This is a genomic window from Mycobacteriales bacterium, assembly GCA_040902655.1.
In the GTDB taxonomy this organism is placed as follows: Bacteria; Actinomycetota; Actinomycetes; order Mycobacteriales; family SCTD01; genus SCTD01.
In genome coordinates this window covers 42,430-84,281 of the sequence record JBBDWV010000050.1, presented here as the reverse complement: position 1 = coordinate 84,281, position 41,852 = coordinate 42,430, and the positions used below count along the sequence as shown (strand labels likewise).

Sequence of the window (41,852 nt, the reverse complement as noted above, 5' to 3'; positions counted from 1 at the left end):
GTGAATGAGTCAACGACTACCCCTACGCGCGCACTTTTGGTGAGTCAACGCGCGGTCTTGCGCAACCGCGCGTCCCGGCGTACAACGGAAACACGGACCACCGCCTGCGGGCGGACGAGTTCCCCCCGACGGCGGTCCGTGCGCGAGCGCCAGGCACCCACGTGCGACCAGCCGCGAGAGGCACGTCGAGAGGTCCCACCGTCACCCGAAAGGATCCGAAGGTCCCAGCTGGACAACACGGGACCCACTCGACGAACACCTTGCACGCTCTGATCACCTGACCCCCGCGCATGGCGACGGCGGCCCTTCCAGACGGGCCGCCGTTCCCGTCTGCCCGACGTCCCGGCTAGGAGACGCCGCGCCGGATCGCCTCGCACACCGCGAGCCCCTCCCGAGCGCCGAGGGCGACCGCCTGCGCGCAGTGCACGACCCAGCGCGCCACGCCGTCCGGGCCGCCGGTGACGTAGCCCCGCAGCATCCCGGCGTACTCCGCGTGCAGCTCGGCGTGTCCGACCTCGGGCGCGGAGACAGCCTTCGGGTCCAGGCCCCGGTCGATGAGCACGAGCCGCGCGGCGGCCCGGGCGACCAGTCCGTCAGCGGTCCCGAAGGCGCGCAGCGCCATCAGCTCCCCGTGCACGACGGCGGCGACGACGACCGCCGGTGCGGACGTGCCGCCGGTGAGGACGCCTGCGAGACCGTCCAGCCGGGAGACGACCTCCAGCGGGTCGGGCGCCGCCCCCAGACCGACCGGGTCGTCGTACGACGCGCCGGACGGCCGCGGGCGCCCCAGGACGTCGGGGTCCGGCACGACCTCGGAGGCGGCCAGGACGTGCAACCGGGCCAGCGCCTGGCGCGGGGAGTGCCGCCAGGCGACCAGCACCTGGCCGAGGTCGGCGTGCAGCCGGACCGCGCCCTCGACCAGCCGCGCACCCCGCTCGTCCCTGCTGGGCAGCGTGACGGTGCCGCCGGCCATCAACTGCCCACGCAGCCGCTCCAGCTCGATGCCGGCACCCTCGAGCTCGGCGGACGCGCGCGCGCCCCGCAGGGCCGACTCGGCCGTGACCTCGGCCGAGCCGCGGCGCAGCACCCGGTGGGCCAGCAGGCCGTCGACGGCCGCGCGGGCCTCGGCCACCGCCGCCGGCACGCCGGGAAGTCGCGCAACGGCGGAGAGCGGATCGGTCAGCGGGGGAGTCACGCCGCTCGAGGGTACGGCGGACCAGGTACCGACGGCCGGCCGACGAGCGGCGGGCGGGTGGCGGGAGGTGCCGTCCCTCGCCGGCGCCGCCACGGACGGCCTATCGTCCGCACATGGAGCAGGCGCTGCTCGCCGCGACCGTCGGACTGGCCGTGGGCCTGCTGGCGGCCACCCTGTGGCGACGGCTGCGCCGGCGGTCGTTCGGCACCGACGAGGAACGGGCCGCGCATGCCGCGCTGCACGCCGCGAATCTGGCCGGCCCACCGCTGCGCGAGGGACTCACCGCGGCCGCGGCGCAGCGCAGCGCCCGGCACCTGCGCACCCTGCTGGGCAGCACCGCCGTCGCTCTCACCGACACCGGGCAGCTGCTCGCGTGGGACGGCGCGGGCGAGCAGGTGCACGCACCGGCCGCCTGGCGGCTGGCCGGGCAGGCGCTCCACACCGGCCGCACCGCCGTGGAGCACACCCTTGTCTGCGGGCACCCGGACTGCACCGTCCGGTCGGCGGTGGTCGAACCGCTGGTCCTGCACGACCGGGTGGTGGGGTCGTTGACGGCCTACGCCACCGGCGTCAGCCCGGGGCTGGTGCGTGCGATCGGCGAGGTGGCCCGGTGGGTGTCCGGCCAGCTCGAGCTGGCCGAGCTGGACGAGTCGCGCTCCCGGCTCGCCGAGGCCCAGGTGCAGGCACTCCGGGCCCAGATCAGCCCGCACTTCATCTTCAACGCCCTGACCGCCATCGCCTCGTTCGTCCGTACCGATCCGGAGCGGGCCCGGGAGCTGTTGCTCGACTTCGCCGACTTCAGCCGCTACTCCAGCCGCAGTCACGGCGAGTTCACGACGCTCGCCGAGGAGCTGCGCTCGATCGACCGCTACCTGCAGCTGGAGAAGGCCCGGTTCGGTGAGCGCCTGCAGGTGGTCCTCCGGGTCGCTCCCGAGGTGTTACCGGTCGCCGTGCCGTACCTCTGCCTGCAGCCGCTGGTCGAGAACGCCGTCCAGCACGGCCTCGAGCGCGGCCGGGGCAGCGGCACCATCACGGTCGTCGCCGAGGACGACGGCGGACACTGCCGCGTCAGCGTCGAGGACGACGGAGCCGGCAGCGACCCCGAACGGGTGCGGCAGGCACTGGCGGGGACAGCGGGCCCCGACGCGGGCGGGCACCAGTCCCTCGGGCTCGGCAATGTCGACGCGCGACTGCGGGCGATCTATGGCGACGACCACGGGCTGCTCGTCGAGACAGCCGTCGACGCGGGGACGAAGGTGACGGTCCGGGTACCCAAGTTCGCCCCGGGCGTACGGCCTGGAATGCGGGCATCGTGACGTCGCCGGCACCGCTCGAGGGCGCCGGCCTGCGCGTGCTCGCCGTCGACGACGAGCCGCCCGCCCTGGACGAGTTGGCCTATCTCCTGCGCGCCGATCCGCGGATCGCGCGGGTGAAGACGGCGACCGACGCGCTGACGGCACTCAAGTCGCTCGAGAACGACGATGTCGACGCCGTCTTCCTCGACATCCGGATGCCGGGATTGTCCGGGCTGGAGCTGGCCCGACTGCTCGCGCGCTTCGCCGTCCCGCCTCCGGTGGTGTTCGTGACGGCGCACGACGACGCGGCGGTGGAGGCCTTCTCGCTGCACGCCGTCGACTACCTGCTCAAGCCGGTACGCGCTGCGCGGCTGGCCGAGGCGGTGGGTCGGGTGCGGGCGGCCCGCGCGGGTGCTGCCCCCTCCCGCGACGAGAGCACCATCGCGGTGGAGCTCGGCGGCGTCACCCGCTTCCTGCAGGTGTCCACCGTCCGCTATGTCGAAGCGCAGGGGGACTACGCACGGCTGCACACGGCCACGGGCAGCCACCTGGTGCGGGTGCCGCTGAGCGCCCTTGAAGAACGCTGGGCCGCAGTGGGTTTCATCCGCGTGCACCGGTCCTACCTGGTGGCCGGCAGCGCCATCCGCGAGCTGCGGGTCGAGCCGGGCGGCGGGCACTCCGTCCGGGTCGGCAGCGGCACCACGGCCGTCGTCCTGCCGGTGAGCCGCCGCCTCAGTCGCGACCTCAAGGACCGCCTGGTCCGCCGTGCCCGCCGCGAGGCCGAACAGTGACCGGGCCGCCGGTCGACCCGCCGCGCCGGGTGGCCGTGACCAGCCCGCGGACGTCGGCGGTCCGACCTCCCCCAGGGCCGTCGGCGCGCAGGGCGCTCCACGAGCAGGACGTCGTCGGCGAACTGCTCGTCCGGTCGCTGGTGCGGGCCCAGTTGCTGCTCGCGCTGCGCACGTTCGGGGTGCTCGCCGGGCTGCTCGGCGGGCTGCCGCTGCTGTTCGCGCTGGTGCCGGCCAGCCGGTCGGTCCAGCTGCTCGGGCTGCCGCTGCCGTGGCTGGTCCTCGGCGTACTCGTCTATCCGGCCCTGCTGCTGGGCGGGCTGGTCCACGTGCGGCTGGCCGAGCGGCACGAGCGCGACTTCGCCGATCTGGTCGACCGCTCGTGACGCGGGCCCCGGTGCAGGAGAGCGGGTGAGCGTGGCGCTGCCGCTGCTCGCCGTGGCGCTGGTCGTGGCGGCGACCATCGGCATCGGCGTCTACGGGCTGCGGCTCGCGCGTACCACCAGTGACTTCCTGGTCGCCTCCCGCACGGTGTCGCCGCTGTGGAACGCCTCCGCCATCGGCGGCGAGTACCTGTCGGCAGCGTCCTTCCTCGGCGTCGCGGGCCTCGTCATGGTCTACGGCGCCGACGCCTTGTGGTTCCCGGTCGGTTTCGTCGCCGGCTACGTCGTCCTGCTGCTGTTCGTCGCCGCACCCCTGCGACGTTCGGGCGCCTACACGGTCCCCGACTTCGCGGAGGTGCGGCTCGGGTCACGCAGCCTGCGGCGGCTGTCCGCCGTGGCCGCTGTCGCCATCGGCCTGCTCTACCTCGTGCCACAGCTGCACGGCGCCGGGCTCGCGCTCCGCGCGACGACCGGCCTGCCGGTCCAGGTGGGAGCGGTGCTCGTGGCGGTCGTCGTGACCGGCAACGTGATGGGCGGCGGTATGCGCAGCGCCACCTTCGTCCAGGCCTTCCAGTACTGGCTCAAGCTCACCTCCCTCGCCGTACCCGCCGTGTTCCTGCTGCTGGCCTGGCAGGCGGACGGCAGGCCGGCGCTCGGGGGGCCCGCCGGCCCGGTCTTCACCGGCAGCACGACGGTGTCGGCCGACAGCCCGGTTCGCTTCGTCGTCGAGCAGCCGGTGCCGGTGCTCATGGACGGCGAGCAACGGCTGCTCGGGGTCGGACCGCACCGCCTCGCGCAGGGCAGCACGATCGTCTTCCCCGCCGGTGCGGCGGTGCCCCACGTCGAGGGACTCGAGCCGGCGACCGGCCGGTCCTGGGTCCGGCCGTTGTCCGGCGCCGGGGGGGTCGAGCACCCGCTCTACGCGACGTACGCCCTCGTGCTGGCGACCTTTCTCGGCACGATGGGTCTGCCGCACGTCCTGGTGCGCTTCTACACCAACCCGGACGGCCGGGCCGCCCGCCGCACGACGCTGCTCGTGCTCGCGCTGCTGGGCGCGTTCTACCTGCTCCCGGCGTTGTACGGGGCGCTCGGGCGCCTCTACGTCCCCGAGCTGCTGCTGACCGGGCGTACCGACGCGGTGGTCCTCGCCCTGCCGGTGGCGGCGCTGGACGGGACGACCGGCCTGCTGCTGCAGGCGCTGCTGGTGGCCGGCGCGTTCGCCGCGTTCCTGTCGACCTCCTCCGGCCTGCTGGTGGCCACCGCCGGTGTGCTGCTGCAGGACCTGCTGCCCGTTGCCCGCAACGACCGCCCAGCCGGGCGGCTGCACGGCTCGGTGCGCGGCTTCCGGTTCGCCGCGGCACTGGTCGGCGCGGTCTCCCTCGCGCTGGCACTGCCGGCGACCGCGCTGCCCCTGGCGCAGGTGGTCGGGCTGGCCTTCGCGGTGGCGGCCTCGACGTTCTGCCCGCTGCTCGTGCTCGGGATCTGGTGGCGCGGCCTCACCGCGACCGGCGCGACGGCTGGTCTGCTCGTCGGCGGCACCCTGTCGGCGCTGGCGGTGACGGCGACGCTGACCGGAGCCGTGGCCGGAGGCTGGCCAGGCGCGTTGCTGGCCCAGCCGGCCGCCTGGACGGTGCCCACGGCGTTCGCCGTCATGGTGGGCGGCTCGCTGCTGACCCGCCGCTCGGTCCCACCCGATGTCGGCCGCACCATGCTCGCGCTGCACGCCCCGGAGGCGCTGGGACTGCCGGCCGCCCCCGACCGCTCGTCGCAGCTTTCGACCGCTCGACGCAGCCAGTGGGCGTTCAGGCGCATCCGCCGCTGAGTCGCCTTGTGTCGCCCTCCCTGTGGAGGGCAACGTGATGGGTGTCACAGCCGCGCATCCGCGGCTGTGACCTGTGCGGCAGTCCCGCTTCCGTCGGCTACAGGAGGATCCTTGACCACGTCCGAACACGACAGGAGGCACGCGACGTACACGCCGGTCGAGACGAGCTACCTCGTGATGCAGGAGAGTCCCGAATTCCAGGAACTCCGGCGGCGCTACCGCGGCTGGGTGCTGCCCGTCGCGCTGGGTGCGCTCGTCTGGTACTTCGCGTACGTGGCGCTCGCGGCCTACGCGGCCGACTTCATGGGCCAGCGGCTCGTCGGCAACATCAACGTCGGCCTGGTCCTCGGCCTGCTGCAGTTCGTCTCCACCTTCGCCGTGACGGCGCTCTACATCCGGCACGCCGACAAGAGCCTGGACCCTGCGTCGCAGCGCCTGCGTGAGAAGTTCGAGGAGGAGGCCCGATGACCGTCCTCGCCCAGGCCGCGGACACGGCCGTCGGCAGCCCGATCCTGAACCTGGCGATCTTCGGCGCGTTCGTCGCCGTGACGATGGCACTGGTCCTCAAGGCCAGCAAGACCAACAAGAGCGCCTCGGACATGTACACCGCCGGCTCCTCGTTCTCCGGCCGGCAGAACGGCGTCGCCATCTCCGGTGACTACCTGTCCGCCGCGTCGTTCCTCGGCATCGCCGGCGCCATCGCGCTGCAGGGCTACGACGGCTTCCTCTACTCCATCGGCTTCCTCGTCGCCTGGCTCATCGCGCTGCTGCTCGTCGCCGAGCTGCTCCGCAACACCGGGCGCTTCACGATGGCCGACGTGTTGGCGTTCCGGATGCGGGAGCGGCCGGTGCGCACGGCCGCCGCGACCTCGACGCTGGTCGTGTCGTTCTTCTACCTACTCGCCCAGATGGCCGGCGCGGGTGGCCTGGTCGCCCTGCTGCTGAACATCAACGGCCGCGGCGGGCAGAGCGTCATCATCGCTCTGGTCGGCATTCTCATGATCTCGTACGTGCTCATCGGCGGGATGAAGGGCACGACGTACGTCCAGATCATCAAGGCGGTGCTGCTCATCTCCGGCGCCGCCCTCATGTCGTTCTGGGTCCTCACCCGCTTCGGCTTCAACTTCTCCGAGATGCTCGGCCGGGGCGCCGAGGCCGGTGCGCAGCTCGAGCCGGGCAAGAAGTACGGCGTCAGCGGCATCACGCGACTGGACTTCATCTCGCTGTCGATGGCCCTGGTGCTCGGGACCGCCGGCCTGCCGCACATCCTGATGCGCTTCTACACCGTTCCCACGGCGAAGGAGGCTCGCCGGTCGGTGGTCTGGGCCATCTGGCTGATCGGCCTTTTCTACCTGTTCACGCTCACCCTGGGCTACGGCGCTGCCGCCCTGGTCGGTGCGGACCGGATCGCCGCCGCCCCCGGCGGAGCCAACTCGGCGGCTCCCCTGCTGGCCTTCGAGCTGGGCGGGACCCTGCTGCTCGGGGTCATCTCGGCGGTCGCCTTCGCCACCATCCTCGCGGTGGTCGCCGGGTTGACGATCACGGCGTCGGCCTCCTTCGCCCACGACATCTACGCCCAGGTGATCAAGCGCGGCCAGCCGGCGCCGGGCGCCGAGGTGCGGGTGGCCCGGATCGCCGCCATCGTGGTCGGCGCCGTCGCGATCCTCGGCGGCATCGCGGCCAACGGACAGAACATCGCGTTCCTGGTGGCGCTGGCCTTCGCGGTCGCGGCGTCGGCGAACCTGCCGACGATCCTGTACTCGCTGTTCTGGAAGCGGTTCAACACCCGTGGCTGCCTGTGGAGCATCTACGGCGGCCTGGTCATCACCATCACGCTGATCGCCTTCTCGCCAGCCGTCTCGGGCGCACCGACGGCGATGTTCCCCGGCGCGGACTTCGCGTGGTTCCCGCTGGCCAATCCCGGCCTGATCTCGATCCCGGCATCGTTCCTGCTCGGCTACCTCGGTGCGATCACGAGCAAGGAGTACAACGCCGCGAAGTACGCCGAGATGGAGGTCCGCTCGCTCACCGGTGCCGGCTCCTCACGTCAGGTGGTGCATCACTGAGGACCTGAGGCACGTACGAGCGCCGGCTCCCGGGACGTCCCCGGGGCCGGCGTTCGCGCCTGGTCAGAGCCCGTCCTCCCTCTGTACCTGCGCGACCAGCGCGGCGAGGACGCCGTCGTACGCCGCCGGTTCCTGCCGCGCCAGGTAGTGGCCGGCGAGCAGGAACCAGGTGGCGGTCCGCGCCCAGTCCTCCCGCATCGCCGGCAGTCCACGCCGAGCCTGGTCCAACGCACCGGCGATGTTCCGGTCCAGCTCGCCCAGGGCCGACGAGGTCGCCTCGTGCTCGACGATGCCCAGGCCAGCGCCGATGCGTGCGGCCGTGAGGAAGACCTTGTGCAGATACGGCTCGTCCTCGGGCGTCGCTCCGGTGCGCAGGTGCGGCAGCAGCCCGGTGACGAGCCGGCCGGCCAGGTCGTGCGCAACCGGCTCGTACGCCCGTCTGCTGCCCAGCTCGTAGTAGGTGGAGGCCTCGAAGGACGGCCCGCCCGCCTCCTGCGGCCAGCCGGTGCCGTCCGGTCGGGGCAGCGATAGCGGCAGCGGCTGGCCCGCCGGCCTCCGCGCCGATCTCCTGCCCGCACTGCTGGTCCAGTGCCGCAGCCACGTCACCCGGCCCCGCCTCCTTGTCCCGCCGTGTGCAGGCGTCGTCACCCGGCCGGCCGGGCGGCAGCCATCGACCGTCCGACCGCACGGATCGACCGCTCGGCGACATCGTTCGCGGACCCACTGTTGTGAGGCGTGTCACCGTAGGGGATGGTCGGAGCGACCCGAACAGCTCCCTGCCTTTGGAGGACCCGCGTGAGCACGCAGTCCACATCCGGCGTCGAGGCTCTGTCGACCGAGAGCCGCCGCTTCGAACCGCCCGCCGAGCTCGCCGCGAACGCGAACGTCCCCGCGGAGGTGTACGACCGGGCGGCGCAGGACCGGCTCGCCTTCTGGGCCGAGCAGGCGCGTCGGCTGCAGTGGGACACGCCCTGGGACGAGGTGCTCGACTGGCAGCCGCCGTTCGCGAAGTGGTTCGTCGGCGGCAAGCTCAACGTCGCGGTCAACTGCGTGGACCGCCACGTCGACGCCGGCAACGGCGACCGGGTGGCCCTGCACTGGGTCGGCGAGCCCGGGGAGGACAGCCGCGACCTCACCTACGCCGACCTGCAGCGCGAGGTCAGCAAGGCGGCCAACGCGCTCGAGTCGCTCGGCGTGCAGGCTGGTGACCGGATCTGCATCTACCTGCCGATGATCCCGGAGGCGGTCATCTCGATGCTGGCCTGCGCCCGGATCGGGGCGGCGCACTCCGTCGTCTTCGGCGGCTTCTCGGCGCAGGCGCTGGTCGACCGGATCACCGGCGCCGATGCCAAGGTCGTCATCACCGCCGACGGCGGCTACCGGCGCGGCGCGGCCAGCGCCCTCAAGCCCGCCGTCGACGAGGCGCTGCCACGCTGCCCGTCGGTGACCAACGTGCTCGTCGTCCGGCGCACGAAGCAGGACGTGGACTGGGTCGAGGGCCGGGACCTGTGGTGGCACGACGTCGTCGACGGCGCAGCCGAGACGCACGACGCGCAGTCCTTCGACGCCGAACAGCCGCTGTTCCTGCTCTACACCTCGGGCACCACCGGAAAGCCCAAGGGCATCGTGCACACCTCGGGTGGCTACCTCACCCAGACGGCCTGGACCCACTGGGCGGTCTTCGACCTCAAGCCAGAGACCGACGTCTACTGGTGCACCGCCGACGTCGGCTGGGTCACCGGCCACAGCTACCTCACGTACGGGCCGCTCGCCAACGGTGCGACACAGGTGATGTACGAAGGCACGCCGGATGCGGGCGGCCGCGACCGCTGGTGGTCGATCGTCGAGAAGTACAAGGTGACGATCCTCTACACGGCGCCCACGGCCATCCGCACCTTCATGAAGTGGGGGGACGAGCTGCCGGGGCAGCACGATCTGAGCTCGCTGCGGGTGCTCGGCAGCGTCGGCGAACCGATCAATCCCGAGGCATGGATGTGGTACCGGCGGGTAATCGGCGGGGATCGCTGCCCCATCGTCGACACCTGGTGGCAGACCGAGACCGGCGCGATGATGATCGCGCCGCTGCCCGGCGTGACCTCGTGCAAGCCGGGCTCGGCGATGGGTCCGCTGCCGGGCATCTCGGTGGACGTGGTCGACGGAGAGGGCGTGTCCGTGGGCGAGGTCGGCGGCGGGTTCCTCACCCTGGACGAGCCCTGGCCGTCGATGCTGCGCGGCATCTGGGGTGACGAGCAGCGATACCGCGACACGTACTGGTCCCGCTTCGAGGGCCGCTACTTCGCCGGCGACGGCGCGAAATGGGACGACGAGCACGTGCTCTGGCTGCTGGGCCGGGTCGACGACGTGATGAACATCAGCGGCCACCGCATCTCGACCACCGAGGTCGAGTCGGCGCTGGTGTCGCACCCGAAGGTGGCCGAGGCGGCAGTCGTCGGCGCCGCAGACCCCACCACCGGCCAGGCGATCGTGGCGTTCGTGACGGTCAAGGGCACGACCAGCGACTCGGACGACGCCTTCCTGCAGGAGCTGCGCAACCACGTGGCCAAGGAGATCGGCGCGATCGCCAAACCGCGCCAGATCGTGCTGTCCCCCGATCTGCCGAAGACGCGCAGCGGCAAGATCATGCGGCGGCTGCTGGTGGACATCGCCGAGCGGCGTGAGCTCGGGGACGTGACGACCCTGGCGGACCCAGCCGTCGTGCAGCAGATCGACGCGACGATGGGTGCGCTGGCCGGCAAGGGGAGCTGAGCCCGGCTCGCGACGCGCGGGCAGAGACTGGCTCGACGCACGTGCGGGTCGTGTCGACCGGGCCGGCGGAAGCCAAGATCTTCGGAACATCCACAGGGCCAGGCTCCTGTGGATGTTCCGAAGATCTTGTTCGGGCTCCGGCACGGTGCGCCCACGACCGGCGGCGTGGGCTGATCGCCGCCGGGGCGACGTCCCCGTGCCCTCAGGTCCGTGCAGCCCGGGTCTCGCGGACAAGGGGCGCGACCCGGGTGCCGAGCAACTCGATGCCGTGCAGCAGGTTGTCGTGGGCGAGCCGCACGTTGGTCATCTGCAGCGACAGCCGCGCCACGCCGCCGAGGTCGTCGGAGATCCGCAGAATCTTCGTGGCGACGGCCTCCGGGTCGCCGATGAGGAAGGCTCCGTCGGGCTCGCACATCGCGTCGTACTGCGCGCGCACGGGCGGGCCGAAGCCCCGCTCCTTGCCGATCTTGGTGAACATCTGGGCCCAGCCGGGGTAGAAGTCTTCGGCGGCCTGTCGGCTGGTGTCGCCCACGAAGCCGAAGCAGTGCAGCCCCACCTGCAGCTGGTCCGCCGGGTGCCCGGCGCGCCGGCCGGCCTCCCGGTAGAGGTCGACGAGCGGGCGGAACCGGGCCGGCTGCCCGCCGATGATGGCCACCATGAGCGGCAGACCGAGCGTGCCGGCGCGGACGAAGGACTCGGGTGTGCCGCCGACGCCCACCCAGACCGGGAGCGGGTCCTGCACCGGCCGCGGATAGACCCCTTGCCCTGCCAGCGGTGGTCGGTGCCGGCCGGACCACGTCACCTCCGGGCTCGCCCGGATCCGCAGCAGCAGGTCGAGCTTCTCGGCGAACAGCGCGTCGTAGTCGGCCAGGTCCAGCCCGAACAGCGGAAAGGCCTCGGTGAACGAGCCACGGCCCACGACCAGGTCGATGCGGCCCTTCGAGATCAGGTCGAGCGTGGCGAACTCCTGAAAGACGCGCACCGGGTCGTTCGCGCTCAGCACCGTCACCGCGCTGTTGAGCCGGATGCGGGTGGTCCGTGCGGCAGCAGCGGCCAGCAGCACCGCCGGCGCGGAGTCCAGGTACTCGCGCCGGTGGTGCTCGCCGATGCCGTAGGTGTCCAGACCGACCCGGTCGGCGCACTCGACCTCCTCGAGCAGGTGCTGCACCCGCTGGAGCGGCGTGACGTCCACGCCGGTCCCGGGGTCGGTGACGGTCGAGACGAAGCTGTCGATGCCGATCAGCACGCGATCTCCCTCGGCGGCGCGGAAGGCGAGTTCAGGCGGCCTGTGAGCTCAGGCGGCCCACAGACCTCAGGCGGCCGGCTTGAGGAGCACCTTCACGCAGCCATCTTCCTTCTTCTGGAACGTCTGGTACATCTGCGGGGCCTGCTCCAGCGGGACGGCGTGGGTGTGGAAGGTGTCGACGCCGAGCGGGTCCTCGTCGGTCAGCAGCGGCAGGATGTCGTCGACCCAGCGCTTGACGTTGGCCTGGCCCATTCGCAGCTGGATCTGCTTGTCGAACAGCGTGAGCATCGGCATCGGGTCGGCCATGCCGCCGTAGACACCCGACAGCGAGATGGTGCCGCCGCGGCGGACGATGTCGATGGCGGAGTAGAGGGCACCCAGCCGGTCGACGCCCGCCCGCTCCATCATCGGTGCGGCCACCGCGTCCGGCAGCAGGCCGGCCATCTGCTGCACCACCTTGGTCACCGGAGAGCCGTGTGCCTCCAACCCGACGGCGTCCACGACCGAGTCGGGCCCGCGCCCGCCGGTCATGTCGCGCAGGACGTCACCGAGGTCGCGCCCGACCTCCTCCATGTCCACCACCTCGTAGCCGCGGGCCCGGCCGCGCTGCAGTCGCTCGGTCACCCGGTCGACGCCGATCACGCGGAAGCCGTGGTGCTGGCCGATCCGGCAGGACATGTCGCCGATCGGGCCGAGCCCCAGCACGACGAGGGTCCCGCCCGGCGGCACCGCGGCGTACTCCACGGCCTGCCACGCGGTGGGCAGCACATCCGACAGGTAGACGAAGCGTTCGTCGGCAGGGCCGTGCGGCACCTTCACGTGTGTCGTCTGCGCCTGCGGCACGCGCAGGTACTCCGCCTGGCCGCCGGGCACCGACCCGTACAGCCTGGAGTAACCGAAGATCGCCGCACCGGAGCCCTCGGCGCGCACCTGGGTCGTCTCGCACTGCGTGAACAGCCCCTGGTGGCACATCCAGCAGGTGCCGCAGGAGATCTGGAACGGAATGACGACCCGGTCGCCCTTCGCGAGATTCGGAACCTCCGATCCGACCTCCTCGACGATGCCCATCGGCTCGTGCCCGAGCACGTCGCCCTTGGCCATGAACGGACCGAGAACTTCGTACAGGTGCAGGTCGGACCCACAGATGTTGGTCGTGGTGATCCGGATGACGGCGTCGGTGGGCTGCTCGATACGCGGATCCGGAACGTCCTCGACGCTGACGTTGCGCTTGCCCTGCCACGTGAGTGCTCTCATGCCTGGCGCCGTTCCCCGGGCGGTCGGCGGCTACCCCTCCAACGGGGCGAGCCGTGCATGTCACGCCGGCCGCCACGGCGTTCTCCGGGCTCGGAGCCCGTTGGTCCTAGCCGGCGTCCTTCAGCTCGTCGACCACCAGCTCCTCCAACCCCCCGGTCCCGGAGCGGTAGGCGGCCCGGCCGATCATGTGGGCGGCGACCGGAGCGGTGAGGAACTGGAAGGCGGCCACCAGCAGCAGCTTGGTGGCGTTGCCGCCGTCGTCCTGCCGCAGCGCGGCGCCGACCGTGACGAGCAGCAGGCCGAGCGTCGCGGGCTTGGTGGCGGCGTGCATCCGGCTGAAGACGTCGGGGAAGCGCACCAGCCCGAGGCCGGCCAGCACGGCGAGCGCGACGCCGCTGAGCATCAGCAGGGAGCTGAGGACGTCCAGCACGATCACGAGGACCCCCGTCGCTCGACGAAGCGGGCCACCGTCACCGTGCCGACGAAGCCGAGCAGCGCCACGGCGAGCAGCACGGCCAGGAAGCTGCCGTCCCGCGTGGCGGCGGCAGCGACGGCGATGCCGCTGACGACGACGTAGAGCAGCGCGTCCAGCGCGACGATCCGGTCGGGCACCGACGGGCCGGCGATGAGCCGCACCACGCACAACACGGCCGCCAGGCTCAGGCCGGCCAGGCAGACGGCCACGACGACGCTCACTGGGGCACCTCCCTCACTGCGGAACCTCCGTGCCGGCCTGCAGGTCCTCGGTCAGGGCCAGCCGACACGGCGGCGAGCCGACGGCCAGGATCGCGAGCCGCTCGATGCGCAGGATGTCGCCCCGCATCCGCTCGACGCCACCGGGTCCGGCTCCGACGTCCAGCACGTGCACGTAGAGCGTCGAGCGCGGTCGGTCGACCTCGAGCGTCAGGGTGCCGGGTGTCAGGCTGATGGCGTTGGCCAACAGGGTCAGCAGCCGGTCCGAGGCGCAGCGCACCGGCACCGCCAGCACCGCCTGCCGAAGCGTCGCCCGCGGCCGCACGACGAGCAGCGCGACCTGCAGGCTGGCCTGCACCAGGTCGACGGCGAAGTGACCGACGAACCGCAGCAGCGCTCCCGGCCGGATCTCGCTCTCGTCGGGCACGTCGGTCAGCGGGAGGGACAGCAGCAGCACCAGCGCGACGGCCAGGCCGCCGAGCACGTTCGCCACGGTGACCGAGCCCCACAGGCCGACCCACACGGCAGTCAGCCAGACGAGCAGCCCGGGGTGTCGGGTCAACCGGCTCATCGGGCAGCCTCCGCGCCCAGGACCGCCTCGACGTACGGGTGCCGGTCGACCAGGTCTTCGGCGGCACGGACGCTGAGCCCGTAGAGCGGGCCGGCCACGACGGTGATCGCCAGCCCGCCGGCGACGGCGAGGACGGTGGCACCGGTCATCAGCCGCGGGGTACGGGCCACACCGACGTCGACGGCGTCCTCGACGTCGCGGTCGGGCACCACCGCGGCGACCGGCCCCCAGAACACACCGCTCCAGACCCGGCCCATCGCCAGCAGCGTCAGCAGGCTGGTGAGCACGGCCGCCGCCACCGCCACCGCTGCCAGTGTGCCGCCGTCGGCGAGCCCCGCCTGCAGCAGACCGAGCTTGGCCAGGAAGCCGGACAGCGGCGGGATGCCGGCCAACGACAGCGCCGGCAGCAGGTAGAGCACGGCCAGCAGCGGGGCGACGTGCTGCAGCCCGCCGGCCCGCTCGATCGAGGACGTGCCCTCGCGCCGCTCCATCAGACCGGCCACGAGGAACAGTGTCGTCTGGACGACGATGTGGTGCACGGTGTAGAGGATCGCGCCGGCCAGGCCGGCCACGGAGTACAGGCCGAGCCCCAGCAACATGTAGCCGATGTGGCTGACGATCGTGAACGACAGCAGCCGTTTGAGGTCGTCCTGGACCAGCGCGCCGAGGATCCCGACCACCATCGTCAGGATGGCCAGCACCAGCAGCACCGAGCCGATCCGGGCGTCGCCCGGGAACAGCAGCGTCTGGGTACGGATGATGGCGTAGACGCCGACCTTGGTCAGCAGCCCGGCGAACACCGCGGTCACCGGCGACGGCGCGGTCGGGTAGCTGTCCGGCAGCCAGGAGAACAGCGGGAAGATCGCGGCCTTGATGCCGAAGACGACGAGCATCGTCAGGCCCAGCGCGACCCGCAGACCCTCCGGCAGGTCGGCCATCCGACCAGCCGCGTCGGCCATGTTGACGGTGCCGGTGGCGGCGTAGACCAGCCCGATGACCGTCACGAACAGCACCGACGCCAGCAAGCTGACGACGACGTAGGTCATGCCGGCACGCACCTGCGCCTTGCCGCCGTCCAACGTCAGCAGGACGTAGGACGCGACGAGCATGACCTCGAACGCCACGAACAGGTTGAACAGGTCGCCGGTCAAAAATGCCATCGAGATGCCGGCGGCCAGGACGAGGTAGCAGGGGTGGAAGACGGCCAACGTGGAGCGTCGGCCGTCGGCGACGCCCTGGCCCAGGGCGTAGAGGAGCACCGCCAGCAGCACCGAGCTGGACACCACCAGCAGCAACGTCGACAGCCGGTCGGCGACCAGCGAGATGCCGGCCGGCGCCGCCCAGCCTCCGAGCTGCACGACCGTCGCACCCTCGGCGTCGGCCATCCGCAGCAACCTCGGGGCCGTGGCGACCACGGCCGCCAGCGTCAGGAGGGACAGCAGCCGCTGCACCCGCTGATGGCGGGCGAACAGCACCGACAGACCGGCGGCGAGCAGCGGCAGGACGACCGGCAGCGGCACGAGGACCCGGATCACAGGTCGTCCTCCGGCCGGACCACGCGAACCAGCTCGTGGTGGTCGTCCTGGGCACGGCGACGCACCAGCCGCCGGTCCTCGACGTCGTCCTGCACCTCGTCCTCACCGTGAAGCACCCAGCTGCGGTAGGCCAGCGCGAGCAGGAACGCGGACACACCGAAGGTGATGACGATGGCCGTCAGCACCATCGCCTGCGGGAGTGGGTCGGCGGTGCCGCCGACCACTCCTGCGGTGCCGCCCGAACCGCCCTTGGCGATGAACGGGACTGCGCCGGCCGGGCCACCGGCCTGTAGCAGAAGCAGATTCGCCCCGTGGCCGAGCAGGCCGAGCCCGATGACGATGCGGGTCAGGGTGCGCTGCAGCAGCAGGTAGGTGCCGACGGTGTAGAGCACCCCGATCAGCAGCGCGAGGGTGAGGTTGCCGCTCACCGCTCCGCCTCCGCACCCAGCGTGCGCAGGACGGCCAGCACGAGGCCGACGACGATGAGGTAGACGCCGGTGTCGAAGGGCAGCGCGCTGGTCACCTTCAGCGCGCCGAGCAGCGGCGGGTGCAGCTCGAGCTTCCCGCTCTCCAGGAACTGGCCGCCGAACAGCCAGGCCGCCATGCCGGTGCCCGCGGCCAGCACCAGCCCGCCGCCGATCGGCACGCCGGGATCGATCGGGACGGCGGCCTTCAGCGCCGCCGGGCCCCCGGCGATGTAGCGCAGCACGAAGGAGGCGCCGGCGACCAGCCCGCCGACGAAGCCGCCGCCGGGCTGGTTGTGGCCGGCGAACAGCAGGTAGAGGGAGAACACCAGCACCGTGTGGAAGACCAGCCGGACGGCCGTCTCCAGCACGACCGAACGCTGCGCGGCGTCCAGCTCCTGCGCTCCTGGGAGCCGCGGCGGCGCCCCGCTGTCCACGGGCTGACTCATGGCAACACCTTCGCTGCGGCGGCCGTCTCCATCGCCGGCTCCTCGGCGGCGGTGAGGGCCGACTCCCCGGTGCCCTGCTTGGCCCGCCGACCCCGCCCGGCCTGCACGAGGCTGGCGATGCCCATGGCGGCGACGGCGAGCACGGTGATCTCCCCCAGGGTGTCGAAGCCGCGGAAGTCGACCAGCACGACGTTGACCACGTTGCTGCCACCACCCTCCGACAGAGCTCGGTCCAGGTAGTCCTGCGACGCCGGTGGCGCGGTGCGCGCCTGGCTGCTGACCAGCGTCGCGATGGTCACGAACGCGCCCACCGACAGCGCGACGGCCAGCCGGATGCCCTGGCTGATCCGGAACGGGCTGGGGCTGAACGTCGCCGGCAGCCGGCGCAGGACGAACACGAAGATGACCAGCGCCAGCGTCTCGACGAGGAACTGCGTGAGCGCGAGGTCGGGACCGCCCTGCAACACGAACAGCACGGCGATCCCGTAGCCGACGGCGCCGAGGTAGAGCACTGCGGTGAAGCGCCGGGAGGCGCGTGCGGTGACGACTGCGGCCACGGCCACGACGAGTGCGACCACCGCCTGCAACGGCCGGTCGTAGGCGTGCAGGTCCCCGGTGACGCGGGTGCCGACCAGCAGCCCGGTGCCCGGGAGGAGGACCAGCGTGAGCAGCACCATGCCGAGGTAGACCGGCAGCGAACCCGTCTGCACCGCCACCGTGCTGCGCAGCGCGACCCGGTCCAGGCCCACCAGCGTCGCGTCATAGCTGCGGTCGGCGTCGACCGCGCCGAGCACCGGACTGAGCCGGCGCTGCACCTCGCGCACCCGCTCCCGCCCGGCGAACAGCGCGGCGCCCAGCAGCAGCGTCAACACCGAGAAACCCAGGGCCGGTGTCAACCCGTGCCACAGCGCCAGGTGCTCGACCTTCCCCTCCGGTCCCACCGGCACGTCGTACGACGCGGCGTAGCCCTGCACGAGCGGGTCGGCCAGGACAGGCAGCAGCCCCACCGCCAGCCCCGCGACGCCGAGCACGACGACGGGAGCGAGGAAGCCGGGCCGCGGCGTGTGGGTGGGGGTCGGCGCACAGCCGGGTTTGCCGGCGAACGCGCCCCAGACGAAGCGCGCACTGTAGGCAGCGGTCAGCACGGAGCCGACGAACAACCCGGCGAAGACCAGTCGGTCGCCGAGGCCGCCGTGCAGGAAGGCTTCGTAGGCAGCCTCTTTCGAGATGAAGCCGAGCAGCGGCGGCACCCCGGCCATCGACAGCGCCGCCAGCGTGGCGACCACCGCGAGCACCGGCAGCCGCGCACCCACACCGGACAGCAGACGCAGGTCACGGGTGCCGGTCTCGTGGTCGATGATCCCGACCGTCAGGAAGAGGGTGGACTTGAACAGGCCGTGCGCCAGCAGCAGGACCGCACCGGCCAGCGCAGCCTCGCGGGTGCCCGCGCCGAGCAGCACGAACAGGAAGCCGAGCTGGCTGACGGTGCCGAAGGCCAGCAGCCGCTTGAGGTCGGTCTGCCGCAGCGCCCGCCAGCCACCGACGATCATCGTCAGCAGGCCGACGGTGAGCACCACGGGGCGCCAGGGGCCGACCAGCGCGAACGCGGGAGCCAGCCGAGCGACCAGATAGACCCCCGCCTTCACCATCGCGGCGGCGTGCAGGTAGGCCGACACCGGGGTGGGGGCCGCCATCGCCGCCGGCAGCCACGGGTGGAACGGGATCTGGGCGCTCTTGGTGAACGCACCGACCAGGATGAGCAGCAGCGCCACCGGGACGGTGCCGCCGGTGGGCGGCTCGGCCAGGATCGCCGACAGCGAGGAGGTGCCGGCGGCCTGCCCGAGCAGGATCAGCCCGAGCAGCATGACCAGGCCGCCGAGCGTGGTGACGACCAACGCCTGCTGCGCGGCGCGCCGGCTCTCCTCCTGCTCGTCGTCGAACCCGATGAGCAGGTACGACGTGACACTGGTGAGCTCCCAGAAGACGTAGAGCAGGATCAGGTCGTCGGCGAGCACCAGGCCGAGCATCGCGCCGGCGAAACCGGTCAGCACGCCGGCGAATCGACCCAGGCCCCTTTGCTCGGAAGGGAAGTAGCTCGCGCAGTAGAGGAAGACGAGCGTGCCGACGCCGGAGACCAGCGTGACCATCAGCAGCGCGAGGGCGTCCAGCCGCAGGTCGAGGGTGAGGTCCAGGCCGGGCACCCAGGCGGCCGCGAAGCTGACCGGCCGCCCGTCGAGCACGGCAGCCGCCTGCGTGGCTGCCCACACCGTCGTCGCCGCCGGCGCCAGGGCGACGAGCAGGAAGACCCGCCGGCCGATCCGGGCACCGGCGGCCGGCGCGACCAGCGCCAGCACCAGGTGCAGGGCCAGCAGGACGAGCACGGAGCCTCCGGGGTCGGGTCAGGGCGGGACCTCGGGGCGCGCACGCCGGTCGAGGACGCCGACCAGGCTTCCCGGCACACCGAGTCCTCACCCTACCGGCGGCCCCGTGTCGTGGCCGAGGGCGGCGGGTAGGAGCGGCAGCGACCTCGCCGTCCGCCGTTGCTGCCGCGGACGGCACCTGCCCCGGAAGGACCCGCATGGACAGCGCGCAGACGCCCGGCACGAGCGCCGGCGACCGGCCAGAGGACAGGAGCCTCGGAGAGCTCGTCGCGACCGCCACCCGCGACCTGTCGCTGCTCGTCCACCAGGAGGTCGAGCTGGCCAAGACGGAGATCAAGACGGAGGTGGTCGCTGCCGGCAAGGGCGCCGGGCTGTTCGGCGGCGCCGGCTTCGCCGGGCTGTTCGCGCTGATCTTCCTGTCAATCTCCGCGGCGTACGGCGTCTCGGCGCTCGGCATGCCACTCGGCCTCGGCTTCTTCACCGTCGGCGCGCTCTACCTGGCTGCCGCGGCGGTCCTGGCGCTGAGCGGCAAGAAGAAGATCGGCCAGGTCGGTCCGCCGGAGAAGACGCTCGAGACACTCAAGGACGACGTCGCCTGGGCCAAGCACCCCACCCGCACGTCCTAGCCGTCCGGCGTGGCAGCCTGCTGCCATGCCGGTCACGGAGTCCGTGGTCCTCGTCGACGGCCCGTGGACGCACCGCGAGGTGACCGCCAACGGCGCCCGCTTCCACGTCGCCGAGTGCGGCCCACCCGACGGCCCGCTGGTGCTGCTGCTGCACGGCTTTCCGGAGTTCTGGTGGTCCTGGCGGCACCAGCTCGCCGCCTTCGGCGACGCCGGCTTCCGCGCCGTTGCCCCCGACCTGCGCGGCTACGGCGCCTCGGACAAGCCGCCGCGCGGCTACGACGCCTACACGCTGTCCTCCGACGTCGCCGGGATGGTGCGAGCCCTCGGAGCCCGTGACGCCTTCGTCGTCGGCCACGACTGGGGCGGCGTGCTGGCGTGGACGGTCGCCACCCTGCACCCGTCGGTCGTGCGGCGGCTGGCCGTCCTCGACATGCCGCATCCGCTGCGGCTGCGGCGTGCGCTGCACACGGACACCGCCCAACTACGCGCCTCGGCCCATCTCGGCTACTTCCAGCTCCCGAAGCTGCCCGAGGCCAAGATCCTGCGGGACGACGGCGCCTTCGTCGGCGCCCTGCTGCGGCGCTGGGGCGGAGCCGGCTTCCCGGACCCCGAGACCGAGCGGCGCTGCCGCGAGGCGATGCAGATCCCGGGGGCGGCGCACTGCTCGCTGGAGTGGTACCGGTGGGCGGTGCGCTCGCTGACCCGCCCGAGCGGCCTGCGGTTCCTCGGCCTCCTGAACCGCGGCGTGGGCGTTCCCACCCTGCAGCTGCACGGCGAGCTGGACAGCTGCCTGCTACCCACGACCGCGCACGGCAGCGGCGCCTGGGTCGACGCGCCGTACGAGCTGCAGGTGCTCGCCGGGCTGGGGCACTTCCCGCACCAGGAGGACCCGGAGCTGGTCACCGCTGCGCTGCTCGAGCATGCGCGCGCGTGACGCGGCCGGCCGGCCGGTGCCGGCCGACTCCCCCGACGCCGTCGAGCCGGTGCCCGAGCAGGCCCTGCCGCCCTCCGACGCCGTCGCCCTGGCCCGCGACCTGCTCGACCGTGGCCGGCCGTTCTTCGCGCACGACGTGCTCGAGGCGCGCTGGAAGGCGGCGCCGGACTCCGAGCGCGAGCTCTGGCAGGGACTGGCACAGGTCTGCGTGGGCCTGACTCATCTGCAGCGCGGCAACCCGGTCGGCGGCGCCCGGCTGCTACGGCGGGGAGCCGGTCGGCTCCACAGCTGGTCCGGGCCGTCGTACGGCATCGACGTCGCGCAGGTGGTGCGGCAGGCGCTGGCCCGCGCCGAGGCGGTGGAGGCCGGCCGGGACGGCCCGCCGGTCGAGCTCTGACCAGGTTGCCGCTCCTCAGGGGCCCGACCCGTCAGGCGGCCTGGCTGCGGGACTCGGCGGCGTGGGCCAGATTGGCCAGGAAGCCCTCTGCCATGACACCCAGGGCGGCGGCATCGAGCCGGCTGCCGCCCAGGCCGGCGCTGTCCAGGGTGAGCACGGCGTGTGTCGAGGGGGTGCCGTCCGCACCGGGTGCGTAGGCCAGCGTCACGGTGCCTTCGGTTCCGGGCAGACCGGGCCCGGACCAGGCGAAACGGGTGACGAAGGACGTCGGGGTGCGGCGCGGCGGCAGGGCCCGCACGGAGGCGGCGGTAGGAACCCGCTCGCCCTCGGCCCACGCCACCTCCAGCTCTGCCTCGACCAGCGCCCGGCCGCCCACCTCGCCGATCCGGCGGACACCGGGCCAGAGTTCGAGCGCGGTCGGGCCGGCGAGCAGCAGCGCCGTGCTGGTGGGGTCGGCACAGATGCGGCGGATCACGCGGATACGGGTCGTGCCGCCGGAGCCGGCGAGGTCGCGGGACACGACACCTCCTCCTCGCGGTCGACCGTGCTTGCTCCAGCAAGCGTACGGCAGGCAGTGCCTTTCGGCAGCCCGGCCACAGGTCAGGAACAGTTGCCGGTACTGACCCGGTCGGTGGCGCGTCGGCCCTCGCTCGCCTCGTCGGCGACCTCCGCCGCCGTCAGCGCGTAACCCACCTGCTCGTTGTCGGCCGCCGCCGCGAAGATCACGCCGAGCACGCGACCGGACGGGTCGATCAGCGGCCCCCCGGAGTTGCCCTGCCGCACCCGTGAGAACAGCGCGTAGACCTCCCGCTCGACGGTTCCGCGGGCGTAGATGTCGCCGCCCCTCGCGTTCATCACCGCGCGTACGCGGGCCGCGCGCACGTCGAAGGGACCGTCCTGGGGGTAGCCGAGGACCAACGCGTCGGCGCCGCTCTCGGCTTCGTCGGTCGCGAACGGCAGCACCGCGCGATCCAGCCCCGGAACGGCCAGCACGGCCACATCGGTGGAGGGGTCGAACAGCACCACACGGGCATCGAGTTTGCGGTCTCCGACCGTCACCTTGGGCTCGTCGACCCCGGCCACCACGTGCGCATTGGTCATCAGCCGCTCCGGGGCGTAGACGAAACCGCTGCCCGCCACGTTCTTGCGGCAGCGGGGGGCCGCCCCGGTCACCTTGAGCACACTCGGGCGCACCTTCTGCACCACCGCGCTCTGGACCAGCGCCGGGTCCGGCGGGTCGACCGGGCGCACGTCGGTCGGCAGCAGCCCGTCGAAGACCTCGGGGAAGCCACGCTCGTCGATCAGGTTCCGGAAGGAGGCGAAGAAGCGCTTGCCGGCATCCGGGACCAGGCCGTCCACAGTGGTGATGACCACCGAGTGCCGCACCTGCGAGGCCAGTGCGGGGTACGGCGAGCTCGCGACGGCACGGCCGACCATCCAGGAGACCAGCAGCAGGCCCACGACACTGATGGCCGCGCCGCCCAGCGCGTCGACGTGCCGGGCCGGCCTCCAGGTCAACTGCCCACGCAGCACACTGCCGAGGAACGAGGTGAGCAACTGACCGATGCTGGCACCGAGGAAGACCAGGACGAGGCCGACGACCGCCTGCGGGAGGTCGGCGGCATACGGCAGCTCAGCGACGGTCGGGGCCAGCTTCGCGCCGACGACGCCGCCGCCGAGGAAGCCGACGAAGGACAGCACGCCGACCACGAATCCCTGCCGGTAGCCGGAGACGGCGAACAGCAGCGACACCACGAGCAGCAGGACGTCGAGCAGGTCGCCGGGCACTTCTGGACCTTAGCCTGCAGCCCTGGAGTGACCGGCTGGAGTGACCGGCTCCGGATCCAGCGTGCGGCTGCGGGTGGCGTCCCAGGGACGCTCCCAGCCGGCGAGGGCGAGCAGCCGGTCGAGCAGTCCCGCGGTGAACCCCCACACGAGCAGGCCGCGCACCTCGAACGCCGGGCCGACCCAGCCGCTCGGGTGCCGCACCCGCAGCCGGTTGGTCGGTTCGACCAGCTCGGCGATCGGCACCCGCGCGACGGCGGCCACCTCGGCCTCGTCCACGACGTCGACGCCGTGCGGTGCCCGCCACCAGCCGACGACCGGGTGGACGACGAAGCCTGAGGGCGGCAGGAACAGCGCGGGCAACTGCCCCAGCACCTCGACCGTCCCAGGATCCAGGCCGACCTCCTCCGTCGCCTCACGCAGCGCGGCGTTGACCGGCCCGTCGGCAGCGGGGTCACCGTCCGCCGGGTCGAGCGCACCGCCCGGAAAGGCCGGCTGTCCGGCATGCGCGCGCAGCGTGTGCGCCCGCTCGATGAGCAGCACGTCGGGACCGGTCACGCCCTCACCGAACAGGATCAGCACCGCGGAGTGGCGGCCGCCGGTGGGCGGGGGCAGGAAGCGGCTGAGCTGCTCGGCGCGTACCTCCGGGAGCACCCGCACCAGCCCCGCCAGCCAGGCCGGCGGCGCAGCCGCACCCCCGGCTGCTCGGCCGTCAGCGCCGCGGGCTCGCCTCACAGCGACACCGCCACCGCGTCCGGCGTCTTGACCAGCTTCGCCGCGACCTCCGGATCGGTGGGGCCGGTGCCGTACGACGGGCACAGGGCCGCCAGCCCGCACGCCCCGCAGGCCGGCCTGCGGGCGTGGCAGACCCGCCGGCCGTGAAAGATCACCCGGTGGCTGAACATCGTCCACTCGGGCCTCGGGAGCAGCCCGGCCACCACCACCTCGATCTTGACCGGATCGTCCAGCTCGACCCAGCGGAAGCGCCGGACGAGCCGGCCGAAGTGCGTGTCGACGGTCAGCCCCGGCACGCCGAAGGCGTTGCCCAGCACGACGTTCGCGGTCTTGCGGCCGATGCCGGGCAGCCGGACGAGGTCCTCCAGCCGGGCCGGCACCTGCCCGCCGTGCTGGTCGACCAGTGCCGCGCCCAGCCCGATCAGGCTGCTGGTCTTGTTGCGGAAGAAGCCGGTCGGCCGGATCAGGCTCTCCAGCTCCACCCGGTCGGCGCCGGCGTAGTCCGCCGCGCTGCGGTAGCGGCGAAACAGCTCGGGCGTGACCTCGTTGACCCGCCGGTCGGTGCACTGGGCGGACAGGATGGTGGCCACGGTGAGCTCGAGCGGCGTCGTGAAATCCAGTTCACAGTGCGCATCCGGGTGCAGAACGGCCAGCTCCCGGGCGATCCGCCGGGCCCGGCGGACGAGCGCCGTCCGGGTCGGCGGAACGGGGCGAGCCATAGGTCACAGCGTACGTGGCGGGCCGTTGCCGGCGCCTGACGTCGTGGCGATGACCCACCCGGGTGATCCCACTCAAGGTGCTCCCGCAGGGTGACGAGCCAACCAGGGTCGATCACAGAGCGTGACCGCAGAGGGAGGCATCCGATGACCGCACCGACCGGACGACCCGTCCAGCAGGGTCCGGCCGGCGGCACTTCCGGCAGCGGCGGCGTCGCGCTGGCCGGCCGGCCGGCGCCGGCGCGGCGCAAGGGCGCGGCGCGCCGGGCGCCGGTCCGCAACGCGGACTACGCCCACCTGTCCATCGACGCCCTGCGCGAGTACCGCCGGGCGCTGACGGCCGAGGAGGGCAGGGTGTCGTACTGGCGCCGGATCCTGCAGGCCCGGCTCGACGTGCTGCAGGCCGGCTCCGGCGCCCGGGAGTTCGACCAGGACCGGCTGCGCCCGCTGCTCACCTCCGCGCGGATCGGTGCCGGCCGGCAAGCGCTGGTGGAGGTGCTGCCCGCGGACGACATTCCGCCGCTGCCGAGCCTCGGTGAGCTGTGGGACCGACGGGTGGCCGACGACGACGTCGAGGGCCAGGCCGCGTTCGGACACGACCTACGGATCGCGGAGACCCAGCTGTCGACGTACCGGGTCGCGCTGCACCGGCGAATCGGCCAGGCGACCGTCGAGCTGATCGCGCGCTACCGCGAGGAGCCGACCCTGTGTCTGTCGGCGCTGCCGGTCGAGCCGGGACGCTCCACCACTGCCTGACCCCACCTGGCTGCAGGTCGCTTGCGCGAGGGGAGCACCATGGACGACGTGGCCCTGCTCGTCGTCGCGTTGCTGTTGCCGTTGCTGCTGCTCGTGCTCATGCTCATGATGGAGCGGGTCGAGCGGCCCCTGCGGGTCGACTCGGTGAGCGAGCAGCTGCAGTCCTTCCTTGATTCCGCCCGGCCCGAAGAGGTGGAGACCTACGTCAGCGAGGGGTTCGCGCCCGCGCTCGAGCGCTACTGGCGGCGACGCCGGCTGTCGGGCCTGCTGCCGGGACGCGGACGCTAGTCCGGTCGGACGTGGAAGACTCGGGGACGGCGGCACCCGGAGGCCGCACCGGAGCGGGAGATGACGGCCTTGAGCAGCGCGATGCAGGACAACACGGATGAGCCCGGCGACGGCGTGCTGGCCGCTGCGGGCCTGTTCCAGGGCGTGGCCCCGGAGGCCCGCGAGGCGCTGTCGTCCGCGCTGGAGTACGGCGACTACTCGCGCGGCGAGACCGTCTTCACCGAGGGCGAGCAGGGGGACACCCTCTACATCGTGCTGTCCGGCAAGGTGAAGGTCGGCCGGCGCGCCGCCGACGGGCGCGAGAACATGCTGTCGGTGATGGGGCCGTCGGACATGTTCGGCGAGCTGTCGCTGTTCGACCCCGGTCCGCGCACCGCGACCGCCACCGTCCTCACCGACTCCCGGCTCGCCTCGCTGGCGCACGCGTCGCTGCGACCGTGGATCAGCGACCGGCCCGAGATCGCCGAGCAGCTGCTGCGGGTGCTGGCCCGCCGGCTGCGCCGGACCAACGACGCGCTGGCCGACCTGATCTTCACCGACGTGCCCGGCCGCGTCGCCAAGGCGCTGCTCGGCCTGGCCGAGCGCTTCGGCACCGCGGAGGGCGACGGGGTACGCGTGCACCACGACCTGACCCAGGAGGAGCTGGCCCAGCTGGTCGGCGCCTCCCGCGAGACGGTCAACAAGGCGTTGGCCGACTTCGCCGCACGCGGCTGGATGCGGGTCGACTCGCGCGCCGTGACGATTCTCGACGCGGACCGGCTGAGCCGCCGCGCCCGCTGAGGGCGGGCCGGGCGGGACAGCTGCCGCTGATCAACGCCGGGGTTCCGCACATTCTGACCCCGGAAAAAGTGCGCAAGTCCGGCGTTGATCATGGAACGGCGCGGCTAGGTCGGCAGGACCAGCGGCTCCTCGCCGTCGGCCAGCCGACCGGCGATCTCGCGCAGCCCCAGCCAGGTCGGGTCCGGCACCAGCACGACCTGCGCGTCGTGGCTGCCCAACCCGGGCGGCGGCGCCGTCCGCCAGGCCTCCACGACGGCGGCGTGCCGCAGGTAGGCGACATGCTCGCGCAGCCCGTCGGCGGTGAGCGTCGCGACCACCCGGCCCTGTGTCCCGAGCGCCCGGGCGAGCGCCTCACGCCAGCGGCCGAGCACCGCATGCTCCTCGTCGTACGGCTGCCCCTGCGGGTCGGGGTCCTGCACGGTCACCGTGACGACGAGCTGGACGTCGAAGCCACGCCACGGCGCACCCTCCGCGGCAGCGTCGTCGAGCTCGACCACGACCAGGCCGTCCTCGTCGTCGACGAGCTGCTCCCACCGCGGGGGGACCTCGTGCAGCTCCGGCATACAGACATCCTGCCGCGATCCGCTCAGGAGGCCAGCAGGCGCTCCGTGGCGGCGATCTCCGAGCGCTGACCGGTCGACCGCGCAGCCTCCAACGCCTGCTCGAGCGCGGCCCGCCCCGCCTGCGGGTCTCCCGACGCCCGCAGCGCGGACCCGAGCGCGCGCAGCGCCAGCACACGGGCCCGGACATCCTCGGTCGGCGTCTGGACGGCCGTACGGGCGGTGCTGAGCGCCTCGTCCACCCGGCCCAGCTGCAGCAGCACGCCGGCCCGGTGGGCGAGCGCCTGCCGGCGGGGGAACAGCAGGGCGGGACGGGCCGGTACGGACAGGGCTGCGTCGATCTCGGCCAGCGCCTCATCGAGCCGGCCGCGGGACCGCAGCACCTGCGCCAGCAGGACCTGCGCCCCGAGCGGTGCGGACGCGTCGAGGTCCAGCCCGGCGAGCAGGGCCGCCGCACGCCAGGCCGCCGCCTCCGCCCCCTCGAGGTCGCCCTGGTCCAGATGGGCGTAGCCCAGCGCGACCAGCGCCAGGCTCCCGGTCACGGGGTAGCGGCTGCGCCCGGACAGCTCCACCGCCTCGCCCAGCAACGCGACCGCACGCTCCGGGTCGTCCGCACCACGGGCGGCGGCGCCCTGGGCCGTCGCCGCCAGCGATTCACCCCAGGCATCCCCCAGTTCGCCGAAGGTGACCCGGGCCCGCTCGGCCTGCACGCCGGCCACCCCGACGTCACCGAGCTCGGCGGCAGCGAGTGCGTCGATGGTGAGCAGCGCCGCGACGCCCCAGCGCTCGCCGATCGCCTCACCGAGCGGCAGCACCGACCGGACCAGCGCGCGCGCCTCGGACAGCCGGCCCTGCAGCAGCCTGACGAAGCCCTCGGTGCCGGCCAGCCAGGACAGCCCGCCGCTGTCCTCGAGGCGGGAAAAGACCGCCGTCGCCCGCTCGAGCGTGCTGTCCGCGAGCGCGTAGTCGCCACGCGTCGTCGCGCTCCAGGCCAGGTGCTGCAGCGCCCACCCGGCGCCGCGGGGGTCGTCGACCTGGACGGCCAGGGCGTGCGCCTGACGGAAACGCTCCTCCGCGTCGCGCAGCCGGCCGTCGAAGTAGTCGAGCAGGCCGAGCTGGCGTAGCGCCTCGCCCGAGAGCCGGTCGATGCCCGCTGACGCCGCCGCCGCGAGCGCCGACACGAAGGCCTGCCGGGCCTGCATCACGTGGCCGCGCTTGCGGCGGACCTCGCCGAGCACGACCAGCGCGGCGGCCCGGACCCCCTGCTCGAAGGCGTCCAGCGCGGGCGCCAGTTGCTGCTCGGCCTCATCGAGCCGGTGCAGCGAGGCCAGGGCCTGGGCGTGGCCGACCCGCACCGGCACCACCAGCGACGGCGGGAGCACCCCCCCGTACACCGGGGAGTCCAACGCCAACGCCCGCCGGAACAACTGCTCGGCCTGGGCGCTGTCGTCGCGGCCGAGCGCGCCACGGCCGAGCCGGACCAGAGCGGCGAAGGCCGTGTCGCGCGCGGCCCAGGCGGGATCGTCCGGCGGCAGGCCCATCTCGACAGCCAGACGCACCGCCCGCTCGCCCTGGCTCGCCGCCGCCGCATCGGCCTCCACCGAGCCGGCCAGCCCGGGGCCGAGCGCCTGCGCCGCCTCGGCGAACTGCGCCGCAGCCGCGTGCCGGCGCGCCCGGTCGGCCTTGGCCAGCCCGGCGTAGGCGACGTCACGTACCAGCGTGTGCCCGAAGTGATAGCTGCCCTCGTCGCTGTCGGCCTCCAGCAGGCGGCGTTCCACCAGGGTGCACACCGCCGCCTGCACGACGTCGGGGTCACCGTGGCCGCTGGCCCGACCCACCGCGACCAGGCCCGGAACGGTCACCCGCAGGCCGAGCACCGCGGCGTCGCGCAGAACGCCCTTGGCCGAGCCGTCCAACCCGTCGATACGGGCCGCGAGCACCGCCCGCACGCCGGCCGGCAGCACCCCGTCGGGAATCTCGCCGACCACGACCCACCGCTCGCCCTCGCGGACGAGGGCACCGCGGTCGACGAGCAGGTGGAGCAACTCGGCCAGGAAGAACGGGTTGCCCTGCGCGCGGGACAGCAGGGCCGTGCGGACGGAGGCGTCCACCTCGCCGACGGGGCTGCCGAGATAGGCGCCCAGCAGCCGCTCGGTGGCGCTCTCCTCCAGCGGCAGCAGCGGCAGGATCTCAACCTCGGGCAGCCGCTCCCACCACGCGCCGGGCAGGTCCTGGGTGGGGAGCTCGAGCATGTCCGGGCGGCCGACGCCGAGCAGCAGCACGCCTCCACGGGTCTGCGCGACCACGTCCACCAGACCTTTGAGCATCACCGGCGTGGCCCAGTGCAGGTCGTCGACGACGAGGACCAGCAGACCCTCGGCGGCGAGCGCGGTGAACAAGGTCGCCACCGCCTGCCGCACCTGCTCCCCGCCGACCAAGGGCTCCGGAACCGTCGCGTCCGGGTCCCCCCCAGAGGTCTCGACCTCCAGTCCGAGCAGTGCCACCAGGCGTTCGGTCAGCGTGCGGGCGACCGCGCCGGCGCGGTCCGGACGCTCCAGCCTGGCCACGGTCCGCGCCACCCGCTCGCGGGCGGCCTCGATGCCGTCGGCCTCGCCGATGGCACAGGCGGTACGCACCATCTCGGCCACGGCCGCCAGGTCGCGTCCTTCGCCGTACGGCGCGCAGCGCCCCCACAGCACCCGCGCTCCCGGCAACTCGCCGGCGAAGCGGGACAGCTCCTGGGCGAGCCGGGTCTTGCCGACGCCGGCGTCGCCGGTGACCAGGACGCCGCGCGGAACGGCGCGGTCCCCCACCTCGAGCAGGCGTCCGATGAGCAGGCCGGACTCGGCGTTCCGGCCGATGATCGGCGCCTCGTCACCGAGCCCGAGCCGGCTGGCCGAGGCCGGGCGCAGCCCGACCAGTTCGTACGCCGGGACCAACTCGCGCTTGCCCTTCAGCCGCAGCGGGGGCAGCGCACGCCACGAGGCGATCGCCATGGTGGCCAGTGCCGTGTCCCGCCCGGCGAAGACGGCACCGATGCCGGCCACGTCGGACAGCCGGGAGGCGGTGTTGACGGTGTCACCGACGACGGTGTAGCTGAGGTGGGCCTGGATGCCGGCGAGCACGATGCCGGTGTTGAGCCCGACGCGTAGGCCGAGCCGCCGCCCGCCGCCGCTCTCCTCCTCGACCACCCGGCGCACCGCACTCTGCATGCGGGCCGCGGCGCGCACCGCGCGCTCCGCGTCGTCCTCGTGGGCGGTCGGCGCGCCGAAGACCGCCATCAGCCCGTCACCGGTGAGCTTGTCGACGTGCCCGCCGAAGTCGGCGACGGCACCGGCCAGCGTCGCGAGCACCCGGTCGGTGACGACGCCGACGCGCTCGGGGTCGAGGTCCTCGGACCAGCTGGTGAAATCCGACAGGTCCCCGAACAGCACGGTCACCAGGCGGCGCTCGGCCTCGGACTCGCTGCCGGCGCCCGCCGGCAGGGCGGCCCCGCAGGCGAAGCAGAACCGCGCCCCCGGCACCGTCGGCGTCCCGCAGACCGGGCAGGTCACGGGCTGCCACGCAGGTAGGTGAGCTGCGCCCGCACCGACAGCTCGGCGGCCGGCCACAGCACCCGGTCCACATCGGCATAGACCGTCCGGACCACCTGCTGCGCAGTCGTGGCGCCCGCCTCGAGGGCCGCACGCACCTGGTCCAGCCGCGCCTCGCGGTGCGCGAGGTATCGCTCGGCGGCGGTCCCGGCGCTGGGCAGCTCCGGGCCGTGGCCGGGCAGGACGGTCAGCTCGCCCAGCTCCCGGAGCCGGCGCAGTGAGGACAGGTAGTCGGCCAGGACGCCGTCGGGGTGGGCGACCACGGTGCTCCCGCGGCCGAGGACGGTGTCGCCGGTCAGCACGGCGGTGTCGTCCCCCGCCCACGCCAGCAGGAACGACAGCGAGTCCGCCGTGTGGCCGGGCGTCGCCAGCACCCGCAGCTCCAGGCCTGCCGCGGCCACGACGTCGCCCCCGCCCAGCCCCTCGTCCCCCAGCCGGTGCGCCGGGTCGAGTGCCCGCACCGGCGCCCCGGTCAGCTCGGACAGCCGCCGCGCGCCCTCGCTGTGGTCGGCGTGGCCGTGCGTGAGCAGGACCACCACGACCGGTCCGCAGGCCGCGACGTCGGCGAGGTGCTGCTCGTGCAGCGGACCGGGATCGATGACGACGCAGGACGGCGACGCGGGATCGCGCAGCACCCAGGTGTTGGTGCCCTCCAGCGTCATCGGACCGGGGTTCGGCGCGAGCAGGACACCGGCGGTGGCCGTGACCGGGCGCAGCACTAGACCGGGTAGCCGGCGTCACCCGGCAGCAGGAAGGCCACCTCGTCGTCCTCCCCCACCACGAGCCTCGGCAGCACCGGCCCGATCGTGCGGGGGGCCGTGAGCGCCGCCTCCACGTCGGCGTGGTCGGCCAGGTCCGCCAGCGCCGCCGCGGTCGGCGGCAGCAGGCCCAGCCCACGGTCCAGCGCCTCCTGCGGCCGCACCCAGAGCCGCCGGTCGGCCTCACCGCCGACCTCCCGGCACACCTGCCCCTCCGGCATGCGGGCGACGAAGAAACGGGTGTCGAAGCGCTTGGGCTCGGCCTCGGGGGTGATCCAGTGCGCGAGCGGCCGGAGCAGGTCGGCACGCAGGACCAGACCGCGCCGCGCCAGCAGCTCCGACAGCGACTGTGCACGCCCCTCGAGGGCCCCCCGCTCGGCCTCCCACTCGTCGGTGCTGACATCGGCCAGCAGCTCCGAGGCGGAGGCTCCGGCCAGCAGCACCCCCGCCTCCTCGAAGGTCTCGCGTACGGCGGCGCAGACGAGCGCGCGGGCCAGCGGCTCCCCGCACCCGAAGGCGGCGGCGAACTCCCTCGCCGGCGGGCCGCACCAGGCCACGGTCGCGTGTGCGTCCGCCGGGTCGACCGCCCCACCGGGGAAGACGTGCATTCCACCGGCGAACGCCATCGCCCGTACACGGCGCAGCAGGTACACCTCGGGCCCGCCGGAGGCGTCGCGCAGCAGCGCCACGGTCGCTGCGTCCCGGGTCGGCGGGACGGCGAGCTCGCCGCGCTTCATCGCCCGCGCGCGCTCGAACAGCTCCGGTGGTGGGCTGCCGGCCGGCACGGTCAGGCCTGGACGCGCGCGGTGTCTACCGCGACGGTGATCTCGACCTCGACGGGCGCGTCGAGCGGCAGCGACGCCACCCCCACGGCGGCCCGGGCGTGCTGTCCCGCGGCCCCGGGGAAGACCTCGCCGAGCAGTTGTGAGGCGCCGTTGACGACGGCCGGCTGACCGGTGAAGTCCGCGGTCGAGGCGACGAAGCCGACGATCTTGACGACCTGGACCACGGCGTCCAGACCGACCAGCGCATCGATGGCGGCCAGGCCGTTCAGCGCACAGGTGCGGGCCAGCGCCTGGGCCTGCCCGGCCGTCACGAGCGCGCCGACCTTGCCGACCGCCGCCAACTCGCCGTCCACCATCGGCAGCTGCCCCGAGGTGAAGACGAGGTCGCCCGCGCGCACGGCGGGCACGTAGGCCCCGACCGGCGGGACCACCGGCGGCAGCGTCAGTCCCAGCTCGGTGAGCCGGTCCTGCACCGTCACGTGGGTCGCTTGAGGTAGGCGACCAGCTGCTCGCCCCCGCCGGGCCCGGGCACGACCTGGACGAGCTCCCAGCCGTCCTGGCCCCAGTTGTCGAGGATCTGCTTGGTCGCGTGGACGAGCAGGGGAACCGTCGCGTACTCCCACTTCTGCATGGACGGAGGGTACGACCTGGCCGGACCGGAGCGGCTAGCTGGCCTGCCCTTCGCTGGTCTTTCCCTCCGCCACCCGCTTGCGAAGCAGGCGCCGGCGCTCCAGTTCGTTCAGACCGCCCCAGATGCCGTGCGGCTCCTGCACCGTCAGGGCGTACTCCAGGCACTCGGCCTGCACCTTGCAACTGTCACAGAGGGCACGGGCCGCACCTTCACGGGCGGACTTCTCCTCCTTGCGCTCGAAGTGCGAGGGGGCGAAGAAGTAGCCGGCGTTCTTCTGCCGGCACTGCGCGTCGACACGCCAGGTCGGCTCGGTCAGCCGGTCGACCGCCAGTCGAGGGATGTGCATGTGCTTTCTCCCGCAGGTCCAGGACCCAGCTGTGGGCCGGGTCACACCGTGGTATTCGGTACGCCGTCCCGCGTTCCTGCCGGCCGTTCCCGATCGGTTGCAGACCGCGGCTCCGTCGGTGCCGGCGCGGCGACCGGTGCCCGGCGGCTCAGCCCCGGCGGCTTAGCCTTGGGCCGTGGCGGACTTCCCGGACGTGCGGCTGCACGTCGTGACCGGCAAGGGCGGCACCGGCAAGACCACCGTCGCCGCCGCGCTGGCCCTCGCCCTCGCGGGCGGGGGCAACCGCGTGCTGCTCGCCGAGGTCGAGGGGCGCCAGGGCATCGCCCAACTGTTCGACTGCCCGCCGCTGCCGTACGAGGAACGCAAGGTGGCGGTGGCCCCGGCCGGCGGCGACGTCTACGCCCTGGCGATCGATCCTGAGGACGCGCTGCTGGACTACCTCCACATGTTCTACCGGTTGTCCCGCACGGGCGTGGCGGCTCGCACGCTGCGCCGGATGGGCGCGATCGACTTCGCCACCACCGTCGCCCCGGGCCTGCGTGACGTGCTGCTCACGGGCAAGGTCAAGGAAGCGGTCGTCCGGCAGGACAAGGCCGGGCGCCGGGCCTACGACGCGGTCGTGCTGGACGGCCCGCCCACCGGCCGGATCGCGCGCTTTCTGAACATCAGCTCCGAGATGAGCGGCCTGGCCAAGGTCGGCCCGCTGAAGAGCCAGTCCGATGGTGTGATGGCTGTGCTGCGCTCGCCGACGACCGCCGTCCATCTCGTCACCCTGCTCGAGGAGATGCCCGTGCAGGAGACGCTCGACGGCGTCGCCGAGCTGCGCGGGGTGGGCCTGCCCGCGGGCGGCGTCGTGGTCAACGCGGTGCGCGCGCCGCTGCTCCACCCGGCCGACCTGCGGGCCGCCGAGCAGGGCCGGCTGGACCGGGCGGCCCTGGCCGCCGGCCTCGAGCAGGCCGGGCTGGGCTCGCCGGAGCAGCTCGTGCAGGCACTGGCTGCCGAGGCGGGCGACCACGCGGCCCGGGTCGCGCTGGAGGAGCGGGGCCGGGACGCGCTGGCCGCCCTGGACCGCCCGTCCTACGAGCTGCCGCGACTGGCCGAGGCCGTGGATCTGGCCGGGCTCTACGAGCTGGCCACGATGCTGAAGGCGCAGGGGCTCGGGTGAGTTCACCGGTGCTGGAGGTCGACGCCGTGCTCGACACCGCGAGGATCCTGGTCTGCACCGGGGCCGGTGGCGTCGGCAAGACCACCACGGCAGCCTCGCTCGCGCTGCGGGCCGCCGAGCGCGGCCGCCGCACGGTTGTCTTGACCATCGACCCGGCCCGGCGGCTGGCCCAGTCGATGGGCCTGTCCGAGCTGGACAACAGCCCTCGCCGGGTCGCCGGGATCGACGGGACGAGGGGCGGCTCGCTCGACGCAATGATGCTCGACATGAAGCGGACGTTCGACGAGATCGTTCTCACCCACGCCGAGCCGGGCAAGGCGCAGGCGATCCTGGACAACCCCTTCTACCAAGCCCTCTCGTCCTCCTTCGCCGGCACCCAGGAGTACATGGCGATGGAGAAGCTCAGCCAGCTCGAGGCCACCGGCGCGTACGACCTGATCGTCGTGGACACGCCCCCCACCCGGTCCGCCCTGGACTTCCTGGACGCGCCCGAACGGCTGACGACCTTTCTCGACGGCCGCATGATCAAGATGCTGCTCGCGCCGGCGAAGGCCGGCGGCAGGGCCTACCTCAAGGTCGTCAGCGCCGGCTTCACCGTCTTCACGAACGTGCTGACCAAGATCATCGGCGCCTCCGTCCTGCAGGACGTCTCCCAGTTCGTCGCCGCGCTCGAGACGATGTTCGGCGGTTTCCGCGAGCGGGCGCAGGCGACCTACGACCTGCTCAAAGCGCCGGGCACGGCCTTCGTCGTGGTCGCCGCGCCCGAGCGCGACGCGCTGCGCGAGGCGGCCTACTTCGTCGAGCGGCTGGCGCAGGAACAGATGCCGCTGGCCGGGCTGGTGGTCAACCGGGTGCACCGCTCGGGCAGCGCCTGCCTGACGACCGAGCGGGCACTGGGGGCCGCGCAGGCACTGGAGGAGTCCGGCGGCCACGAGCTGGCCGCCGCCGTCCTGCGGCTGCACGCCGAGCGCCGGACGCTGGCCGCGCGTGAGCGGCGGCTACAGGAGCGCTTCTCCGGCGCCCACCCGGGGGTGCCGGTCGTCGAGGTCGCCGCCCTGCCGGGCGACGTGCACGACCTGAACGGCCTGCGGGCGATCGGCGCCGACCTGGCCGCCGGCGTCCCCGCGTAGCGGGATCCGGCTAAACCGCCTCGGCGGAGGTGCCGTGCTCGGCGCGCGCCTGCTCGAGCAGCACCCGCCAGCTGCGCACGTCCGGCCGGCGGCGCAGCAGCGCCCGGCGCTCGCGCTCGGTCATCCCGCCCCAGACGCCGAACTCCACCCTGTTGTCGAGCGCGTCGGACAGGCACTCGGTCCGGACGGGACAGCCCATGCAGACCGCCTTGGCGCGGTTCTGGGCGGCTCCGGTGACGAAGAGCTCGTCGGGGTCGGTGTCGCGGCAGGCGGACCGGGCGATCCAGGCCTGCGAGGTGTCCAGCGCGGTAACGGTCATGCGGAGCGTCCTGACGTGAGGCGGGCGCCGGCGAGGGGTCCGGCGCCTGTACAACGTAGAAGCGCCCGGAAGGTCACGGCAGTCCCCGAAGTGCTCATCTTCGGCTGACCCGTTGGGACCAGCCCGGACCTTTCGGGCACCGGAGCCTCCCGCAACAGCCGGTCCGACGGGGCACGGCGCCGTATCCTGAGGGCGTGTCCCGCCCCTCCCGACCACCCGCGCCTGCGCCGGTCCGGCTCGTGTACGCCCTGCTGATCAGCGCGCTGACGGGCCTGCTCCTGGCCGGCGCGGCCTTCCCGGTGATCGGCGGGCTCGGCCTGGTCGCCAAGGCGGGAGCCGACGAGTTCCTCGTCCTGCCGGAGGACTTCCAGATCACCCCGCTGGCGCAGCGCAGCAAGATCCTGGCCTCGGACGGGTCGCTGCTGGCGATCCTCTACCGCGAGAACCGCGTCCTCGCCGAACTGCGCTACATCCCCGACCTGACCCGCAAGGCGTTCATCGCCGTCGAGGACTCGCGCTTCTACGCCCACAACGGCGTGGACTACAAGGGGACCCTGCGCGCCGCGATCGAGAACGCGCAGGCCGGCGGGGTCAGCCAGGGCGGGTCGACGCTGACCCAGCAGTACGTCAAGAATGCCCTCCTGCAGGCCGCGGACGACAAGGCGGGGCAGGACGCCGCCCGGGAGGTCACCCTGGACCGCAAGCTCAAGGAGGCGCGCTACGCGCTCGCCATCGAGAAGGAGTTCAGCAAGGACGAGATTCTCGAGCGCTACCTGAACATCGCCTACTTCGGCAACGGCGTCTACGGCATCGGGACGGCGGCCACCTTCTACTTCGGCAAGCCGGCCAAGGACCTCGATCTCACCGAGGGTGCGCTGCTGGCCGGCATCGTGCAGAGTCCCGGCCGCTTCGACCCGGTCAGGGCCCGGCAGGACCCGCAACAGATGCAGCGGCTGCTCGACCGGCGCAACCTGGTGCTGCGCCGGATGGCGCTCGAGGGGTTCATCACCGAGATCGAGCGGGCCGAGGGCACGGTCGTGAAGCCGAAGTTCAAGATCAGCCCGGTGGGCAGCGGCTGCGAGAACCCCGCCGTGGCCGCGCCGTTCTTCTGCGACTACGTGCGCCGGATCCTGGAGGAGAGCCCCGCGCTCGGCCGCACCCGTCAGGAGCGCCAGGAGCGCCTGCTCGCCGGCGGCCTGACCATCAAGACGACGCTCGACCCGGTGGTGCAGCAGGCGGCACAGCGGGCGGCCGACGAGAAGGTGCCGCGCGAGGACCCCTACCAGGCTGCCACCGCCGTCAACAGCGTCGAGCCGGGGACCGGCGACATCAAGGCGATGGCGGTCAACCGGTTCTTCAGTGAGGAGAAGAAGCCCGGGCACACCAAGGTCAACCTGGCGATCGGCGGCTCGAGCGGCATGCAGGCCGGCTCGACGTTCAAGCCGTTCGTCCTGACCGCAGCGCTGCAGCAGGGCATACCGTTGTCCCTGAGCTTCTTCTCGCCGAACAAGTACACCTCCGACGTCTTCCTGAACTACACCAGGGACGGCATCGAGCCCTACACGCTCAACAACGCCGGGGACTCCCAAGCGGGCACCTACGACCTGCGCAGCGGCACCTGGAACTCCGTCAACACCTTCTACGTGCAGCTGGCGGAGCGCACCGGCGTCGAGCCGCCGGCCGCGATCGCCGAGTCGCTGGGCCTCAAGCAGTTCAAGGACGGAGAGCCCACCGAGCCGCTGCTGCGCGGCGGAGCCTTCACCCTCGGCGTCGACGACGTCAGCCCGCTGGCGATGGCCGGCGCCTACGCCACCTTCGCCGCCCGCGGGCTCTACTGCCCGCCACGCGCCGTGACCGAGGTGCTCGACAACCGGGGCCGGCCGATCCTGCTGACCGACTCGCCCTGCAAGCAGGTCATCGAGCAGGGCATCGCCGACACCGTCACCGACGTCCTGCGCGGCGTCGTCGAGTCGGGCACCGGCAAGGGCGCCTCGATCGGCCGCGCAGCCGCCGGCAAGACCGGCAGCACGAACGGCTCACGCGCCGCGTGGTTCGCCGGCTACACGCCGGAACTCGCGACGACGGTGTGGGTGGGCAAGCCACAGCCGGAGAACATGCAGCGGGTACGGATCAACGGCCGGTACTACCCGCAGGTCTACGGCGGGACGCTGCCCGCGGCGATCTGGAGGCAGGCCATGAGCGGCGCGCTCGAGGGTGTCCCTGTCGGCCGGTTCGCCGGCGCCGACAGCGACGTCGTGGCCGGCCAGCAGCTGGAGGTGCCCGACGTGCGTGGGCAGCCGTACGACGTCGCGGTCCGGACGTTGACCGAAGCGGGCTTCGGCATCCGCGACGGCGGCCGGGTCAATGCGGCGCCGGTCCGGCGCGGCGCGGTGGCCTACACCTCTCCGCGCGCCGGGAGCACCGTGCAGGCCGGCCGGACGGTCACGATCTTCACCTCGAACGGCCGGGAAGCGGTCGTCGAGCCGGCTCCCGCTCCCCCGCCGGAGCAGCGGCCGGCCGGTGGTGAGCCGGCCGACGCCCCGGGTGCGGATCCTCCCGGCAACGGCAGGGGCAACGGCAGGGGTAACGGCTGACCGGCGGCTGACCGCGGTCAGCTCGCGAGCGCCGCCCGCACAGCCGCGGCGACCCGGCCGCCCTCGGCCCTCCCCGCGACCTTCGGGCCGACGACCTTCATGACCGCACCCATGGCCTGCGGGCCGCTCGCACCGATCTGCAGGACTGCCTCGTCGACCACGGCCACCAGCTCGTCGTCGGACAACTGGGCCGGCAGATACTCGGCCAGCACCTGCTCCTCGGCCAGCTCCCGCTCGGCCCGCTCGTCGGCCCCGCCGGAGCGGAACGCCTCGGCCGCCTCCCGCCGCTTCTTGGCCTCGCGCGCGAGCACGGTGAGCTCCTCGTCGGCCGACAGCACGCGGGCCGACCTGCCGGCGACCTCCTCGTTGCCGATCGCGGTGAGCACCATGCGCAGCGTGGCGGTGTGCAGCTCGTTCCGAGCCTTCATCGAGGCGGTGAGATCCTGCTGCAGCCGATCCTTGAGCTCGCCCATGAGATCCGACCCTACGCGGCCGGCGCCTAGGGTGGCCAGGTGCGCCTCCGCCCCCTCGCCGCTCTCGCCGCGGTGGGGCTGGCCTGGCCCTTCGTCGAGCCGCACCTGCCGGTCCTGCGGCGGGTGACGGTGCCCGTGCTGCCGCCCGGGTGGGCCCCGCTGCGCCTGCTGCACGTCTCCGACCTGCACCTGCTGGCCCGGCACACCCGGCGCGCGAACTGGGTGCGACAGCTGGCCCGCCACGAACCGGACCTGATCGTCTCGACCGGCGACCACGTCTCCTCCGCCGCTGCGATCCCCCTGCTGACGGACACCTTCGCCGCACTGACGGCTCAGGGATCGCCCGGCGTCTTCGTGCCCGGCAACAATGACTACTTCACACCGGTCCTCCCCTCGCCACTGGGCTACCTGCGCGGCGGCCCGCCTCGCCGGCGCAGCGCCGACCTGCCCTGGTCGCGGGCCGCGGCGCTCCTGGAGGAAGTCGGCTGGACCGACCTCACGCACCGGCGGGTGACGCTGCAGGTGTGCGGGCGGCCGGTCGTGCTCACCGGCACCGACGACGCACATCTGCGCCGCGACCGCTACGGGCTGGTGGCCGGCCCGGTCGGCGGCTTCGGGCTCGGCATCACGCACACACCGCAGCGGGCCCTGCTCCGGTCCTACGCCCGGGACGGCCACGCGCTGATCCTCGCCGGGCACAGTCACGGCGGCCAGCTGCGGCTGCCCGGTGCGGGTGCGCTGGTGACCAACTGCGACCTGCAGCGGTGGCGGGCGCGGGGGCTCACCCGCGGCGAGGGTGGCTGGCTGCACGTCAGCGCCGGGCTGGGCTCCTCGCCGTACCTGCCGGTCCGGTTCTGCTGCCGTCCGGAGGCGACGCTGCTGGACCTGGTGCCGGCCGGCTGACCGCGACGTCCGCTAGTCTGGGCCCTGCAAGTGACCGGGGTGTGGCGCAGCTTGGTAGCGCGCTGCGTTCGGGACGCAGAGGTCGCAGGTTCAAATCCTGTCACCCCGACAGCGGCTCCACGCCAGGAGAGCCCAGCGGTCCCGGGAAGGGCATCGGCGTCGCCGCCGGTGCCCTTCGCTGTGTCCAGGGCCGGTGCAGCAGAATCATTTGATGACCACCCCGCTCTGGGAACGGCGCTTCCGGGCGCCCCGCGTCTCGCTGCCGGACTGGGCGCGGGACGCGCCGCACCGCTGTCTCTACGTCGCCAACCCCACCGGCACCTTCGAGTTCTACGCCTGGGACCGCGAGACCGGCAGCATCCGCCAGGTGACCTCCCGCGCACACGGCACCAGCGAAGGCGCACTCTCGCCGGACGGCGAGCAGGTGTGGTGGTTCGACGACACCGACGGCGACGAGTTCGGCCGCTGGCGTCGCCAGCCGTTCACCGGCGGCCCGGACGAGGACGCGGCCCCGGGCGTGCCGGCCGGCTATCCGGCCGGCCTCGCGGTCGCACGGAACGTCGTGCTGGTGGGCTGCTCGACCGACGACGGCTCCAGCATCCACCTGGTCCGGGACGGCTCGACAGCGGTGCTCTACTCCAGCGAGCACGACGCCGACCTGGCGGGGCTGTCCTGCGACGAGCGGCTGGTCGTCCTGGAGCACTCCGAGCACGGCGACTCGCGGCACCGCGCGCTGCGCGTGCTCACCCTTTCGGGCGGGGTCGTGTGGGAGCGCTGGGACGGTGAGGGGCGGGGGCTGTCCGCCGTCGGCTTCTCCCCGGTCGTCGGCGACACCCGGCTGCTCGCCGTGCACGAGCGCGAGGGTCGGCCGCTGCCCTTCGTCGTCGAACCGACCACGGGGGTGGAGGTGCACCCGGACCTGTCCGGTCTGGAAGGCGATCTGGACGCCGACTGGTATCCGGACGGCTCCGCTCTGCTGGTCCGCGCCGAGGCGCGCGGGCGCTCCACGCTGCACCGGGTGACGCTGACGGGTGAGGTGAGCGAGCTGCCCACCCCGACCGGCAGCATCGGGGACGCGACGGCCCGGCCGGACGGCGCGGTGGAGTACTCCTGGTCCTCGGCCGCGTTGCCGACGGTCATCCGCTCCACCGGTGGCCAGGTGGTGCTGGCGCCGCCGGGGGACTCCGCGCCGGCGTCGGTGCCGGTGAGCGACGCGTTCGTGGAGGGTCCGGGCGGGACGGTGCACGCGCTGCTCGCGACGCCGCCGGGAGTGGGGCCGTTCCCGACCGTCTTCCTTCTGCACGGCGGACCGACCTGGCACGACAGCGACAGCTTCGCGGCCGACCGCGCGGCGTACGTCGACCTCGGCTGTGCGGTCGTGCACGTCAACTACCGCGGCTCGACCGGCTACGGGGCCGCCTGGCGCGACGCCCTCACCGGCCGGCCCGGGTTGACCGAGCTCGAGGACGTCGGGGCCGTGCACGACTGGGCGGTCGCCACCGGCCTCGCCGATCCGGGCGGCTGCGTCCTGGCCGGTGGCTCCTGGGGCGGCTATCTCTCGCTGCTCGGGCTCGGCACCCAGCCCGACCGCTGGGCCGCCGGCGTCGCCGCCGTCCCTGTCGCCGACTATCTCGCCGCGTACGAGGACGAGATGGAGCCGCTGCGGGCCTTCGACCGTTCGCTGTTCGGGGGGTCACCGAAACAGGTGCCGGAGCGCTACGCGCGCAGCTCGCCGATCACCCACGTGGACGCGGTGCGCGCGCCCGTGCTGATCCTCGCGGGAACCAACGACCCGCGCTGCCCGATCCGGCAGATCGACAACTGGGTCGCGGCGGCGCAGGAGCGCGGCGCGACCGTGCAGGTCTACCGCTTCGAGGCCGGGCACGGGTCGCTCGTCGTCGACGAGCGGGTGCGGCAGATGCGGGTCGAGCTGGAGTTCGTGGCGAAGACGCTGGGCCTGGCCGGACCCGTCTGAGCCCGCCTCAGTCCTTGCCTCCCTTGCCCTTGCCTCCCTTGTCCTCGTCGTCGTCCTCGTCGTCGTCCTTGTCCTTGTTGTCCCTGTCGTCCTCACGGGCGGCCTGCTCGGCCTTGCGCCGCTCCTGCTCGAGCTCCCGGCGCGCCTGCTCTGCCTCCGCCTCCAGCCGCCGACGCTCCAGCAGATCGGCGTCGATCTGATCCGCACCGGCGTGCACGGCCCGGACGAGAGCGGTCAGCCGCCCCGCCTCGTCCTCGGTCAGCTCGTCGCGGCCGGCCTGCGCGGTCACCGTCGCGCGCAGCGCATCGGCCAGTTTCCGCACCTCGTCCGCGTCGCGGACATTGGCCGCCTCGGTCAGCGCCGCGACCTGGGCTCGCCGGGCTTCCGCAGGGCTGGTCCCGCAGCCGGCGAGGAGCGCGACCCCGACGACCGCCACGAGCAGCTGCGGCGGCGGCCTCACGCCGTCGGCTCGGGAGACGGCGCCGGCTCCCGGCTGCGCGGTGGGCCCTTCTGTGAGGCCTGCGCGGGTGACGGCGAGCTCTCGGACGGGGGCAGCACGATCCCGATGCTCTGCGTCGGCTCCGGTTCCTCGGTCTTCTCCGGTTCGGGCTCCTCCGTCGGTTCGGGCTCCTCCGTCGGCTCGGGCTCCTCCGTCGGCTCGGGCTCCTCCGTCGGCTCGGGCTCCTCCGTCGGCT

The 41,852-nt window shown here is 73.3% G+C and carries 44 protein-coding genes and 1 tRNA gene; 19 read left to right on the top strand and 26 right to left on the bottom strand.

Annotated features, from left to right (window positions below):
- Positions 1-346 precede the first annotated feature (346 nt).
- Positions 347-1,195, bottom strand: a complete 849-nt coding sequence (locus WD794_14140; GenBank protein ID MEX2291448.1) for an oxidoreductase — start codon at positions 1,193-1,195, stop codon at positions 347-349.
- Positions 1,196-1,308: 113 nt separating this feature from the next.
- Between WD794_14140 and WD794_14135 the strand changes: the two genes are divergently transcribed.
- The 6 genes from WD794_14135 (at position 1,309) to WD794_14110 (ending at position 7,549) form a co-directional block, all read left to right on the top strand.
- On the top strand, positions 1,309-2,511 hold the full coding sequence (locus WD794_14135) for a histidine kinase (GenBank protein MEX2291447.1): 1,203 nt from the start codon (positions 1,309-1,311) through the stop codon (positions 2,509-2,511).
- A complete protein-coding gene (locus tag WD794_14130) occupies positions 2,508-3,281 on the top strand; it encodes a LytTR family DNA-binding domain-containing protein (GenBank protein MEX2291446.1) in 774 nt (257 codons plus the stop codon). The genes WD794_14135 and WD794_14130 overlap by 4 nt, the downstream gene beginning before the upstream one ends.
- Complete coding sequence (locus WD794_14125; GenBank protein MEX2291445.1) at positions 3,278-3,664, top strand: hypothetical protein; 387 nt, start codon at positions 3,278-3,280, stop codon at positions 3,662-3,664. The genes WD794_14130 and WD794_14125 overlap by 4 nt, the downstream gene beginning before the upstream one ends.
- 25 nt (positions 3,665-3,689) lie before the next feature.
- Complete coding sequence (locus WD794_14120) at positions 3,690-5,483, top strand: cation acetate symporter (GenBank protein ID MEX2291444.1); 1,794 nt, start codon at positions 3,690-3,692, stop codon at positions 5,481-5,483.
- Between the two features lie 111 nt (positions 5,484-5,594).
- On the top strand, positions 5,595-5,951 hold the full coding sequence (locus WD794_14115) for a DUF485 domain-containing protein (protein ID MEX2291443.1): 357 nt from the start codon (positions 5,595-5,597) through the stop codon (positions 5,949-5,951).
- Positions 5,948-7,549 (top strand): cation acetate symporter, encoded by a 1,602-nt coding sequence (locus WD794_14110; protein MEX2291442.1) that lies wholly within the window; start codon positions 5,948-5,950, stop codon positions 7,547-7,549. Before WD794_14115 ends, WD794_14110 begins: the two co-directional genes overlap by 4 nt.
- Positions 7,550-7,612: 63 nt before the next feature.
- Here the strand turns inward: WD794_14110 and WD794_14105 are convergent, their stop codons facing one another.
- Complete coding sequence (locus WD794_14105) at positions 7,613-8,155, bottom strand: hypothetical protein (protein ID MEX2291441.1); 543 nt, start codon at positions 8,153-8,155, stop codon at positions 7,613-7,615.
- A gap of 189 nt (positions 8,156-8,344) precedes the next feature.
- On the opposite strand from WD794_14105, the gene acs reads away from it, so the two are divergent.
- Complete coding sequence (gene acs, locus WD794_14100; GenBank protein ID MEX2291440.1) at positions 8,345-10,315, top strand: acetate--CoA ligase; 1,971 nt, start codon at positions 8,345-8,347, stop codon at positions 10,313-10,315.
- 202 nt (positions 10,316-10,517) lie between these two features.
- Here acs and WD794_14095 read toward each other — a convergent pair whose 3' ends face one another.
- The 9 genes from WD794_14095 to WD794_14055 form a co-directional block, all read right to left on the bottom strand.
- The gene (locus WD794_14095) at positions 10,518-11,561 is read right to left on the bottom strand and encodes an LLM class flavin-dependent oxidoreductase (protein MEX2291439.1); all 1,044 of its coding nucleotides are present in this window, start codon (positions 11,559-11,561) and stop codon (positions 10,518-10,520) included.
- Between the two features lie 66 nt (positions 11,562-11,627).
- Positions 11,628-12,815 carry a zinc-dependent alcohol dehydrogenase gene (locus WD794_14090; GenBank protein ID MEX2291438.1) on the bottom strand — a complete coding sequence of 396 codons (1,188 nt, stop codon included), beginning with the start codon at positions 12,813-12,815 and terminating at the stop codon, positions 11,628-11,630.
- 106 nt (positions 12,816-12,921) lie between these two features.
- The gene (gene mnhG / locus WD794_14085; protein MEX2291437.1) at positions 12,922-13,251 is read right to left on the bottom strand and encodes a monovalent cation/H(+) antiporter subunit G; all 330 of its coding nucleotides are present in this window, start codon (positions 13,249-13,251) and stop codon (positions 12,922-12,924) included.
- Complete coding sequence (locus WD794_14080; GenBank protein MEX2291436.1) at positions 13,248-13,511, bottom strand: monovalent cation/H+ antiporter complex subunit F; 264 nt, start codon at positions 13,509-13,511, stop codon at positions 13,248-13,250. The genes mnhG and WD794_14080 overlap by 4 nt, the downstream gene beginning before the upstream one ends.
- Positions 13,512-13,524: 13 nt before the next feature.
- Positions 13,525-14,079 carry a Na+/H+ antiporter subunit E gene (locus WD794_14075; GenBank protein MEX2291435.1) on the bottom strand — a complete coding sequence of 185 codons (555 nt, stop codon included), beginning with the start codon at positions 14,077-14,079 and terminating at the stop codon, positions 13,525-13,527.
- Positions 14,076-15,614: a Na+/H+ antiporter subunit D gene (locus WD794_14070; protein MEX2291434.1), complete on the bottom strand. Its 1,539-nt coding sequence runs from the start codon at positions 15,612-15,614 to the stop codon at positions 14,076-14,078. The genes WD794_14075 and WD794_14070 overlap by 4 nt, the downstream gene beginning before the upstream one ends.
- Complete coding sequence (locus WD794_14065; GenBank protein MEX2291433.1) at positions 15,611-16,042, bottom strand: Na(+)/H(+) antiporter subunit C; 432 nt, start codon at positions 16,040-16,042, stop codon at positions 15,611-15,613. Before WD794_14065 ends, WD794_14070 begins: the two co-directional genes overlap by 4 nt.
- On the bottom strand, positions 16,039-16,527 hold the full coding sequence (locus tag WD794_14060; protein MEX2291432.1) for an MnhB domain-containing protein: 489 nt from the start codon (positions 16,525-16,527) through the stop codon (positions 16,039-16,041). Before WD794_14060 ends, WD794_14065 begins: the two co-directional genes overlap by 4 nt.
- Positions 16,524-18,908, bottom strand: coding sequence for a Na+/H+ antiporter subunit A (locus WD794_14055; protein MEX2291431.1), 2,385 nt, complete (start codon positions 18,906-18,908; stop codon positions 16,524-16,526). Before WD794_14055 ends, WD794_14060 begins: the two co-directional genes overlap by 4 nt.
- Positions 18,909-19,105: 197 nt before the next feature.
- On the opposite strand from WD794_14055, the gene WD794_14050 reads away from it, so the two are divergent.
- Genes WD794_14050 through WD794_14040 form a run of 3 tightly spaced genes read left to right on the top strand, consistent with a single transcriptional unit; the run spans position 19,106 to position 20,865 of the window.
- Complete coding sequence (locus WD794_14050) at positions 19,106-19,534, top strand: phage holin family protein (GenBank protein ID MEX2291430.1); 429 nt, start codon at positions 19,106-19,108, stop codon at positions 19,532-19,534.
- A gap of 25 nt (positions 19,535-19,559) precedes the next feature.
- Positions 19,560-20,468: an alpha/beta hydrolase gene (locus WD794_14045; GenBank protein ID MEX2291429.1), complete on the top strand. Its 909-nt coding sequence runs from the start codon at positions 19,560-19,562 to the stop codon at positions 20,466-20,468.
- Positions 20,455-20,865, top strand: coding sequence for a DUF309 domain-containing protein (locus tag WD794_14040; GenBank protein MEX2291428.1), 411 nt, complete (start codon positions 20,455-20,457; stop codon positions 20,863-20,865). The genes WD794_14045 and WD794_14040 overlap by 14 nt, the downstream gene beginning before the upstream one ends.
- A 31-nt stretch (positions 20,866-20,896) precedes the next feature.
- Here WD794_14040 and WD794_14035 read toward each other — a convergent pair whose 3' ends face one another.
- The 4 genes from WD794_14035 to nth form a co-directional block, all read right to left on the bottom strand.
- Positions 20,897-21,385: a hypothetical protein gene (locus WD794_14035; GenBank protein MEX2291427.1), complete on the bottom strand. Its 489-nt coding sequence runs from the start codon at positions 21,383-21,385 to the stop codon at positions 20,897-20,899.
- An 80-nt stretch (positions 21,386-21,465) separates the two neighbouring features.
- Positions 21,466-22,653, bottom strand: a complete 1,188-nt coding sequence (locus tag WD794_14030) for a MarP family serine protease (GenBank protein ID MEX2291426.1) — start codon at positions 22,651-22,653, stop codon at positions 21,466-21,468.
- 9 nt (positions 22,654-22,662) lie between these two features.
- Positions 22,663-23,385, bottom strand: a complete 723-nt coding sequence (locus WD794_14025) for a CoA pyrophosphatase (protein ID MEX2291425.1) — start codon at positions 23,383-23,385, stop codon at positions 22,663-22,665.
- The gene (nth, locus tag WD794_14020; protein ID MEX2291424.1) at positions 23,382-24,104 is read right to left on the bottom strand and encodes an endonuclease III; all 723 of its coding nucleotides are present in this window, start codon (positions 24,102-24,104) and stop codon (positions 23,382-23,384) included. Before nth ends, WD794_14025 begins: the two co-directional genes overlap by 4 nt.
- A 144-nt stretch (positions 24,105-24,248) precedes the next feature.
- Here nth and WD794_14015 point away from each other — a divergent pair, with 144 nt between their 5' ends.
- The 3 genes from WD794_14015 (at position 24,249) to WD794_14005 (ending at position 25,925) form a co-directional block, all read left to right on the top strand.
- Positions 24,249-24,857, top strand: a complete 609-nt coding sequence (locus tag WD794_14015; protein MEX2291423.1) for a hypothetical protein — start codon at positions 24,249-24,251, stop codon at positions 24,855-24,857.
- Between the two features lie 39 nt (positions 24,858-24,896).
- Positions 24,897-25,145, top strand: a complete 249-nt coding sequence (locus tag WD794_14010) for a hypothetical protein (GenBank protein MEX2291422.1) — start codon at positions 24,897-24,899, stop codon at positions 25,143-25,145.
- A gap of 81 nt (positions 25,146-25,226) precedes the next feature.
- On the top strand, positions 25,227-25,925 hold the full coding sequence (locus WD794_14005) for a Crp/Fnr family transcriptional regulator (protein ID MEX2291421.1): 699 nt from the start codon (positions 25,227-25,229) through the stop codon (positions 25,923-25,925).
- 104 nt (positions 25,926-26,029) lie between these two features.
- Here WD794_14005 and WD794_14000 read toward each other — a convergent pair whose 3' ends face one another.
- The 7 genes from WD794_14000 to WD794_13970 are packed head-to-tail and all read right to left on the bottom strand — an operon-like array spanning position 26,030 to position 32,598.
- Complete coding sequence (locus WD794_14000) at positions 26,030-26,488, bottom strand: DUF695 domain-containing protein (GenBank protein ID MEX2291420.1); 459 nt, start codon at positions 26,486-26,488, stop codon at positions 26,030-26,032.
- 23 nt (positions 26,489-26,511) lie between these two features.
- Positions 26,512-30,039: an adenylate/guanylate cyclase domain-containing protein gene (locus WD794_13995; GenBank protein MEX2291419.1), complete on the bottom strand. Its 3,528-nt coding sequence runs from the start codon at positions 30,037-30,039 to the stop codon at positions 26,512-26,514.
- Positions 30,036-30,740 carry an MBL fold metallo-hydrolase gene (locus WD794_13990; GenBank protein MEX2291418.1) on the bottom strand — a complete coding sequence of 235 codons (705 nt, stop codon included), beginning with the start codon at positions 30,738-30,740 and terminating at the stop codon, positions 30,036-30,038. The genes WD794_13995 and WD794_13990 overlap by 4 nt, the downstream gene beginning before the upstream one ends.
- A 56-nt stretch (positions 30,741-30,796) precedes the next feature.
- A complete protein-coding gene (locus WD794_13985; GenBank protein MEX2291417.1) occupies positions 30,797-31,621 on the bottom strand; it encodes an NUDIX hydrolase in 825 nt (274 codons plus the stop codon).
- Positions 31,622-31,623: 2 nt separating this feature from the next.
- Positions 31,624-32,100 carry a RidA family protein gene (locus WD794_13980; GenBank protein MEX2291416.1) on the bottom strand — a complete coding sequence of 159 codons (477 nt, stop codon included), beginning with the start codon at positions 32,098-32,100 and terminating at the stop codon, positions 31,624-31,626.
- The gene (locus WD794_13975) at positions 32,097-32,252 is read right to left on the bottom strand and encodes a DUF4177 domain-containing protein (GenBank protein ID MEX2291415.1); all 156 of its coding nucleotides are present in this window, start codon (positions 32,250-32,252) and stop codon (positions 32,097-32,099) included. The genes WD794_13980 and WD794_13975 overlap by 4 nt, the downstream gene beginning before the upstream one ends.
- 34 nt (positions 32,253-32,286) lie before the next feature.
- On the bottom strand, positions 32,287-32,598 hold the full coding sequence (locus tag WD794_13970) for a WhiB family transcriptional regulator (GenBank protein ID MEX2291414.1): 312 nt from the start codon (positions 32,596-32,598) through the stop codon (positions 32,287-32,289).
- 175 nt (positions 32,599-32,773) lie between these two features.
- On the opposite strand from WD794_13970, the gene WD794_13965 reads away from it, so the two are divergent.
- Both WD794_13965 and WD794_13960 read left to right on the top strand, forming a co-directional pair.
- Positions 32,774-33,763 carry an ArsA-related P-loop ATPase gene (locus tag WD794_13965; protein ID MEX2291413.1) on the top strand — a complete coding sequence of 330 codons (990 nt, stop codon included), beginning with the start codon at positions 32,774-32,776 and terminating at the stop codon, positions 33,761-33,763.
- The gene (locus tag WD794_13960; GenBank protein ID MEX2291412.1) at positions 33,760-34,893 is read left to right on the top strand and encodes an ArsA family ATPase; all 1,134 of its coding nucleotides are present in this window, start codon (positions 33,760-33,762) and stop codon (positions 34,891-34,893) included. The genes WD794_13965 and WD794_13960 overlap by 4 nt, the downstream gene beginning before the upstream one ends.
- A 10-nt stretch (positions 34,894-34,903) precedes the next feature.
- Here WD794_13960 and WD794_13955 read toward each other — a convergent pair whose 3' ends face one another.
- A complete protein-coding gene (locus WD794_13955) occupies positions 34,904-35,212 on the bottom strand; it encodes a WhiB family transcriptional regulator (protein ID MEX2291411.1) in 309 nt (102 codons plus the stop codon).
- A 194-nt stretch (positions 35,213-35,406) separates the two neighbouring features.
- Between WD794_13955 and WD794_13950 the strand changes: the two genes are divergently transcribed.
- Entirely contained in the window at positions 35,407-37,806 is a 2,400-nt protein-coding gene (locus tag WD794_13950) for a transglycosylase domain-containing protein (GenBank protein MEX2291410.1), read from the top strand.
- A gap of 17 nt (positions 37,807-37,823) precedes the next feature.
- On the opposite strand, the gene WD794_13945 is transcribed toward WD794_13950, so the two are convergent.
- Positions 37,824-38,279 (bottom strand): GatB/YqeY domain-containing protein, encoded by a 456-nt coding sequence (locus WD794_13945; GenBank protein MEX2291409.1) that lies wholly within the window; start codon positions 38,277-38,279, stop codon positions 37,824-37,826.
- A 39-nt stretch (positions 38,280-38,318) separates the two neighbouring features.
- Here WD794_13945 and WD794_13940 point away from each other — a divergent pair, with 39 nt between their 5' ends.
- From WD794_13940 to WD794_13930, 3 genes are all read left to right on the top strand, one after another.
- Positions 38,319-39,182 carry a metallophosphoesterase gene (locus WD794_13940; GenBank protein MEX2291408.1) on the top strand — a complete coding sequence of 288 codons (864 nt, stop codon included), beginning with the start codon at positions 38,319-38,321 and terminating at the stop codon, positions 39,180-39,182.
- Positions 39,183-39,217: 35 nt separating this feature from the next.
- Positions 39,218-39,291, top strand: a tRNA-Pro gene (locus WD794_13935).
- Positions 39,292-39,393: 102 nt separating this feature from the next.
- Positions 39,394-41,157 (top strand): prolyl oligopeptidase family serine peptidase, encoded by a 1,764-nt coding sequence (locus WD794_13930; GenBank protein ID MEX2291407.1) that lies wholly within the window; start codon positions 39,394-39,396, stop codon positions 41,155-41,157.
- A gap of 7 nt (positions 41,158-41,164) precedes the next feature.
- Here the strand turns inward: WD794_13930 and WD794_13925 are convergent, their stop codons facing one another.
- Together WD794_13925 and WD794_13920 are read right to left on the bottom strand one after the other, a co-directional pair.
- Positions 41,165-41,617: a hypothetical protein gene (locus WD794_13925; protein ID MEX2291406.1), complete on the bottom strand. Its 453-nt coding sequence runs from the start codon at positions 41,615-41,617 to the stop codon at positions 41,165-41,167.
- Positions 41,614-41,852: signal recognition particle-docking protein FtsY (locus tag WD794_13920; GenBank protein MEX2291405.1), on the bottom strand; the 239-nt coding region annotated here is incomplete at its 5' end. The genes WD794_13920 and WD794_13925, both read right to left, overlap by 4 nt.

What these genes read in the sequence shown, in the direction of transcription:
- WD794_13930 (MEX2291407.1), top strand. Translation starts at nt 39,394, where the DNA reads ATGACCACCCCGCTCTGGGAACGGCGCTTCCGGGCGCCCCGCGTCTCG.
- WD794_14075 (MEX2291435.1), bottom strand. Translation starts at nt 14,079, where the DNA reads ATGAGCCGGTTGACCCGACACCCCGGGCTGCTCGTCTGGCTGACTGCC.
- nth (MEX2291424.1), bottom strand. Translation starts at nt 24,104, where the DNA reads ATGGCTCGCCCCGTTCCGCCGACCCGGACGGCGCTCGTCCGCCGGGCC.
- WD794_13990 (MEX2291418.1), bottom strand. Translation starts at nt 30,740, where the DNA reads ATGACGCTGGAGGGCACCAACACCTGGGTGCTGCGCGATCCCGCGTCG.
- WD794_14110 (MEX2291442.1), top strand. Translation starts at nt 5,948, where the DNA reads ATGACCGTCCTCGCCCAGGCCGCGGACACGGCCGTCGGCAGCCCGATC.
- WD794_14015 (MEX2291423.1), top strand. Translation starts at nt 24,249, where the DNA reads ATGACCGCACCGACCGGACGACCCGTCCAGCAGGGTCCGGCCGGCGGC.
- WD794_13970 (MEX2291414.1), bottom strand. Translation starts at nt 32,598, where the DNA reads ATGCACATCCCTCGACTGGCGGTCGACCGGCTGACCGAGCCGACCTGG.
- WD794_14050 (MEX2291430.1), top strand. Translation starts at nt 19,106, where the DNA reads ATGGACAGCGCGCAGACGCCCGGCACGAGCGCCGGCGACCGGCCAGAG.
- WD794_14045 (MEX2291429.1), top strand. Translation starts at nt 19,560, where the DNA reads ATGCCGGTCACGGAGTCCGTGGTCCTCGTCGACGGCCCGTGGACGCAC.
- WD794_14000 (MEX2291420.1), bottom strand. Translation starts at nt 26,488, where the DNA reads ATGCCGGAGCTGCACGAGGTCCCCCCGCGGTGGGAGCAGCTCGTCGAC.
- WD794_13975 (MEX2291415.1), bottom strand. Translation starts at nt 32,252, where the DNA reads ATGCAGAAGTGGGAGTACGCGACGGTTCCCCTGCTCGTCCACGCGACC.
- WD794_13955 (MEX2291411.1), bottom strand. Translation starts at nt 35,212, where the DNA reads ATGACCGTTACCGCGCTGGACACCTCGCAGGCCTGGATCGCCCGGTCC.
- WD794_14060 (MEX2291432.1), bottom strand. Translation starts at nt 16,527, where the DNA reads ATGAGTCAGCCCGTGGACAGCGGGGCGCCGCCGCGGCTCCCAGGAGCG.
- WD794_14005 (MEX2291421.1), top strand. Translation starts at nt 25,227, where the DNA reads ATGCAGGACAACACGGATGAGCCCGGCGACGGCGTGCTGGCCGCTGCG.
- WD794_14090 (MEX2291438.1), bottom strand. Translation starts at nt 12,815, where the DNA reads ATGAGAGCACTCACGTGGCAGGGCAAGCGCAACGTCAGCGTCGAGGAC.
- WD794_13945 (MEX2291409.1), bottom strand. Translation starts at nt 38,279, where the DNA reads ATGGGCGAGCTCAAGGATCGGCTGCAGCAGGATCTCACCGCCTCGATG.
- WD794_14010 (MEX2291422.1), top strand. Translation starts at nt 24,897, where the DNA reads ATGGACGACGTGGCCCTGCTCGTCGTCGCGTTGCTGTTGCCGTTGCTG.
- WD794_14040 (MEX2291428.1), top strand. Translation starts at nt 20,455, where the DNA reads ATGCGCGCGCGTGACGCGGCCGGCCGGCCGGTGCCGGCCGACTCCCCC.
- WD794_14135 (MEX2291447.1), top strand. Translation starts at nt 1,309, where the DNA reads ATGGAGCAGGCGCTGCTCGCCGCGACCGTCGGACTGGCCGTGGGCCTG.